The following is a 57,671-nucleotide window of genomic DNA, read 5'->3' as shown; positions in this document are numbered from 1 at the left end:
CGTCTCGATAGCATAGCCGCGGTACTCGAGGATTCCCTGGTCGCCGTCGATCCAGCAGATGCTCGACTTCGCGGCGGGGACGCCCTCGAGCCCCGGCACGTAGGGGATCTTGGGCTGGCTGGGCGTGCTAAGGGGCGGCGCGGTGCGCTCCGACATGGAACTCCTCCGATGAGTGACGATCGCGACGAGGTCGGCGGGGAACTCAAATCCTCCCGGGCCGACCCCATTCTGGGACTTCTATCAATTTGATGCAACGAAACGCCTGCGGCACCGCTCCCTTTACCGGGCCCGTTTCGCCCGGGCCGCCAGCGCCTGGATGCGGCGGAGCGACGCGGGGTCGTCCTCGAGAAGGCCGGCTGGAACGAGCCGCGGAACCAGCTCCACCCACCGGCGGCCCCCGCGCGCGAATACCTTGCGAAAGATGGGGGTCGCGTCCTTCTCGCGGCCAAGCTTCCAGAGGGTCACCGCCTGCCAGAACAGGATCTCGTCGTTCCCCGGCGCCAGGCGGGCCGCTTCGGAGTACGCCTTCATCGCGTCCTCGACCTTCCCGTCCGTGACGAGCGCGTCTCCATCATCGACGTTTCGGTAGGCGCGCCAGAGCGTGACCAAGCGCCTGAGCTCGGCGATCGGCTTGGGGCTGTCCTCGACGCGAAGGTCCATGATCCGATCGGCCCAGGGCTTGTTCGAGCGCTTTCCCTTCACGATGACGATCGCGGCGGACTGCTGGCCGCGGATGTCCCCGCCCGCGAGCTGCCCGGCCTCGAGCGCCGCGAGGAGCCGCTCCGCGAGGTCGCCGTTCGACCGCTCGTACGCACGCGCCATCGCGGGCCAGACCCGGTTGGTCGACATGAGGTTCGCCTGCACCGAGTAGCCGTTCCCGGTCGTGTCGCCCGCGTCGGGAATGCACTTCGCGCCGGTGTGCGACGCGACCTCGCCGCGCGCGTCAACCATCGCCACCTGCCGCACCTCGGGGTGCGGATCCTCCTCGAGGAGGTCGTGGAGTGCCTGCTTGGCATCCTTCCCGTTCCGCATCAGCTCCAGCCCCTTGGGCCCGTAGCTCACCTCGACCAGCGACTGGGTGGCCACCGCGCCGATGCCGGGCTCTGCCCACGGGACGATCGGGCCGACGGCGAAATAGTGCGACTGGACCGCCACGCCGATGTCGCCGGTCGCTGAATCGCGCGCCACGATCGAGAATGTCGCCTCGGCGCTCGCGGGTAGAGCGAGCAGGACTGAAAGGAACAGCGCGCGGACAGTGCGGCGCATGGGGAGCCCTCCCTGTGGGTCTTGGGGCGCACCGGCTTCAGGCGGGCGTCCCGTGGCGGCCAACTTCAAGAGACAACGGCAATTCGGGCCAGGCGCCGAGCAGCCGCCCTTCCCCTTGTGCCATCGTCATATATACCTCAGCCGATTGACTCGGGGCGGGGAAATCAGTATCGTACGGCGCTAATTCAATCCCGACGCCGCAAAGCCGGCAGCTAAATCCCGTAACCTCAGACACAGGGCTCGCGTGGACCTATTCGACAAGTGTGGTCAATTCAAAGAGCATCACCTGGCCCAGAAAGCCGGCGTTTACCCCTATTTTCTCCCGATATCCGAAAACCACGGCACCGAGGTCACGATCGCCGGGAAGCGGCTGATCATGGCTGGATCGAACAACTACCTCGGCCTGACGAAGCACCCCAAGGTCATGGCCGCCGCCGAGGACGCGCTCCGCCGCTTCGGCACATCGAACAACGGCTCGCGATTCCTGAACGGCACCCTCGAGCTCCACGTCGAGCTGGAGGAGAGGCTCGCCAAGTTCACGCGCAAGGAAGCGGCCCTCGTCTACTCGACCGGCTACCTGACGAACCTGGGCAGCATATCGGCGCTCGTCGACAAGGGCGACGTAGTCATCCTCGACAAGGATGCGCACGCCTGCATCGTGGACGGGGCGAGGCTCTCGTACGGTGACGTGAAGCGTTTCCGCCACAACGACGTTCGGGATCTGGAGCGCGTGCTGAACAGCCTGCCGCCCCGGACCGGCAAGCTGGTCGTGGTGGACGGGCTCTACAGCATGGAAGGCGATCTCGCGCCGCTCCCCGACATCGTGCGGCTCGCTCGGGAGTACGGCGCGCGGCTCCTGGTTGACGACGCGCACGGCATCGGCGTGCTCGGCGCCCGCGGCGCCGGGGCGTGCGAGGCGATGGGCGTCGAGGACCAGGTCGATCTCGTCATGGGCACGTTCAGCAAGTCGTTCGCCTCGGTGGGCGGGTTCATCGCTGGCCCCCGGGTGGTGATGGATTATCTGCGCCACCACGCGCGGGCGATGATCTTCAGCGCGAGCGTGACCCCCGCGAGCGTGGCGGCCGCGCTGGCTTCCCTCGAGATCATCGAGACCGAGCCGGCGCTCCGCGACCGCCTCCGTCAGATCTCGGTGAAGATGCGGAGCGGCTTCCGGGCGCAGGGCCTCGAGGTCGGCTCGGGCAAGGAGACGCCGATCGTTCCCATCTTCATCGGGGATCGCATGAAGACCATGCAGGTCTGGAGGAAGATCCTCGACCGCGGCGTCTTCGTGAACGCGATCGTCGTGCCCGCGGTCGCGCCGGGCCGCGATCTCCTGCGCACGTCCTACATGGCATCCCACAAGGACGAGCAGCTCGACTACATCCTGAAGGTCGTCGAAGAGGTGCACCAGGAGGTCGGCCTGGAGCTGGCCTCCAAGGCCGGCTAGCCCCGGGCCGGGGAATGGCATGGAAGTCGTCCCCGTTCAAAGCCCCGCCGACCTGCGGCGCTTCATTCAAGTCCCCTACGACCGCTATCGCGGCAACCCGTACTGGGTCGCGCCGCTCCCCTCGGACGAGCTTGTCCGGCTGACCCCGGGCAAGAACCCTTACTTCGAGCACGCCGAGGCGGGGTATTTCCTCGCTCGAGAGGGTGGGAAGATCGTGGGCAGGGTCTCCGCGTCCGTCGACCGGAACTACGACTCGTTCCAGGGCGAGAAGCAGGCGACGTTCGGGTTCTTCGAGGCGACATCGCCCGAGGCGACCGCGGCCCTGATCGCCGCGGCCGATTCGTGGGCGCGCTCGAAGGGGGCCGAGGTCCTCCGCGGGCCGATGAGCTTCACCACCAACGACGAGTGCGGCCTCCTCATCGAAGGCTTCGACCTCCGTCCGGTGCTCCTCATGCCGTACAACCCGCCCGAATACGCGGTGTGGCTCAGCGGCGCCGGCCTCGCGAAGGCGAAGGACCTCTACTCGTTCCGCTGCCCGGTGCCGCAGGCCCTGCCGCCCGCCTACGCGCGGATCGCCTCTCGCGCGCGCTTGCAGCCGGGGCTGACGACCCGCCCGATCGACATGCGCCGATTCGACGAGGAGCTCGAGCACGTGAAGGTGATCTACAACTCGGCCTGGGAGAAGAACTGGGGCTTCGTCCCGATGACCGACCATGAGATCGACCACATGGCGTCGCAGCTCAAGCCGGTGGTCAAGGCGGAGCTGATCCGCTTCGCGGAGATCGACGGGAAGGTGGTCGCCTTCGCGCTCTGCGTGCCCGACGCGAACATCGCGCTGCAGAAGGTGGGAGGCCGGCTCTTCCCGTTCGGGATCTTCAAGCTCCTCTGGGCCCTTCCGAGGATTCGCGAATTCCGGGTCATGGCCCTCGGTCTCGGGCCGGGATTGCGGCGAAAGGGGATCGGACCGCTTCTCATCGCCGAGATGGCGGGGATCACGAAGCGCCTCGGCTACACCTCCTGCGACATCGGCTGGATTCTCGAGGAGAACGAGGCCGTGCACGACATGTCGCGGGTCATGGGCGGCGTGCGCTCCTCGGTCTACCGGATCTACGAGCGCCGCCTCGGCCCGTGAGCGGGCCGCTCGCCGTCGTCACGGGGGCGTCCGGCTTCGTCGGAAGCCACATCGTCGACGAGCTTCTCCGCCAGGGCGCCACCGTGCGCTGCCTGCTGCGCCCCACCTCCTCGACGCGATGGCTGGATGGAAAGGCCGTCGAGATCACCCGCCTCGAGCTCCGCGACGCGGAGCGCCTCGAATCCTCGGTCGAGGGCGCGGATTGGATCGTCCACGCCGCCGGGCTCACGCACGCGCGATCGCCGCGGGAGTTCCAGGAAGTGAACGTCGGCGGAACCGAACAGATGCTCCGGGCGGCTTCGACGGCTGGGAGCCGGCTCCAGCGCTTCGTGCTCATCTCCAGCCAGGCCGTGGCCGGCCCCGCGGTCGAGGGCCGGGCGGTCACCGAGACGGAGCGACCCGATCCGGTCTCGATCTACGGGGCGACGAAGCGCCGCGCGGAGGAGCTGACGATGCTCCTCAAGGAGAGCCTTCCGGTCGTCGCGATTCGGCCGCCGGCGGTCTACGGCCCCCGCGATGATTCGCTGCTTCGGGCATTCGTCGCGGTCAAATGGCACGTCCTCCCGATTCTCCGTGAGGGAGGGCGCTTCTCCCTGATCTACGCCGAGGACCTCGCTCGCGCGGTCCATCTTGCGCTGACGCACCCGCGCGCGGCCGGCCAGGTCTTCTTCGCGTCCGAGCCCGACGTGACCGGCTATCGCGAGCTGGGCGACCTGGTGCGCCGCTCCTTGAAGACGTGGGCCGTGCCGGTGAGCCCACCCGGATTCGCGCTACAGGCGAGCGCGCTCGTCGGGGAGATGTGGGGATCGCTCCGGAACCGGGCCCCGTTTTTGAGCCGCGAGAAGCTGCGCGAGATCTCGTCGGGAGACTGGCTCTGCTCCTCGGCGAAGATCCGAACCGAGCTGGGCTGGACCCCCAAGGTTTCGCTCGCGGAAGGGATCGATCGCACCGCGGCCTGGTACCGGGAGGCGGGCTGGGTGTAGACTTCGCTCGCGGGCAATGCTCCCCACGCCGGCGCCCGCGCGGAGGCGTTTTCTTGCAGCACAGCTCCAACGGCACGCGAATCCTCGCCGCGATCGTCACGCTGGCCGGCATGGCCTACGCCGCACCGCACGCCGCGATCGCCGCAGCGACCTCGCGCAACGTCACGCTCCTCGCCCACCTCGACAATTACGCGGCCTACTCCGCCTGCTGGAGCTACGTCCACTCGGACGGGCGCGAGTACGCGATTCTCGGCACCGACGCGGGCACCTCGATCGTGAACATCACGAACCCCTCATCGCCCTATGAGGTCGCGTTCATCCCCGGGCTCCCATCGGTCTGGCGCGAGATGAAGCAATACCGAAACTGGGTCTACATCTCGACCGAGGCGGCGGGCGGCGGAATCCAGATCGTCCGGATGACCGATCCCGAGAGCCCCGTGCTCGTGAAGACCTACGTGACCAACTTCAACCGTGCCCACACCGTCGCCGTCGATACGACGCGCGCGCTCCTGATCCTGAACGGGACGCGGTTCGACGGGATCCCCACCGGGATGCGGATCCTCTCCCTCGCCGACCCCGAGAACCCGGTCGAGGTGGGGTCGTACCTGACCGACTACGTCCACGACAGCTGGGTCCGGAACGACACGCTCTACGCGAGCTGCATCTCGAGCGCCATCATGCGCGTGTTCAACTTCGCGAACCCGGCCGCCCCGACGGAGCTCGTCTCCTGGACGTATCCCGGCGCGCGCACCCACAGCGCGGAGAAGTCCCGCGACGGACGCTATCCCTACGCGTGCGACGAGGTGAACTACGGCACGATGAAGGTCTTCGACATGCAGGACATCTTCGCGCACCCGAAGGTACGAGAAGTAACGGTCAACCCGCTATCGATCGTCCACAACGTGCACGTGAAGCAGGACACGGCGTTCGTCGCCTGGTACACGGAGGGAGTCCGGCTCTTCGATCTGACCGACCCGTCCCTGCCGGCCGAGTGGGGCTACTACGACACGTACGGAAGATTCTCCGGCGGATTCCACGGGGTGTGGGAGGTCGCGCCCTTCTATCCCTCGGGCACGTTCATCGCGAGCGACATCGAGTCCGGCCTGTACATCTTCCGAGCGAACCCGAACTACGGGACGCTCCGGGTCACGGCCCGGGACGCCGCCTCGGTCCCGATCCCCGGGGCCGACGTCGTGTGCGTCGGCGAGAGCGATTCCACGCGGACCCAGTCGTTCGGGACGGCGATCCTGGCATTGGCCCCGGGCAGCCACACGGTGCGGGTCAGAAAGTGGGGCTACCAGGACGCCTTTGCCGTCGGCGGGATCACGAAGGGCGGGCACGATTTCATCGACGTGGTGCTCCAGCCGGCGGCGCTGGGAACGATCATGGGGACGGTTTTGCGCGCCTCCGACTCGACCGGGCTTCCGGACGCCACCGTCGAGGACCGCGATAACCCGCTTCTCGCGAGCAGCGGATCGTCCGGCGGCTACACGCTCCCCGGCACCCCGCCCGGCACGTACAGGCTGGTTTGCGACCGCGCCGGATACGGGCCGCAGACGAGGCTCGTCACGATGCAGGCAGGCGCCTCGATGACCGAGAGCTGGTCCCTCCTTCGCGCCGCCTGGTACGACTCGTGCGACACGGACAAGGGATGGTCGTTGAGCGCGGCGGGGGATAACGCGACCGACGGGCTATGGGTGCGCGCGGAGCCGGTCGGCACGTCGTTCGCGAGCGCGATCAAGGATCCGACCGCGAGGGGGAATCCGAACACTGCCTCGCCGTTCTCGCCGGGCACGCTCGCCCCGCAGCATCCGGAGCCGGAGGAAGGGGGTTTCAGCCAGGAGGGCCAGGTCCAACCCGACGACGACGCCTCGCCGGGGACCGGCTTCTGCTTCGTCACGGGAAACGGCGCCGTCGGAGGCGCCCCGGCCGACGGGGACGTGGACGGCGGAAAGACCACGCTCATGACCCCGCCGCTCCCGGTGGGCGGGATGACCGACCCGACGATCGGCTTTCGCCGCTGGTACTACATGAACACGCCGGGGGAGCCGGACTCGCTCCTGATCGACCTCTCATCGGACGGCGTGAACTGGGTCCGGGCCCGCACGATCCGCGAGAGCCATCCCGATTGGCACCCCGAGCTGATCCGCGTGAAGGACTACGTCGTGCCCGACGCCGCGGTCCGGGTCCGGTTCATCGCGCAGGACGAGGGCGTGAGCGGAATCGTCGAAGCCGCGATCGACGACCTCGAGCTTCACGACGCGGCACTCCTCCCGACGCACGTTGGGGAGGGACCCGAGATGCCGCCGCGTGCGGTTCTGGGCGCACCGCGGCCGAATCCGGCCTCACAGACCACGACGATCACGTTGCGTCTCAAGGACGCGGGCCCGGCCCACGTCGCGGTCTATGACATCGCGGGAAGATTCGTCGCGCTCCTGCATTCGGGGAACGCGACGGCGGGGTTCTTGCCGCTCACGTGGGACGGAAGGGATTCACGAGGCCGGCAAGCGGCCAGCGGGGTCTACTGGATTCGCGCCGACGCGGGGGGTGAGAAGCTCGCGCGGCGCTTCGTGCTCGCGCGGTAGCCTCGCGGCGGCGAGGTCCGGAATGTCTCGACTGAGGCCCCCTTTTTTGGTATACTTAGGTTTGGTACGTGGGGTCCTGCTTCGCGCGAGCGTTCAATTCGAGCGGGACTGGAAATGATTGCGATGCGTGATTTTAGGATGCACGACACGGCGAAGCCTCTCGTCGTGATGCTGTTCGGCCTAATGCTGATCGGCGCGTCGGCGCTGTTTCGTGTTGCGACCGCCGAAGCCCAGCCCGACCCCTCGAAGGCCTCAACCTACGAGCTTGGCTCGGACAGCCGCTTCATGTGGGGATGCTTTGGTCCCTGCGCCTGTCCCGTCCTCTATTCTCAGCCGCTCACGGGCACGTTCGAGCTCAGGTACGTCAGCTCCGACCCGCTCTTCAACAACTACACCGTCTCGAACGTTCGGTGGGATTTCCCCGATGGTTCCTCGAACCAAATCATCCGGGGCGCCGGCACCTATCGCGTGGGTGGCGAATTCGCCGTCCAGCAGCAGATGATCCTCGATCTCTTCATCGGGAATCAGCCGTCCAAGCATTTCGATAGCGGGCTGGTCCAAGGTGGAGGGGAGTTTCCAAAGATCGACATCGATATCTCCCTGCACCAGAACCAGGCCTGCCGGGACACGGTCATCCACATCCAGGCCGCCGATCCTCCCGCTGTCACTTCCGTCGACACGGGGCGCGGCAGCCCGGGTTTTCGCCTCGATCGCGTGGTCCCGAACCCGTTCAGCGCTGAAGCTTCGGTTCAGTTGACGCTCGATCGCGCGGAGCGGGTCGACGTGGCGATCTACGATGTGCAAGGACGATTCGTGCGCCGCCTGGCGGCGGGGATGACGTTGGCGGCCGGGCCCAACGAGATCACATGGGACGGGCGGCGCTACAACGGATCGATGTGCGGCACGGGCGTGTATTTCGTGAAGGCAGGGGCGGCAGGCCATCGCTCGAGCCGCCGCTTCGTCAAGGTGCAGTAGCCGGTTTCGTCCGCGCGGTATCTAGAACACGCTGAATTTCAGGTACTTCTTCGGGTTCTTCTCGATCTCCGCCATCAACCGCTTCATCGAGGCGACCAGCGCCTTCGTGTCGTCGAAGAGCGCGGTGTCGGCCATCATCCGTCCAAACGTACCCTTGCCCGATTCGACGATCGATAAGATTGAGTCGAGCCGGGCGCTGCTCGAGGCCAGCTTCTGGTGGAGCTCGTCGGAGTTCAGAAGCCGCGCCACCGTTCCGTTCCCGTGCTGCATCTGGTAGGTCAGGCTGTCGAGCGTTCCAGTGAGCGTGTAGAGGCGGCCGGAGATCCGCTCCTGATTCTCATTCATGCGCGAAGTGAGCTGTGTCGCTTCGTGCGTGAGCGAGACCATCTGCTCGTAGAGCCGGTCGTCCTGCGAGAGGCGCCCCAGCGTCCCCTTGCCATGGACCAGCGAGCGGCTCGCGCTCGTGAGGTTGGAGAGCATGATGTCGAGCGTATCCGCCATCGACTTCACCTTGTTCATCATCACGGCCGGGTCCGCGAGCAGGCCGGGCGTGATCTCGGCGTCGTTCCGGATCGGCGGAGCCGCCTCGTTCCCGCCGTTCAGCTCGACGTAGAGCTCCGCGAGGAATCCGACCGTCGTGATTCGGGCGGAGGCGCCCTCGTGGAGCCGTGCCCTTGTCCCCTTCTTGACCCCGAGCTTGACCGCGACATCGTTCCCCTGCGGCGTGAGCGAGATGTCCCGCACGACCCCGATCGGGACGCCGTTCAGCCGCACGACGGCGCCTTCCTCGAGCCCGCCCACGCTGGGGAAGCGGACCACGATGTCCTCCTCCTTGCCCAGCCTGAAGCTTCCCGATTGGAACGTCGCCCACAGCAGGAGCACGCTGGCGATGAAGACGAAGATTCCGATCTTGAGCCCCATGAAGGGAATCTGACCGGTTCGCTTCACGAGGTTCCTCCGAACTGTGGGGGAGCCTGGGCGGGGCGGTTAGCGCCCGCCACGGGCGCGCTGGCGGCCGCGACCGCCTTCCGAAATGGGGCCAGGAATTGGGTGATGAAGGGGGTTTGGGCGCGATTGAGGTCCGCCGCCGGCCCGTCGAAGACGACCCGCCCCTCATGGAGCATGGTGATTCGGTTTCCCACCTTGAATGCATCGGCAATATCGTGCGTCACCATAATCGACGTCTTGCCCATGGTGTCGCGAAGCTGGACGATCAGGTCGGTAATCCGCTCGGAGGCCTGAGGATCGAGCCCGGTCGTGGGCTCGTCGTAGAGAAGGATCTGCGGGTCCCGTGCGGCCAGCGCGCGGGCGATCGCCACGCGCCGCTGCATCCCGCCGGACAGCTCGTCCGGCATCCGGTCGATCAGGTATTCTTCGAGACCGACGAGCGAGAGGAAGTGCTTCACCGTTCCCTCGACCCCTTCCTCGTCCGCATCCGCTTGTTCCAGGAGCGAGAAGCCCACGTTTTCTCCCACGGTCATTGAATCGAAAAGCGCACCCTGCTGGAAGACGACCCCCATCTTCCGCCGGATTCGCCGGCGCTGCTCTTCGTCCACCGCGGCGATGTCCTCGCCGTCGACGATGATGTTGCCGCTGTCCGGCTGGACCAGGCCCATGAGAAGGCGCAGGACCGTGCTCTTGCCCGAGCCGGACGGGCCCAGGATCACGCGGGTCTCGCCGCGCTTAACCGCGAAGCTGACGCCCGAGAGGATCAACCGATCCCCGATCGTATAGTTCACGTCTTGAAATTCGATCATGCCGTCACCAATGGAGTAGCTTGAAGATCAGCCGCGTGCAGATCCCGTCCGTGACCAGGATGCCCACCGACGAGATGACAACCGACTGGGTCGTGGAGACGCCTACGCCCTTGGCGCCCCCCGCCGAGGTGAAGCCCTTCCAGCATGCCACGATCACGATCATGATCGCGAAGATAAACGGCTTGATCATGCCGACCAGCAGGTTCTTGGGGGTCAAGTACTTGAGGACGCCGTTCATGTAGGTGTCCCACGTCAGGTGGTACTGCGTGCCGACCAGCCCGCCCCCGAGGACGCCGAGGGTGTCCGCGATGATCACGAGAGCCGGCAGGGCCGCGAGCAGCGCGACGAGCCGCGGCACGACCAGCCGCTTCATCGGGTCGGCGCCGAAGGCGACCAGCGCGTCGATCTGATCGCTCGAGCGCATCGCGCCGATCTCCGCCGTGATCCCCGCCGACATTCGCGCGGCGACCACCATCCCGGTCAAGATCGGCCCCAGCGCCCGGACCACCGAGATCACCTGAAAATGCCCGAGCTGGCTCTTCGCGCCCGACGCCGCCAGCTCTCGAACGAGCTGGAGCGCGAGCGCCTGACCCGCGACGACCGAGGAAACGACGACGATCAGAAGGGAGCCGATCCCCGCGAAATAGAGCTGCTGGGCCATCTCCCGGCCGTAGAACGGCGGGGAGAAGGTGGCCCGGATGACATCGATGCTGAAGAGGGTGAACTCCTGAACGGATTGGATGGTCCGCCGCAGCCACTCCACGAACGCGGAGAGGAGTCCCATCGGGACTAGCGGTGTCGCCCGCGCCGCGACTTCAGGAGCCCTTCGGCGGCTTCGTGCCGAAGACGAAATCCCAGATGGGAGAGCTGATGCCGAACCGGACGTCCGGCGTCTTGTAGTGGTGGAGGAGGTGGTAGCGCTTCAGAAACCTGAGAAAACCCCAGTTCATCGAGAGGTGGTGCGTCGCGTAGTGGGTCATGTCGTACATGATGTACCCGGTGATGAAGCCCGCGAAGAGCGGGCCGGTCCAGGTGGGAGCGCCGAGGACCATGCCGACCACCAGGTGGAAGAGCCCGTAGAAGAGGAACGCCAGCGGGACGCTCAGGATCGGCGGCATCACGAGCCTGGTCTTGCACTGCGGCTGCTCGTGGTGGACGCCGTGGATCAGGTACCAGACCCGCTTCAGCCACGCCTGGCTCGGCTCGTAGTGGAAGAGGAAGCGGTGAAGAAGGTATTCCGAGCACGACCACACGAGGATCCCCGCCACGTATCCGCCCCAGAGCGGCGTCAGCGATCCCGCCGAGACGCACTCCGCGTACGAGCGGGCCAGGAAGAAGACCACGACCGGGACGTAGAGGAGCAGCACGACGGCCGGGTGGATGTGGGTGAAGAACTCGAGAAAATCCGACTTGAAGAGCCGGATCGGCTCCTCGCTGTGGTTGATGGGCAAATCCGCGTAATTGGCTTTCGACATGACCTTCCAGCCTCCATCCGCTTGAATCCCTGGCCCCGCCCGCACCGTCGGGACGGTTCCGACCACGAATGATACGCAGGCCCAAAGGGGAGGTCAACGGGCCAGCGAACAGGCTATCATCGGGGCATGGAGCGCCTCCCGTCATTCCGAGTGAACGAGATCTTCCTTTCCGTCCAGGGAGAGGGCCTTCACGTGGGCGAGCGAACCGTCTTCGTCCGGTTCTACGGCTGCCCCCTCCATTGCGTCTGGTGCGACCAGCCCGAGGCGCTCACCCACACCGGCGTGGGCCGCTTCGAGGAGATGGAGCCCGAGAGCGTGCGCGGAGCGGTCGTCGGGCACCCCTCGACGCGGCGCGTCTGTCTGACCGGCGGGGAACCGGTCATCGCGCCCAAGGCGTCGCTCCTATGGCTCCTACGGGAGCTCAAGGCGGCCGGATACTGGATCTCGATCGAGACGAGCGGGGCCCGCGTCGTCGAGGAGCTCTTCGAATGGATCGACTTCTGGACCGTATCGCCCAAGGGCCGAAGCGCCGAGACGTTCGACGGCGATCCCGTGGAGCAGCAGGTCACCCGGCTGCGGCGGTTCCTGAGCGTGCCTCCGGAGAAGAGGCAGTTCAAGTTCGTGATCCAGGATGAGCGCGATGTCGAGGACGCGATTGCGGTTCTGGACGCCCTGGGGTACGTCGGCGCCGTGGTGCTCCAGCCGGAGCACGCGCGCGGCAGCGGCAAGGCGCTCTTCGAATCGTGGCCGTGGGATCGCTATCCCGGGGCCAGGCTGATTCCTCAGACCCACAAGCTCTCGGGTCTCCACTGATGCGGGTCCGGCTGGCGCGCGATTTTACGTTCGAGGCGGCGCACCTCCTGCCCAAGGCGCCGGCGGGGCACAAGTGTCGCCGGCTCCATGGGCACTCGTTCCGCGTCGAGGTCCAGGTGGAAGGGGAGGTCGATCCCGAGACCGGCTGGCTGCTCGACTTCGGCGACATCAAGGACTCGATCGAGCCGTTGCGGCTTCAGCTCGACCACTACTACTTGAACGAGATCAAGGGCCTGGAGAACCCGACCTCCGAGAACCTCTGTGCCTGGATCTGGGAACGGTTGAAGCCAAAGCTCCCGCTACTCGCCCGGGTGACGGTCCACGAGACCTGCGAGGCGCGTTGCGAGTACGAGGGGAAATAGGAGGAATGATGATGCAGGAAGCGAACGTCACCTTTGACGGTTTGATCCCCGAGATCTACGACAAGCATCTGGGGGCGGTCCTGTTCGAGCCGTACGCGGCCGATCTCGTGAACCGGCTGAAGCCGCGCGGCCCGAAGGATGTGCTCGAGGTCGCATGCGGCACCGGGATCGTAACCCGGGCCCTCCTGGACGGGCTCAGGCCCAAGCGGCTCGTCGCGACGGACCTGAACCAGCCGATGGTCGACTATGCCCGCTCGAAGGTCGGAGCAGCGCCCGGACTGGAGTGGCGCCAGGCCGACGCGTCCGCGCTCCCATTCCCCGACGCTTCCTTCGACGCGGTCGTGTGCCAGTTCGGCGTCATGTTCGTCCCCGACAAGCTCGCGGCGATGAAGGAGGCGAGGCGGGTGCTCCGGCCGGGTGGGGTCTTCGCCTTCAACGTGTGGGACAAGATCGAGGAGAACGACCTGGGGCGGACCGCCCACGAGGTGATCGCCCGATTCTTCCCGGTCGACCCTCCCCAGTTTTACATGATTCCGTTTGGCTTCCACGATTCCGCGCTGATCCGGTCGATGCTCGGCCAGGCGGGATTCGCCGACGTCCAGATCGAGAGCGTCGGGATGGAGTCGAGGTCGCCATCGGCGGCGCATGTCGCCGTCGGGCTCGTCCGGGGAAACCCGGTGGTGAACGCCATCCAGGAGCGGGGTGGCGTCGAGGTGGGCACCGTGATCGCCGCGGTCGAGGGAGCACTCCGCGGCCCTTACGGCGATTCGCCCCTCAAGGCCAGGATGCGCGCGTGGGTGGTGATCGCCTCTCCGGGTGGCGGGAGAAAGTAGAGGTCAGCTGAGCGCGCGGGTCGCGACCCGCGCGGCGTCCTCGATGACCGAGCCGACCGAGACGCCGCGGTACGCGTTTCCGGTCACGTACAGGCCGGGGAGCGCGTCCAGCCCGCTCGCGATCGAGCCGACAAGCGAGCGATGCCCCAGGACGTATTGGGGGATGCTCTCCTCTTGGCGGATCACCCACGTCCGCTCCGGACCGATCGCCAGGCCCAGCGTCCGGTCGAGGGCTTTCATCGCGAGCGCGACCAGCTCGGCATCGGTTCGGGCGAGAAGCTCGGGCCGGTCGACGCCGCCCATCATCGCCCGCACGAGGATCCGTCCCTTGGGGGCGCGCTCGGGAAAGAGATTCGACTCGAAGACCGCGCCAAGGATCTCGAGATCCTCTCCTGGCGCGACCAGAAACCCGTAGCCGTCCGGTTTCGAGCGGAACGCTTGGGGCAGGAAGGCGAGCGCGACCACCGCCACGCCCGCCGACTCGATCGTCGAAAGGCGGCGCGCGATCTCGGGCTCGAGCTGCCGGAAGAGCGCGGCCGCCGCCTTGGGCGGAGTGGTGACGATCACCGCGTCGGCCTCGGTCCGCTCCCCGCTCGCGAGGCGGATGCGCCATCCAGGGGGCTTCCCTTCGCCTGTCCACTGGCTATCCCCTGCGCGCTGGCTCTCGTCCGTCCGCTCGATCGAGAGGACCGGCGCGTTCAGGCGGAGCCTCGCTTCAGTGGAATCCGCGAGTGCCCGGACAAGACCCCCCATTCCGGCCCGAAGGCTCCAGAGCCCCCGCCCGCCCAACTGCTTCTTCGCGTGCGACATTGCGAGGAAAAGGGAGCGGTGCTTCCGTTCCATCTCTCGCATGAGCGGGAATGCCGAGTCGAGCGAGAGCTTGGCCGCGTCTCCCGCGAAGATTCCGCGCACCGCCGCGCCGGCCAGCGCGCGCGCGGCCTCCTCCCCGACGTGGCGGGAAGCGAATTTCAGCACGGTTTCCTCCCTCGCGACGCGGCGCGCCACGATCGGCTCGGCGAGAACGCGGAGCCTCGCGCGGGGCGAGATGGCCCCGAACGAGAGGAGCGCGGGAGGGGACGTCGGAAGAAGATGGAGGGAGCCCCGGCACGCTAGGTAGCGGCGCGCGGCTCCGGGCGATGCCTTCACCCGCTCTCCCGCGAGGCCCAGATCCTTCACCAGCCGGGCCGCCGCGCCGTCATCGCCCTGGACACCGTTCGCGGCGCACTCGATCCGATAGCCATGGTCCTCGACCGTGCGAATCCGCCCTCCGGCCCGCGCCGAGGCTTCGTAGACGGCGAGGTCGAGGCGGATGTCGCGTCGGGCCGCCTCCCGGCGAAGGAAGTGGGCGGCGGCGAGGCCCGCGAGCCCGGCCCCGACGACGGCGACCCGCATCAGGCGAGGCGGGGCTCGACCAGATCGGCGAGCGCGTCCAGGAACGGCGGAAAGTCGTTCAGCGAATCGATGCGGCGGAAATTCGAGATGCCCCGCGCCCGCGCCCGGTCGCCGTATAGAAGGTCCACCTCGTAGAGCGTCTCGACGTGGTCCGACACGAAGCTGATCGGGATCACGAGCACGTCCTTCACCCCGGCCTCGGCGAGCCGGTCGATGACCTGGTCGGTGCTAGGCCCGATCCAGGGAACGGGGCCGACGCGGCTCTGGTACGCGAGCACGTGCGGGTGCTCCGGAAAGCGCGCCAGCACCGCCTTCATCGTCGCCTCAATGTGATCGCAGTAGAGATCGCCGGAGTCGATGAAATGTTTGGGGAGCCCGTGGGCGCTCACGAGGATCGTCGGCCGCGCGCCGCGTGGAAAGCCGGCGAGCGCGGCGCGCGTGCGCTGCACGAGCGCCTCGACGTATCCGGGGTGGTCGTACCAGCGGTCGATGATGTCCAGCGGGAGCTTCGTCCCGCGCCGCTTCATCGCGCGGTGGAGCTCGCCCACGCTCGAGCCGGTCGACGCCACCGAGTAGTGCGGGTAGAGCGTGAGCGCAAGGAGGCGATCGACCCTCTTCCCCTCCAGCTCCTGGAGCGCGTCGTCGGTCGTAGGGTTCCAGTAGCGCATCGCGAGCGCGTACTCCACGTCGTGCCCGCGCGCCCGAAGCCGGTCCGCCAGCCCCCGGCCCTGGAGCGTGCTCCAGGCCACGATCGGGGAGCCGCCCCCGATCTTCCGGTAGTTCTCCTGGACCTCTTTGGTGCGGCCATAGGCGATCATTCGCCCGATGATGGCCTGGCCGATCCGGCCGCCGGGAAGGCGGATGATCTCCCGGTCCTTGAAGAGGCGCAGGAGAAACGGGCGGACGGACTCCAGGCGGTCGGGTCCGCCCAGGTTCAAGAGGAGGATCCCGGTTTTCAGACGGTGCGCGAGAAGATGGGCTTCTCGCCCTCCCGCCCTTTCAGATACGCGTCGAATTCCATGCAGACGTTCCGCACGAAGAGCCGCCCCGGCTCCGTGACCTCGATGGCCGAGGGCGTGCGGACGACGAACCCGTTCGCGGCAGGTCCCTCGTCGAGCGCCCGGAGCGAGTCGGCGAAATAGGCGGCGAAATCGATCCCGTGCGCCCGCTCGACCGCCGGGATGTCGAGATGGAAATTGCACATGAGGCTCTGGATCACGCCTCGGCGTATCTCGTCGTCCCGGCTCCGCTCGAAGCCCCGCTCGATCGGCGGGCGGCCTTGGTCGAGCGCGTCCCTGTAGCGGTTCAGCTTCTTCGTGTTCTGCGAGAACGCGCCCCCGAGGTCGCCGATCGCGGAGAGGCCGAAGCCGACGGTGTCCGACGCGGGGTGGGTTGTGTAGCCCATGAAATTCCGGAAGAGCGTGCGATCCCTCGCGGCGACGGCCAAGGAATCCGTCGCGAGCGCGAAATGGTCCATGCCGATCTGCTGGTAGCCGGCCCCGACAAATAGCTCGTGCGCGATCCCAAAGAGCTCCAGCTTGACCTCGCGCGGCGGGAGATCCTCGAGGTGGATCGCCTTCTGGTGCGCCTTGATCCACGGCACGAACGCGTACGAGTAGCACGCGACCCGGTCGGGACGAAGGTCCAGGGCCAGCTCGATCGTCTTCCGGAAGGTGGTGGGCGTCTGGTGCGGCAGCCCGTAGATGAAATCAAAATTGATCGACTCGATCTTGAGCTCACGGAGGTAGAGGTGAAGGTCCCGCGTTTGCTCGAATGTCTGACGGCGATTCACCGCCTCCTGGACGTCGGGATCGAAGTCCTGGACGCCCATCGAGATCCGATTGAACCCGAGCTCGCGGAGCAGGTCGGCCTGGTCCCGCGTCGTGACGCGCGGATCGACCTCGATCGCGATCTCAGCATTCGGCTCGAACGTGAATCGCGCGGCCGTCGCGCGCCAGACCCGGCGTATCTGATCCAGAGTCAGGTAGGTCGGCGTGCCGCCGCCCCAGTGGTACTGGACCACGCGGGTCCGCTTCCCGAGGCGCGCGCCCACCAGGTCGATCTCGCGCTCCAGGTCGTCCAGGTAGGCGTCGGCCACGCCCGCCTTTTGCGTGATGATGACGTTGCAGCCGCAGAAGGTGCAGCGCTCGCGGCAGAAGGGAAGGTGCACGTAGAGCGAGAGCGGCTCCTGGGCGGCGCGCGCCGCCTCGTCCAGCTTCTCGAGGTAGCGCTCCGGCGTGAACCCCTCGTGAAATTCGATCGCGGTCGGATAGGACGTGTAGCGCGGCCCAGGGCGATCGTACTTCGCGAGGAGCGCGGCGGTGATCTGCGCGGAGGACCGGCTCACCCGACGCCTCCGACCGGCGACCGGTAGCGCTTCACCGTGTCGACCAGGAGCTTCACGTTCTCGACCGGCGTGTCCGGGAAGATGCCGTGGCCCAGGTTGAAGATGAAGCCGGGGCGGCCGCCGTTCTCGCGCAGGATCGCCTCGGCCTGGACCACGATCTCCTCGCCCGGTCCCAGGAGCACGGCCGGATCCAGGTTTCCCTGGACGGCCTGCGAGTTTCCGAGAATCGCCCGCGCGTGCGCCAGCGATACGCGGTAGTCGAGCCCGACCACGTCCGCCGTGATGGGGCGGAGCGCCTCGAGCTGGCCCACCGAAGGGGCGGGCGCGAAGTAGATCGAAGGGGTCTCCCTCGGAAGCGCGCGGATCACGCGGTCGGCGGCGGCCACAGCTGTGCGCGCGAACTCGGGGGGAGGGAGCCAGCCGGCCTGGGTATCGAAGAGCATGACGGCGCCGACCCCGGCCTCGATCTGCGCGCGCAGGTAATCGACGGTCGCGTTCGAGAGGATCTCTAAGAGTCGCGCGAATCCCTCCGGATCGTGGGCGAGGAAACTGCGCGTGCGGGCGAGATCGCGCGAGCCTCCACCGTCGATGAGATAGGCCGCCATCGTGAACGGAGCGCCGGCGAAGCCGATCACCGGCACCCGTCCCTGTAGACGCTCGCGCGCGGCCCGGATCACCTTCTTGATGTGGGGCGTGCCCGCGGCGGCGCCCTCCCACTTGAGCCGCGCTACGTCCTCGCGATTTTGGATCTGAAGGCCCAGGCGCGGGCCCGGATCGAACTCGATCGGGACGCCCATGCCGATCAGGGGAACGAGGATGTCCTGGAAGATGATCGCCGCGTCGAAGCCGAAGCGCTCGATCGGCTGCGCGGTCACCTCGGCGCATATCTCCGGAGTGCGGCAGACGTCGAGGAACGAATGCTTTTCGCGGACCGCCCGGTACTCGGGGAGGTATCGCCCGGCCTGGCGCATGATCCAGATCGGAGCCTCGGTGAGCGTCTCGCTGCGGCACGCTCGGAGGAACGAGTCCCTCCATGGCCTCGTCCGCCGCTTCCAGCGTGCGGTCGATATCGTCGTCGGTGTGGGCGTCGGAGAGGAACGCGCTCTCGAAAGCCGACGGCGGCAGATAGATGCCCCGCTCGAGCATGCCGTGGAAGAACCGGGCGTAACGTCCCTTGTCGGCCGTCCGCACGGCGGCCATCGAGGCGACGCGCCCGACGCCGAAGAAAATGGTCCACATGGAGCCGACGGAGTTCACGGTACCGGCGAGCTTGCGCCGCTGGAGGATTTCCCGGAGGCCCGCGGCGAGGAGGCCGGTCCGCGCCTCGGCGCGGCGGAAGATTCCAGGATCGGCTTCCAGCACCTGGAGCGCCGCGTTCCCCGCGGCCATCGCGATCGGGTTCCCCGAGTAGGTACCGGCCTGGTAGACGGGTCCCTCCGGCGCGACGAGCTTCATGAGCTCCTTCCGGCCGCCGAACGCCGCCGCCGGAAGCCCGCCGCCGATCACCTTGCCGAGCGCCACCAGGTCCGGCTTCACGCCGTAGAGCTCCGCGGCGCCGCCCCGCGCCGCGCGAAAGCCGCACATCACCTCGTCGAAGATCAGGATCGAGCCGTGGCGGTCGCAGAGCGCGCGAAGGCCGGGAAGGAAATCGGCCGCGGGCGGGATCACGCCGTGGTTTCCGACCACCGGCTCCACGATGACCGCCGCGATCGAATCGCCTTCGCGGTCGAAGTGGGTTTGGATCGAAGCGAGATCGTTGAACGTGCCGACGCGGACGTCGGAGGCGGTCGATTCCGGAACGCCGGGCGAATCGGGCGTTCCCAGGGTTGCGAGGCCCGATCCCGCGCGGATCAGGAACGGATCGGCGTGGCCGTGATAGCAGCCGTCGAGCTTGACGAAGACGTTTCGCTTCGTTGCGGCGCGCGCCAGGCGGAGCGCGCTCATGGCGGCCTCGGTTCCGGAAGAAACGAACCGGAGCCGTTCCGCCGCCGGATAGAAGCGCTGCACGCGGTCGGCAAGCTCGATCTCGAGGGGCGTCGTCGCCCCGTAGAGCGTTCCCTCGCGGGCTTGCCGCTCCACCGCCTTGACGACGTCGGCGTGCGCGTGCCCCAGGAGTAACGGTCCCCATCCGAGCACGTAGTCGAGCAGCTGGTTGCCGTCCGCGTCCCGCATGACGGCGCCGCGCGCGGAGACCATCACCCGCGGCGTCCCGCCCACGCCCTGGAAGGCGCGGACCGGCGAGTTGACCCCGCCGGGGAAGAGGCCCAGCGCGCGGCGGTGGAGCGACTCGCTTTCCGAGGTCTTGGGAAGGACGCGCGCCTCCTTCATGCTTCCACCCTTCCCAGGACCGGGGCGATCTCCTTCGCGAAGTAGGTAAGGATCACGTCGGCTCCGGCGCGGCGGATCGAGGTCAGGGTCTCCAGGGCCGCCCGCTCGCCGTCGAGCCAGCCGTTCTCCGCGGCCGCCCGGATCATCGCGAACTCGCCCGAGACGCTGTACGCGGCGACCGGGACGCCGAAACGGTCCTTCACGCGCCGGATCACGTCGAGGTAGGGAAGCGCCGGCTTCACCATGACCATGTCGGCCCCCTCCTCGAGATCGAGCGCCACCTCGCGCAGCGCCTCGTCCGAGTTGGCCGGGTCCATCTGGTAGCCGCAGCGGTTGCCGAATTTCGGCGCCGACTCCGCCGCCTCGCGGAAGGGACCATAGAAGGCGCTCGCGTACTTGGCCGAGTAGGCGACGATCGGGGTCCCGGCATGGCCCGCCTCGTCCAGCGCGCGGCGGATCGCGCCGACTCGCCCGTCCATCATATCGCTCGGCGCGATCAAATCGGCGCCGGCCGCGGCGTACGCGACCGACGCGCGGGCGAGGAGCGGAAGGGTCCGGTCGTTGTCGACCTGATCCCCGTTCAGGATTCCGCAGTGGCCGTGGTCGGTGTATTCGCAGAGGCAGACATCGGCCCAGAGAAGCAGATCGGGCGCCGCCTCCCGGAGCGCTCGAAGCGCCTTCGGGATGATGCCCTTTTCGTCGTACGCCTCGCGTCCTTCCGGATCCTTCGTGGCCGGGAGACCGAAGAGAATGACGCCTCCGACTCCCGCCTTCGCGAGCGCCTCGGCCTCGCGGGCCGCTTCGTCCACCGAGAGCTGCGCTTGTCCCGGCATCGATGCGACCGGCCGCCGCACCTTCTCGCCGTGGCAGACGAAGAGGGGCTGGACGAGGTCGGCCGCGGTAAGCGACGTCTCGCGCGCGAGCGCGCGGAGGGCCGGCGTGGCGCGGAGCCGGCGGAGCCTTGTCTGGGGATAGGTCATCGGGCGGTCCTCTGCCTTGATTGTAAGGCCTCGAGCGCGATCGCGTCGAACGCCCCGGGTGTCGGGACCACGGCCACGGCCCGTTGATATCCCCGGTCGACCAGAGCGTGGTAGGTCGTCTCCCCGCGCGAGAGAACCTCCGCGTCCCGGTGGAGCATCGCGAGCGTATCGGGCAAGAGCAGCCGTTCGAGCGCCACGATGCCCGACGGGCTCCAAAACGCCAGCGTGACCGGCCTGCCGGTCTCGACCGCCGCCGTGAGCTCGCGCACGTCGGGCGAGAGGAAGCGGGTTCGGTAGAGCTCGAACGGCGTCATCTCGAGCTTCGCGGCGCGAAGCGCGTCGGGCAGGGTCGGAAGCGCCTTGTCGCCGTGCAGAAATGCGACCCGCGCGATGCCGAGCGAGTCGCGGTGAACCAGGATCCAGTCGGCAAGAGCCGCCGCCCCTCCTCCGCTGGAAAGGAAATCGACGGTGAATCCTGCCTCTCGAATCGCGGCGGCGCTCTCCTCGCCGACCGCGAAGAGCGCCATCCGCGCCAAGGTCTCGCGGAAGCGCGGCAGGGCGATCTCGGCCAGCGCTTCCGCCGCGCGCCGGCTGGTCCACGCGATCACGGAGCCCGGCGGCGGCGTTTGGAGCCAATCGAGAAATCGGGCGCGGTCCGGTCCGGGTTCCGTGGCGAGCAGGGGAAGGCGGAGCACGCTCCAGCCGAGGCGCTCCGCGTCGGCCGCGAGCCGCGCGTCCATCGGATCCTCCCGGGCGATCACGAAGAGCGCGCTCACGGGAAGATCTCGTCGCTCCGCACTTCGTCGAGGATCTCCTTCGCGCCCTCGCGGAGGAGGGAAGAGGCCAGCGTGAGTCCCAGATCCCCGGCCCCCGCCATCGGTCCCTCGAGGCTCGACCGCAGCGAGGGACGTCCGCTGGGATGGCCGACGAAGGCGGTCAGGACGATCCGGCCGTTCCGCGCGAGCCCTCGCGCGCCGACCGGCACGAGGCATCCTCCCCCGAGGCCGGATAGGAGCGTCCGCTCCGCGGTCGCCTCCGCCCGCGAGGAGGCATCCTCCAGACCTCGTATGGCCTCGGCGGTCTTCCTGTCATCCGCGCGGATCTGGAGCGCGAGGATCCCTTGTCCCGGCGCGGGGAGCATCCACGCTTCGTCCAGGAGCTCCGACGCTTCGTGGGTGAGGCCAAGGCGATGGAGCCCGGCCGCCGCGACGACGACCGCGTCAAGGCGCCCTTCCTTCACCCTCGCGATTCGCGTCGGGACGTTTCCGCGTAGATCCTGGACCGCGAGATCCGGCCGCCGAGCGAGGAGCTGCGACTGGCGCCGGAGCGATGACGTCCCGACCTTCGCGCCGGGCGGAAGGTTCGCAAGGGGGTGACGATCGCGCGCGACCAGAGCGTCGCGCGGGTCCTCCCTTCTCAGGAGCGCCGCGAGGGACAGCCCGGGCGTTTCTTCGGTGGGGAGGTCCTTCAGCGAGTGGACCGCGATATCGATCCGCCCCTCGAGCAGCTCCACCTCGATCTCTTTGGAGAAGACGCCCTTCCCGCCGATTCGGCGCAGGGATGCCTGCGGGCTCCGATCGCCCGAGGTCTCGATGACCTCGAGCTCGTGCGCCCCCTCGCCGCCGGGCAGCAGGCGGCGCACCTGGCCGCTCTGCGCGAGGGCGAGGGTGCTACCGCGTGTCCCGATCCGCATCGCTCTCTTCGGGGTCGATTCCGAACAGGTCCCGGACCGCGTCGATCCTCGCGATTCCCTTCGCGCCCTCCGCGTCCGGGCGCGTGAGCCGCGTGGTGGGCCGGTGGAGGAGTTTCTGGACGATGCCGTGCACGAGCGCGTCGAGCGCCTCCTGGTCCTCGGGGCGGAAGCGGGCGCGATGGCGCTCCAGCTCCTCGCGGGCGACGCGCTCGAAGTGGCCGCGGAATTTGGTCACGGTCGGCTTCACCGCGAGCGATCCGTGCCACTTGAGGAATCGAGCCAGCTCGTCCTCGATGATCGCCTCGACCTTCGGAACCTCGGCGCGTCGTTGCGCGAGGCTCTGCCCGACCAGGACGCCGAGGGCGTCCAGATCGTGGAGGAAGACGTTGGGCAGCTTCGCGACGAGCGGGTCGACATCCCGCGGCACCGCGAGATCGAGGAAGAGAAGCGGGCGATTTCTCCGGATCTTCATCGCGGAGCGAACGGCGGGCTCGTGCACGAGCGGCTGCTGGGAAGCCGTGGCCCCGATCACGATGTCAGCGCCGGGGAGCACGACCGGAATCGCTTCGAGCGAGACGACCCTCGCCGGGATCGCCGCCGCGAGCGCCTCGCCGCGCTCCCGGCCGCGATTGGCGACCACGAACTGCGTGACGCCCGCCTCCTGGAAGTGACGCGCCGCGAGCGTCGCCATTTCGCCCGCGCCGACCAGGAGGACGCGCTTGTCCGAGAGGGAGCCCAACACCTTGCCCGCCAGACCGACCGCGGCGTACGCGCTCGAGATGGGGCCGCGCCCGATCCCGGTCTCGGTGCGCGCCCGCTTCGCCGAGCGGAGCGCGGCGTCGAGGAGCCGCTCGATCACCGGCCCGGTCCCGCCCAGCTTCGCGGCGAGCGAGAGCGAGTCTTTGACCTGTCCGGTGATCTGCGGCTCGCCCAGCACCTGCGAGTCGAGCCCGCACGCCACGCGGAACAGGTGCCGCACCGAGTCGGGCTCCCGGTACGCGTAGAGGTAGCTTCCGCGGGGACCGGTCAAGTCCATGCCCTTGATCTCGCGGAGGAGATCGGCCACGAACGCGGGCGGGTCCTCGATCGAGGAGCCGCGCGCGTAGACCTCCGTTCGATTGCAGGTCGAGATCACGAGCGCCTCGCTCGCGCCGGCCCGCTCGCGCAGCGCCTGGATCGCCCGGCCCACTTCCTCGTCGTTCAGGACCAGCGCGTCCCGGATCTCGAGAGGCGAGGTCTCGTGGTTCAGCCCGACGCAGAAGAGATCGAAGGTCGGGGCTTCGGTTTCGGCCACGGGGGTCACCGGAAGGTGTGGAACGAGCGGACGAAGAGGTCGGTCACGACGCGCGAGGCGAGGAGGGTGGTGAATCCCGCGAGCGAGGCGTAGACCGCCCGCGGTCCACGCCAGCCGAGGCGGTGATACGCGAGGACGGCGAAGCCGAGGACGAGCCAAGCGCCGATCGTGAGCCAGGTCTTGGGATCCTTCGCCAGATCGACCCCGGCGAGGCGCCCCCAACCGATCCCCATCAAGATCGCGAGCGCCAGGAGCGCCAGCCCCGCGCTCGCCGCGCTCACGTTCATGCGGCCGAGCGTTTCTAAAGGCGGCATGCGCCGGAAGAAGAACGAGAGGCGGTTGCCCTTGATCTCGCGATACATGAGGAGGAAGAGAACCCCGTAGATCGCCGAGACAAAGAACGCGCCGTAGCCCAGGACCGCGGCGAGCGTGTGGATCTCGAACCAGATCGGAAATAGGGGCGGTTGCCGCGTTGCGGGCTCGCCGCCGTACGCCGAGGAGGTCACCTGCATCAGGAAGACGATCGGGAGAACGAAGATCCCGGTCGTCCGGATTCCCTGGCGCAACTCGAGATAAACATAGACCGCCGCGATCGAGAGCGCCGTGGCCGAAAGGAAATCATAGACCGACGCGAGGGGGAGGTGCCCCTCGGTGACGCCGCGCGCCGAGAGGTAGACCAGATGGACGAGGAGCGCCGCGCGGAGCATGGCGGGGCCCCAGCGGCCGCCCGTCGACGCCTCGTCGGCGTAGGCACGGGCATAGGCCGCGACGCTCAGCGCGTACAGCACTGGAAGTACTGTTGTTAGCAGTGGGATGAGGGGCTGCATGTGTGGATGCCGGCCTCCTCGACCGGTCATCTATATTGCCCCATGCGGGGCACGCATTTCAACTCCGGGCGCTGGGCTAGGATCGTGGGGCCGGCGGCGCACGCGGTGCTAGGATGCCGCCGTGGAGCAGGGATCGATGGCCGAGGCAGGGCAGGGACTCTCGTCGCGAGCTCGTGCCCGCCTGTTTCTACTGATACCCGCCCTCGTCGCCGTCGTGCTCGCGCTTCCTGGATTTCGTTTCACGTACCTCTTCGATGACTACCTCTTCTTCCACCGAGTTCAGCCGTTTCGCGCGGGTGTTCTCCTTCCCGACCCTCAGTCGATCTTCTACCGCCCGATTTCGCGCGAGATTTATTTCGGCCTGCTCTCGATCCTGAGCCCCGACAGCGCCGCGCTGGGGCATCTGCTGAACCTCGCGCTTCTCGCTGTCGTGGTGATCCTGTTCGTCCGGTTCGCCAGCAGGGTGGCAGGCGCGCGCGCCGGCTTCTTCGCCGGCCTCGTGTTCGCGTCTCTCGGGGCGTTGCCGATTCTCGTGGGTTGGGTGAGCGGCGTGCAGGACCTCTTGGCGATGGCGTTCCTTCTGGGCGCGCTCAACTTGCAGCTCTCGAATCGAACGTGGCTCGCGTGCGCTTGCTTTGTGCTCGCCTTGCTGTCCAAGGAGACCGCGATCGCGGCGCTGCCGGCTCTGGTCGGACTCGATTGGTTCTTGGGAAGGAGACCGTACGGGGTTCTGAAGCGTTTCGCGGTCTACGGCGTGGCGGCGGTCTGCTGGGCAGTCCTTCATCCGGGGATCCGGATCCTGATCCAGCGCAAGTTTTCGAGCGGGGGAGCCGGGTACGTCGGCCTGGACAACCCGGAGCGATGGACCGCGCTCTGGAACGGCCTGCTCACGATGCTCAACGTGCCTCCCACGTTGGTCGGGATCTCATGGCCCCGCGGGGGGACTTTGTGCCTGCTGGGCGCGGCTGCCCTTCTTGCTGGGGCCGCATACTTGCGGTCACGGGGGGCCGCGGCCGACAGCGACGTGGGAACGATCTCCGGCGCTAGGATCGCGATGCTCTCCCTCACGCTCGCGGTGCCCCCGCTCCTTCTCACGTCGGTGCTCGTCCGCCATTGGTCCCCGTACTACTCGTGCATTCCGGCTCTGGGCGTCGCGATAGGGTTGGGGTTTGCTCTCTCCCGGCTCCGCGGGGCATGGGCATTCGCGCTGCTCGGCGCGTTTCTGCTCCTGGGCGTCTGGTTCCGTGGACTCGATGTCGCTCCCACGATTCCGACCGAGCGGAACTTCGATGCGCCCTCGGGGGCGCTCCGGCGCTTGGAGCAGGAATTCAAGGGTCTGGAGCCAAAGTTGGCGCCCGGGGCACAGGTGCTCTTGACCGTTCTCGCCCAGGGACGCCGGAGCATCCACGTTCATATGTACAACTTTCAGGCGATGCGGCTCTGGTATCGCGACCCAACGCTGCACACCGTACGCCCCGAGCGCCGCTTGCCCAACCGGCACGCCGAATACCTCTTCTGGATCGCTCCCAATCTCGACGTCTACGAGGTCGACCTCCGCACGCTCCTCCCGCGCACAGACGGGCCGAGGCCCGACTACTTCGAATACCAGAAAGCAGTGCGGTTCTACGCGCGCGGCCTCGCCGCGACCGGTCACACGGGGCTTGCCATGAGAATCCTGCTCGGGATGCCCCAGATGGACGCCGCGCACCGAGACGTCGATCACAGGATCGCCGCGATGCTCCTTCTCGCCGCCGGCGATAGCACTCGGGCGAGGCAACTCCTGGCTCCACTACCGCCGCTGGATCGATCCCTCGCATTGCAGCTTGTGGCCTTGTTTCTCTCTACTCCCGATCGGAGGCAACCCAACGATGACGCCGCGCTGGAGGCGTTCGGGATCGCACGCGACGACCCGGAGTCGATCCGGGCCCTGATGACCTCTTGCAACAAGCCAGGCGCGTACCCTGTAGCGCTACGATTCGCCCACCGTCTCTTGGAGATGCGCCCGGGTGATAGAGAGGCGCTTCAGGTTGTCGCGGCGATCGAGGCGCTGCCGGAGATCGACTTCGTCATCTCATCGTCGCCCGGAGACTCGCTCTAGGGCGCGGCCGTGGGCGCCGCTGCGGCCCCCGCCGCCTAGATCCAGTCAGCGTTCGGAGCGGGCTTGCCGAGCAACCGGAGCATCACCTGGAGCTGGCCCTGGTGGCGGAGCTCGTGCGTGAAGACGTGGGTCAGGATCTGCTCCACCGTGAACGTGGTCTCGCTGCCGTCCATCTGCGTCCCGCGCCGTATCTCGCGCAGCCTGGCCGGCATGTAGGCGGCGAGTACCTCGCGGGTCATCTTCGCGATCTCGTCCCCACGCGCTCGGGCCATCTCCGGCGTCGCGAACCGGCGCGCGATCTCATCCTCGTCCGGATACTTCCAGTTGCCCTTCTCGATGTTCTTCCCGATCCAAGAGCCCTCGACCTCGATCACGTGGGCGAAGAGGTTGCGGAGCGATTTCCATGAGAAGGGGAAATCGCGAGTCCACTCTTCGGGACTCAGGTCGGCGGCCGCGGCGAGAAGGCGGCCACGCGCCTCCCAGGTCGCCTCGAAATAGTCTTTCAAATCCATGAACCCTCCGGGATCGATCGACGAAGCGGCTATATTCCCAGATATGCCGCCGAATCGCCACGCCCGAGCGCTCCAAGGAATCGCGAGCGACGTGGCCGCCTGCGAACGATGCCCGCGACTGCGCGAGTATTGCACCGAGGTGGCCCGAGTGCGCCGCGCCGCCTACCGCGATGAGACCTACTGGGGGAGGCCGGTGCCCGGGTTCGGCGATTCGGAAGCGTGGCTCCTCATCGTGGGGCTCGCGCCGGGGGCGCACGGATCGAACAGAACGGGGCGGATGTTCACCGGAGACCGCTCCGGCGAGTGGCTCTACGGGGAGCTGTTTCGACAGAGGCTCGCGAGTCGGCCCGATGCGCTGCGCGCCGGCGATGGCCTCACGCTCGACGGGGTATACATCACGGCCGCGGGTCGATGCGCGCCGCCCGGGAACAAGCCCGAGCCCGCCGAGCTCGACCGCTGCAGGGAGTATCTCGTGCGGGAGATGCGCGCGCTTCCGAAGCTCCACGTGAGGCTCGCGCTGGGGAAGATCGGCTTTGAAGCGATCGTGAAGGCGCGGCGGGCGCTCGGGCAGCCCGATCTCGATCCGCGGCCGGTCTTTGCCCACGGCGCGCGCGTCGCGCTTCCGGAGGGCGGTTGGCTCCTCGCCTCCTACCACCCAAGCCAGCAGAACACGAGCACAGGCAAGCTCACCGCGGCGATGTGGCGCGGAATCTTCGAGACGGCGATAGGACTTCGCGATCGGGTATAGTCGTTCCATGACAGTGCTCTTCCTCTGCCGGCAGAACGCGGGGCGAAGCCAGATGGCGCAGGCCCTCCTCGAGCAGGTGGCTCCGGAGTACGCGGCTGTCTCGGGCGGCTCGAGCCCCGCCGCGGCGGTCCATCCCATCGTCATCGACGCGATGCGCGAGGTCGGGATCGATCTCGTGGGGCGGAAGCCGAGGAAGGTGGACGCCGAGATGCTCGCCCGCGCCGATGTCGTGGTCTCGATGGGCTGCGACGACCCGGCCCTCTGCGACTATCCCGGCCGGAAGGTCGAGGACTGGGGGATTCCGGATCCCTCGGGGAAGCCGATCGACGAGGTGCGCCGCATTCGAGATCTCCTGCGCGCGCGCGTGGAGGAGCTCGCGGGGCGGTTGCGATCGACCTCCACCGACAAGGCGCGGTCGCGGTGACGACGGCGAACGGATCGATGCGCGCGGTCTACCTTCGGAAGTCCGGCCCACCCGAGAGCTTGATCCTCGAGGACTGCCCGGACCCCGAGGTCGGGCCGCACGACGTCCTGATCCAGGTCCGGACCGCCGGCGTCAACTTCACGGATGTCCTCTCGCGCCAAGGACTCAACCCGGAGGCGCCGAAGCCTCCGTACATCATGGGACATGAGACCGCGGGAGAGATCATCCGGGTCGGCGAGAACGTCGCCGGGCTCCGCGAGGGGCAGCGCGTGCTCGCGTTTCACTCGAACGGCGGGTACGCGGAGAAGGTCGCGGTCCCGGCCGGGCAGGTCTTCCCGATCCCAGACTCGATCCCGTATCAGTCGGCCGTCCTGCTTCCGCTCAACTACGGCACCGCGTACATCGCCCTCTATCGCACCGGCCCGGTCGAGCCCGGGATGCGCGTCTTTATCCACGCGGCCGCGGGCGGAGTCGGCATGGCCGCGGTCGATCTGTCCCGCCGGGCGGGCCTCGAGATCGTCGCGGCGGCGAGCACCCACTTCAAGCGCAGCCGCCTGATCGCGGAGCACGTGAAACACGTGGTCCCCGCGAGCCGCACGCGCGTCCACAAGCTTTCCAAGCGCTTGTTCGGCGGTCCCGCGTTCGACATCGTGCTCGATTCGATCGGCGGACGCTCGATCGAGGATGGACTTCGCGCGCTGAAGCCGGGAGGGCGCGTGGTCAGCACCGGCGTGGGCCAGATCTCGAATCGCGGATGGCTCGGGGCGATCGCGTTCTTCCTCCGTGCTCCCCGACTGACCTACCTCGATCTGCTCGCGCCGAGCCGCGGCCTCTACGGCGTCAACTTGAAGAAGCTCATGGAGAACACCGCGCTCGCCCGGCGCGTGCTCGAGACGCTGGTTCAGTGGGCGGCGGCGGGAGAGATCGATCCCGCGCCCGGCCGGGTGATGGCGCTCTCCGAGGCCGGATTGGCGCACCGAATCCTCGAATCGCGCAGCAACGTCGGGAAGATCGTCCTACAGGTCTAGCGGGCGGGCGGTGCGGCGAGGGCCGGGCTGAGGCGCTACGCGGCGGCCGGCGGGACCAGTTGCTTCAAGTCCCAGAGTACTTCCGGCCACGCGGCCACGTAGTTCTTCCTTGCCGCCAGGCGCTGCTCCGAGGCGATCCGGTCGAAGCCCGAGTGCACGATGAGGACCGATGCGCCCTGCGGCTCGACCTCGATCGAGAATTCGACGCGGGTCGGCGCGCCCCACCCTTCGCCCATCCACTCCCACGATAGCACCATGCGCGCCTCGGGCGTCAGCTCCTCGATCCTTCCTTCCTCCACGATTTCGCGACCGTGAAATTTCGAGGTGAGGCGGAACGTCCCGCCAGCCTGGCCGTCAAACCGCTCGACGTGGGCGACCCATTTCTCGATGCCGGGTCCTGTCGAGAGGAGTGGCCAAACCTCCGGGGCAGGTCGAGACACCGTGGCGCGCGCGGTGACCGGAATTCCGGCGCCCCACTCGTGCCCGTCGGTTCCGTGGTGGAGCAGTGCGCGGAGCGCCGCCAGCGCCTCCTTCCACATCTGGCGCGTCGCTCGGCGCTCCGGCTCGCTCTTCAGGCCGTCGTGCGTGACCGTGAGGCGCGAGCCAGGGCCGTCGCCCTCGAGGCGGAGGACGACGTGGCTCTCCGGCGAGAGCGCGGTCGGGCGCCACGCCAGCTCGAGGCGGACGGGAGGGGCGATCGCGATCACGCGGCCCGTCGCGCCGTCCCCGTTCCATGTCTCGAGGTGAAACTCGCCGTCGTGCAGGAGCTCCATCTCGGCTATACCCAACCATCGCGCGAGGTGCTCCTGGCGCGTGAGATGGATCCAGACTTCGGGGAGCGGCGAGCGGAAGGACCGAAAGAGGGAGATCGTGGTCGGGTTCACGGGGGGGACCTCCTCACACGATCCCCCCCGGGATGTACCGAAGCAAGAGCTCCCGCGTGAACGCCGTGCCGGGGCAGGTCTTCGTCGGATTAAAGTCCCGATGAAATACGACGCGTTGAGGTGGGATGTGCCATTGACGCATCAGGGGCCGCAGGAGCCGATCGCCTAGGACCTCGAGCGCCTTCTGAGGCGGCGGCGCCGCATCGTAGTTCCCGACGAGGCAGATGCCGATGGCCTTGTTGTTCATTTCGCCCTGTGGGCAGTGCGCCCCGACTCGATCGAGTGGGCGGCCGATCAGCGCTTCGTATTCCTTCAACACGAGCTCGACGCCGGCGTGGTAGCCGATATCAGCCCAGAGGTGCTCCGGGTCGGTCATATGAAATCGACGGATCGCCTGCCAGGAGAGGGTCTGGCTATCCTCCGTTGCCGAGTGATGAATCATGATGTGCGTCCAGGGCTCAAGCTGCACCGCGAGGCTGGCCATTACTCGCGAAAGACCGAGATCGTGGTCGGGGTCACGCCTGCATCCTAGCAGGCGCGTGCCCGCCGGAGGAAGTCGAGGAAGTCCACGGAGGGCGCGTGGAGGCGATCCGGTGCCTCCACGTCCCGCCGCTGCGACTCTAGTGATACCGCTGTTTGATCTTGCCCCAGGTCGTTCCCTTGACGTCATCGCAGAGGTCGCCGACCTCACAATAATCGCCGAAGTCCGATCCGAGTCGGAGTTGGTAGTCCCCCGCCGCGCCTGGGCACAGCGAGTAGAACTTGGTTTCGTACTGTTCCTGGCCGATCACCGCCGTGTTGGCCGGTGCGACCCTCTTGCACTTCGTCGAGAAGAACTGAACGGAAACCCTGCCCAGAAGATATTTGCCCGCGGGCAGGCTAGTGGTCGAGCCCAACGAGGCATGCCCAACCCGCAAGAGGTTGCCCTCCTGGATTGTTCCCAGGTCGGAAGTGAACTGAGGGATGAGATTCGTCCACACCCCGAACGCGACCGATCCTGTCGGGTAAGTATCCGCGCGGAGGACGAGCTCATAGCCACTGATGCTCATCTCTCCACCGGTTGGGCACACCGCAGGGGAGCCGTGACCGTCCTGGCTCGTGTCGAGCCATACGTCGATCGTGTCGACCGGGCTTTGAATCAAATCCTCAAAGTCGCACCTGCCATCCCCGTTGGTGTCCATGAAAAGGTATTGCGCTGCGGCCCGGTTGGGAATCGCAGGAGAGGCCAGAAGCAAGTAGATCGCTACCCGTAGTAACAATTGCCTCATGCAGACCTCCATCTGGGTGCCGGCTATCGCGGGGCTTCATGCCTTCGAGCGTACTCCCGTCCCCCACGGGGGCACTCAGAAATTGGAGGCGAAGTCGGGCGGGCTTCTTGAATTCTGCTTCCTCTTGACTTTCACCTTTTGTTCACCTACGCTCTCTACATCATCCGCGGGGCGCGCCTAGCGTACCGCCTCACGGAGGGTTCCCGGACGGCCGCCACAGGGCGCCGCGCGGCCGCCTCGGGCAACCCGGCATGAGGATTCGAAGGTCTTCAGAGACGAACGAGATCGGAGAGGGAATAGTCCTGCTAACGCCCCGACAGCGAGTCACTTACGACTTCATCACCGCTTTCCGTGGCGGGAAGGGGTTTGCCCCATCCTATGAGGAGATTCGCCGCCATCTCGGCGTCTCCTCCCTCAACGCGGTCGCGAAGCTGGTCACGCAGCTCCGTCGCCGCGGATACCTGGCGCCGGCGCCTCACAACGCGAAGCGGTGGCTGGCCCCGCCTGCCCGCCGCGCCGGGGGGGGCACCATCCCGCTCCTCGGCGTAGTGGCGGCGGGACGGCCGATCGAGCCGGTCGAGGTCCCTGAGGAGATCGCGGTCCCGGCCGCGATGACCGGCGCGGGCGAGCGCTACGCGCTCCGCGTGAGCGGCGACTCGATGATCGAGGACGGGATCCACGATGGCGACATCGTCGTGGTGCGCCGCGCGCGCCGGGCCGAGAACGGGCAGACGGTCGTCGCGGTCGTGGACGGGGAGGCAACGCTGAAGCGATTCCGCCTCACGGGCGATCGCGTCGAGCTTCACCCCGCCAACGCTGCGCTCGAGGTCATGCGCGTGTCGGCCGATCGCGTCGAGATTCGAGGCGTCCTGGTGGGACTCCTCCGAAGCTATGCGTAGGCGCCACCACCGGACAGGTACGCCATGGAATCCACCATCCTCCACGTCGCCATTGACTCCTTCGCGATCCAGGCCGAGCGTCTCCGTTGCCCGAAGCTCGTGGGCCGCCCGCTCGCGCTCGCGCCGGCCGACTCCCCGCGCCCGAGGGTCGCTGCCGCGTCGCGTGAGGCGCGGGCCGCCGGCATTCACCCGGGTACGCCCCTCGTCGTCGCGCGGCGTCTCTGCCGCGACCTGATCGCGCTTCCGCCCGACCCCGATCTCTACGCACGTATCTCAGCCTCGGTCCGCGCGGCGCTCTCGCCGTTCGCCCCGTTCGCCGAAGAGGGGAGCGCGCGACCATCGGGCCGATTCGTCCTTGATCTGACAGGCGTCGCACGCACGCACGGTGACGCCCGCGACCGAGCGGCCGCCGCGGGGCGGGGCGTCGAAAGCTCGTTTCGCCTCCATCCCACGCTCGGGATCGGCGCGACGCGCCTCGTGAGCCGCGTGGCCGCGTCGGTGCTCGCTCCCGACGGCGAGCTCCTCGACGTGCTTCCCGGGAGCGAGGTCGCATTCCTGGCGCCGCTGGCCGTGCGGGTGCTGCCGACGGCGCGCGAGCGGGCGGTCGCCGAGCGCCTCGATCTCCTCAACATCCGCGCCGTGCGCGACGCGCAGACGTTGACCGCCCCCCAGCTCCTGGCCGCGCTCGGCGCGGCGGCGGGCGGGGCGCTCTGGCGCGAGGTGCGGGGGCTGGATGCGGCGCCCCGGCGCACGGCGGCGCCCCCGCGCGTGGCGGTTGCCGAGGAGACACTGGGTCAGGAGACGAACGACCGTCGTATTCTCGCGGCCCGTCTCGCGCGCCTGGTCGTCGAGCTGGGCGTGGGACTCCGCTCACGCGGGGCCGAAGCGCGCGTGCTGGCGATTTCGATCTCATACACGGACGGCCGCGGGGGCAGCGCGCGCCAAACGCTCGCGACCCCGACCGCGAGCGAGCATGCGCTCCGCGCGGCCGCATTCGCGCTCCTCGACCGGGCCGTCACCCGCCGCGTCCGCATCCGCCGCCTGCGCATCGAGGCAGCGGAGGCGCCGGCAATGGCGACACAACTCTCTCTGTGGGAGGACGCGGGGGACGATCCCGCAGGGCGCCTCCGCAGCTCGCGCGAAGCGCGAGCGAGGACAAGCGCCCGTAGGGATGCGTCCCCCGCGCCATTCGATGTGGAGCGTGTGGGGGCCTTGGAGGCGGCCCTCGACCGCGTTCGCGCCCGCTTCGGTACGGAGGCGCTCGTCCCCGCCGCGTGGATGGCGCACGGTCTTGTCGTTCGTCCACCTGCACGTTCATAGCCACTACTCGCTGATGCGGGGCGTCGACACGCTCGAGGCCCTGGCGCAAGCGGCGCGCGAGCGGGGGATGGACCGCTTCGCGTTGACCGATACGAACGCCCTCTACGGCTTCGTCTTCTACCGCCAGATCTGCGCCGAGGCCGGACTCACGCCGATCGCCGGTGCCGAGGTCGTGGAGGCGGCGGGCGCGAATGGCAACGGCGGTCGCAACGCCGATGGAAACGGTACGCACCCCGCGCGCGCCGTTCTCCTCGCGCGCGGCCGCGAGGGTTACCGCTCGCTCTGCCGCGTCCTCACCGCGCGGCACCTCGATCCCGCCTTTTCCCTTGCTGCCTCGACGCGAGCCCACGCCGAGGGGCTTGTCCTCCTCTCGGAGGACCGCGCGCTCCTGGCCCCGCTCCGCGACGCGCTCCCAACGTACGCCGAGCTCGTCCCTGGGCGCGGCGATCGCGCGCTCCGCCAATGGGCTCGCTCCGAGGGGATCCCCTGCGTCGCGACGAACGACGTGCACTTCGTCCACCGCGAGGCCCACCACCTCCACCACGTGCTCCGCGCGATCGACCGGAATTCAACGCTCGACCGCGTGCCGTCCCACGATCTCGCGGAGTCGGCGCGCACCTTCGCGTCCGCCGCCGAGATGGAGGCGCGCTTCCCGCACGCGCCGGAGGCGCTGGAGAACGCCATGCGTTTAGGCGAGGAGTGCGCGGCCGACTGGCCGATGGGGCGAACCGTATTTCCCTCGTATCCGCTCGAGCGGGGAGACGCCTTTGAGATCCTCCACGCGCGCTGCGAGGCGGGAATTCTCCACCGCTACGGCCGCGATCCCGCCCCCGCCGTGCGCGCGCGCCTCGACCGCGAGCTCGCGATCATCCGCGAGAAGGGCTACGCCGACTACTTCCTGATCGTGGAGGCGATCACGTCCCGCACGCCCCGCACCTGCGGCCGCGGCTCGGGCGCGGCCAGCATCGTGGCCTACCTGCTCGGGATCACCCACGTCGACCCGGTGCGGCACAACCTCTTCTTCGAGCGCTTCCTCTCGCCCGAGCGGAAGGACCCGCCCGACATCGACGTCGACTTCGCGTGGGACGAGCGGGATGCGATCCAGCTCGCCGTGCTCGAGGAGAACGGCGCGCCCGTCCGGGCGGCGATGGTCGCGAACCACGTCGGCTTCCGCGCCAAGGGAGCGATCCACGAGATCGCGAAGGTCTACGGCCTTCCCGAAGCCGAGATCATGAACGTGACGAAGCGGCTTGCCGGGTACTGGGGGCTCGAGGATCCGGTCGAGCGCTTGGACGGGCGCCCTCGTTTCAAGGACGTCGACTTCGAGCCGCCGTGGCCCGAGATCCTCGCCCAGGCGGTCGCGCTCGAGGGGCACCCGCGCCACCTCTCGGTGCACAGCGGCGGCGTCGTGCTCGTGCCGGACTCGCTCGCCGACCACGTGCCGGTCGAGATCGCGCCCAAGGGAGTGCCGATCGTCCAGTGGGAGAAGGACCAGGTCGAGGACTACGGCCTCGTGAAGATGGACCTGCTTGGGAACCGGTCGCTCGCCGTGATCCGAGACGCGGTCGCGGCGGTGGCGCGGAACACCGGCCTCGCGATCGACGAGCGGACGTGGAACCCGATCGAGGATCCCGAGACGCAGCGGCTCATGCGGGACGGGGAGACGATCGGCGTCTTCTACGTCGAGTCGTGCTCCATGCGACAGCTCCAGCGGAAGGCGCGCGTGGGCGACTTCGACCACTTGGTCATCCACTCGTCGATGATCCGCCCCGCCGCGAACCGCTTCATCCGCGAATACGTCCGGCGCCTCCACGGCGGCGCGTACGAGCCGCTCCACCCCGCGCTCACGCACACGCTCGACGAGACGTACGGGATCATGTGCTACCAGGAGGACGTGACCAAGGTCTCGATGGAGCTCGCGGGGCTCTCGCTCGCGCAGGCAGAAGGGCTCCGGAAGGCGCTGAGCCAGAAGCGCCCGCTGAAGCCGCTCCGGGCGTACCAGGCCGAGTTCTACGCGGGCGCGGCGGCGCGCGGCGCGACGCGCGAGGTGATCGACAAGGTGTGGGAGATGATCCTCTCCTTCGCGGGCTACTCCTTCTGCAAGCCGCACAGCGCCTCCTACGCGCTCGTGTCGTTTCGGTCAGGGTGGCTCCGCGCGCACCACCCGGCCGAGTTCATCGCCGCCGTGATCTCGAATCAGGGCGGCTACTACACGACTTTCGCCTACATCTCCGAAGCGCGGCGGATGGGGCTTACGATCCTGCCTCCGGACGTGAACGCGAGCGAGCGCGCCTACACGGGGAAGGGGCGTGAGGTGCGCGTGGGGCTGATGCAGCTCAAGGGGCTCCACCACGATACACTCGACGCGCTGCTCGCCGAGAGGGTGCGCGGGGGAGCGTTCCGGTCGTTCGCGGATCTGCGCGCCCGCGTGCCGCTTCGCCCCAGCGACGCGGAGCTGCTCGTGAAAGCGGGCGCCATCGATTCGATCGCGGGCGGACGAACGAGGCCCGAGCTGCTCTGGGAGCTCTGCCTCGATGGGCGGGCAGCCGAGCCCGCGCCCGAGCTCTTCCAAGCCCCGCCCGTCGAGGCGCCCCGCGCCCCCGCGTACGATCGCCAAACCGTCCTCCGCCACGAGGTCGAGACGCTCGGATTTCTCCTGAGCGCTCATCCGCTCGAGCCCTATGAGCACGCGATGCGGGGCCGGGGCGTCATCGCGGCCCGCGACCTGGACCGCCACGCGGGCCGCCGCGTCCGGATCCTCGGCTGGCACGTGAACTCGAAGCTCGTCCAGACGAAAGACAAGGAGCCGATGGAGTTCATCGCCTTCGAGGACACGACCGCGATCTACGACGCCACGCTCTTCCCGGACGCGTACCGCCGCTTCTGCCACCTTCTTACGAGCACGCGGCCGTTCCTTCTAAGCGGGCTCGTCGAGGAGGATTTCGGCGTCTGCACGCTGACGGTGGACCACATCGAGCGCCTCTAGCGGGCGGCGGGGAGCGGCACTATACTCACCGGCGGGCATTTCAACTCCTCAACCTACGTTGTAAGATCCGGAGGGAACAATGGGACGGCGGGCGCAGGCACTCGCGGAACGGCTGGAGCAAGGGGCAGCGAATCTAGCGAAATTTGCTGAGGCACTTTCAGATGCGGAATGGCGGATGAAGATCCCCCACGACGGGCGGCCCGTCGGGGTCATCGTGCACCACGTCGGAAACATGTACCCGATCGAGATCCAGCTCGCCCAGACCCTCGGGGCAGGGAAGCCGATTGCCGGCGTGACCTGGGACGCGGTGGCGGACATCAACGCGAAGCACGCCAAGGAGCACGCCGCGGTCTCGAAGCAGGAGGCGGTTGAGTTCCTGCGGCGGAACAGCAAGGTCGCCGCCGATGCCATACGCTCGTTCTCCGACGAGCAATTGGATAACGCCGCGCCCGTCTCGCTCAACGCCGATGCGCCCCTGACGGCGCAGTTCTTCCTCGAGGATCACGCGGTCCGGCACAGCTTTCACCATCTCGCGAAGATCCGTTCGACGGTCGGGCGCTGAGGCTCGTGCTCGGCCCGCCCATGCAGAGGACCCTCTACATGGTGGTCGAGCGCTTCAAGAACAAGGATGCCGCCCCCGTCTATCGGCGTTTCAAGGACAGCGGACGCATGATGCCCGATGGCTTGGCCTACGTGTCGAGCTGGATCGACGACAAGCTCGAGCGCTGCTATCAGCTGATGGAAACCCATGACCGGTCGCTCCTCGACGCCTGGATGGCTCGCTGGAGCGACCTCATGGAGTTCGAGGTGTATCCGGTGATCACCTCGAAGGAAGCCGTCGAGAAGATCGCGCCCCGCCTCTAAGAATCCGCCAGAGCGGTGACGGCTACTTCCAGAGCCGTTCCCACCAAACTAGGGACTCATTCGGCTCGGACCACCGCTCGTCGACGCCCATCTTGGCGCGGATGCCGTCGAACCGGGCGCCGGTCAGGCTGCAGTAGTTCTCCGCCTCCTTTCGGCGGCGTTCCCAGACGCCCTTTCTGTACTCGACCAACTGCGGACATTCCTCCGGGCCGCGGTACGGATGATGAAGGACGTACCTTGCCTGCCAGTTCTCCCGATCGGCCGTCATCATGAGCTGCAGGTCCTCGGGGAAGTGCCGCCCGTCGTAGCGGAGGTGGAGACGCGTGAGGACCGCGTCGCCGGGCGGTCCGGGTCCCGCCGCGATCCAGAACGCGCCCAGGGAGCGCAACTCCGTGAGGTAGGGAGCCGTGCACGGGTCGCATGAGGGAGTGCCGGGCACAACCACCCAGGCGTACTCGAGAAATACGCCCGATTCGCCCGCTTTCCGGTGCTGGTCCGCAAACACGAGCCGGTAGAAGTCGGGGAATTCGCCCTTCACGAACTCCGGCACATCGATGCCGGTCGGGAGCTTGACCGTGCGGTAGTTCAATGCCTCCACACGACCCTGCCGCGTGAGGGTGAAAACAAACATCTCCTGGGGTCCATCGGCGTTCACCATGCCCAGGCGGATCGGCAGCACGAATTTGGGGGACTCGAAGGCGACCTGGATGGGACGCAGGTAGTTGTAGCCGAGCCGCTTCTGCTCCTGGACGTCCACCTTCGCGACGAAGAAGAACATCCCCTGCTTGATGTAGCTCTGGAGGACCGCCGGGGCGCCGTCGGGGATTCGGTATCCGTTCGCCTTCAGCCATTGATCGAGGCCGCGACCCTCAGTGGCCGAGAGGATCACGATCTCGTACTCGTCGACTTTGTACTGGGCTTCGACCCTGATTGAGCCCTTCGTACCTATGACCCCGGCTTTGAGCGCGATCGCGTCCCCTGCGATCTCGAGGGCCAGCCCCCCTCTGTAATGCGGTTCGGCCTCGGGACACGGATTCGGATCGGTGTACTCGACCAATCTCGGCGCCGAGTACGCATCCAGGTGATCGACCCACGCCGCGTCGCCGATGTGCACCTGGCCCTTCTCAGGGACCACCGGTACGGGCACGACGACGGCGAATTCCTTCGGGTCTCCCTGGAAGTCGCTGACCATCGTGAGGACGGTCCGATTCCCGTCGCGCGCCAACACGACCTTGGACGCGTGGTTGAAGATCTTGGCGTCTCCCTGCGCCACGTAGAAGCCGCAGAACGCCTGGGCGGACGGCGCCGCCGCGCCGCCCGCCAAGAGGGCACTTACCACGAGAGTGAGCCATTTCATCGCTCGCTCCTCTCCTTCGCCCGGCTAGTTCTTTCCCCGGCTAGTTCGAGGGCCACATCCTTTGCCACCACTTCTGCTCGTCGCCCGGCGCGGACCAGTCCCCGTCCAGATTCATCCTCCGCCGGATGCGCTCCATCGACCATCCGGTGAGAGTGGCGAGATTCTCGGCCTCCTTCGCTCTGCGGCCTCGGAGCTCGGTGAGGTAGGAATCAATCCCAGGGCATTCCGAGCCGCCCTTCCACGGGTGATGAATCACGAAGCGGCCCTGGAAATTCGACTTGTCTCCGGTCTGCTGGAAGACCAGGTCCTCGGGGAAGTGGGCGTTGTCGTAACGCACGTGCAGCCGCGTGATGAAGACCTGCTGCGCGCCTCCGACCGGCGGGACTAACCCAATCCTCCCGGCGGCATCGCCTCTCGGATCGCCGATCCACCAGACTCCCAGCCCGTGCAGCTCCTCCTGCGAGAGCGGATCGGCCGCGCAGGGATCGCACCATCCCATATCCCACGCGTACTCGAGGAACACGGCCTCGCCGCTCTCCTTTCGGACCTGCTCGGCGAACATGGCGCGGTAGAAGGCGGGGAACTCATCCTTCACGTACTCGGGCACGTCCATCCCCTCGGGGAGCCGCACCGTTCGATAGTTGGTCGTCTCGACGCGCCCGTCCCGGGTCAGCGCGAATACAAATAATTCCTGCGGCCCGTTGGAGTTCACCATGCCGAGCCGGATCGGGAGCATGAACTTGGGGGACTCGAAGGCGACCTGGAGCGGACGCAGATAGGAGAAGCCGAGCTTGGCCTGCTCCGTGAGGTTCACCTTCGCCACGAAGAAGCGCATGTTCTGCTTGATGTAGCCGCCGAGCACCGCGGAGGCGCCGCGGGGCAGCGTGTAGCCGTTCTCGAGGAGCCAGGTCTCGAGGCCGCCGCTCTGCTTCGCGGAGAGGATCACGATGTCGTATTCGCCCACCGTGTAGGTCGCCTCCACCCTGACGCCCAACGCCTTGGCGCGCGCATCGGCCCGATCCGACAGCGCCATGGGTGCCATCGCCGACGCCTTGCCTTTCATCTCGTACGCCATCTGCTGGCATGGATCCGGATCGAAGTACTCCACCAGCCTCGGCGCGGAATAGGCGTCGAGGTGGTCGATCACGGCCCGGTCGCCGATATGAATCTGCCCCTTCTCCAAGAATGTCGGCACGGGCACGACCACCGCGAACTCCTTCGGTTCGCCCTTGAAGTCGTTCGCCATCGTGAGGACGGTCCGGGTGCCGTCCCGCACCATCACGACCTTCGAGGCGCGGTTGAAGATCTTCGCGTCGCCTCGGGCGACGTAAAATCCACAGAAGCTATACGCGGCCGGCGCCGACAAGGCGCCCGCCAGGCAGATCGCGAGCGCGAGCAGCCATCGGTTCACGGGAATCTCCTTTCCAGAGGGGTCCGGTCACGGGGCGCTTCCAGTCGTAACGTGGTCCGGGGAGGAAGCGATCGATCAGCGGCACGACGGGCGCGAGCGCCGCGAGGGCCCAGATCGGCCCGTTGGGCCGAAAGAGGACGAACGCGACGAACGCGGCCCCCGCCGCGACGAGGCACGCGAACAGAATCCGTCCCGCACGCGTATTGGGGGTCGTCTTGGGATCCGAGATCATGTGGAACGTGAAGATCATGAGCGCCCCGTTCTCAAGCCTGTGGAGCGGGATCGTCATCGGCTCGCCCAGCCAGAGGGACCGGCCGAAGAGGATCGCCGCGAAGGCGGCGATGAAGGCGATGCTCGTGTCGCTGCGCGCGGAGCGGTTCACGACGAAGGCGCCTCCGCAAGCCATGGCGTAGGCGAGCGTCGGCCCGCTCCCCCATTGGCCGGGCGAAACCCACGCCTGGGCTGGGAGGACGAGCATCATCAGCGCGAGCGCGATGTTCGTAGGATTCCAGATGTGCTTCCCGTGCCAGCGGATGAAGAACTTGCTCCCGATGGCGATCGACGCGGTCACCGCCGCCAGCCACCACTCGTTCGCGCGGAACAGGAAGCAGAGGCCGAGCCCCGAGATCAGCGCGCTCTTCCATTCAAACGTGGGGATCTTGAGCGCTCGGGTCAGGACCCACTGAACCGCCAGGGCCGTACCGATCGTGGCGGCGATCTGGGTCGGGGGCACGTCGAAGGAAAGCCAGAAGATGCCGTACGTCAAAAGCGCGGAAAGACAGCAGATTTGCCACCAGCGGGGGTCGAATCGGCGGCCGGATCGGGCCAGGGCTTCGTCGCGTGTCGTCATCGCACCGGTACCTACGTCCGGCAGCCAGGGAGTATTCCCCGAAAAAGCAATCCGGCCCCTCGCGTCGGGCGGGGGGCCGGGGGCTCTTACGACGACAACTATGACGCTACGCCGCTGGTCGGGGGGAGTCCACAGGAAATTTGAGCCCGGCCCGGTGGACTTTTTGGTACCTTCGAACGCTACTGCTGGACCCGAGCCGACCCACCTATCAAGGGGTAGATCGATGATCCGCCGTCGCGTGTTCGCCGCGTTGTTCCTGGCCCTTCCGCTCGCCCTGCTCCCGGCCGCGTCCGCCCTTGCGGACGTCAAGACCGGCACCTTCTCGATCGTGGCCTACGACTCCGTGACGCAGGAGGTGGGCGTTGCCGTGCAGTCGAAGTACTTCTCGGTCGGGACCGCGGTACCTTGGGCGGAAGCTGGCGCGGGCGCCGTTGCCACGCAGGCGAACGTCAACGTAACGCTCGGACCGGAAGCGCTCGCCCTCCTCCGCACCGGGATGCCGGCGGCCGACGTGATGAGGGCGCTGGCGGCGGCCGACACGCTCTGGGACGGGCGCCAGGTGGGGATCGTCGACGCGAGGGGACGCGCCGTGAACTGGACGGGCAGGCGGTGCCTCGATTGGGCGGGAGGGGAGACGGGTCCCGGCTTCGCCTGCCAAGGGAATATCCTGGCGGGTCCGAGCGTGGTCGCGAACATGGCCCAGGCGTACCGCGAATCGCGCGGCGAGCTGGCCGAGCGGATGATCGCCGCGCTCGAGGCGGCGCAGGCCGCCGGCGGCGACAAGCGCGGGATGCAGTCGGCCGCGCTCCTCGTCGTCCGGCCGAGCGTCGACCACCCGGAGTACAACGTCCGGTACGTGGACCTCCGCGTCGAGGATCACAAGACGCCGATCCAGGAGCTGCGCCGAGTGTGGCAGATCTTCGAGGGATTCCACCTGGCCAACGCGCACTTGAATTACGCGGCCCAGTACGAGGCTCAAGGTCGGACGGACCTGGCGGTGATGGAGCGGGAGCGGGTGGGAGAGAGCATGAAGCGCGCGATCGCCCGCGGAGAGCGGGACGCGTCGCTCCTGAACGGGCTCGCGTGGGCGTGCGCCACCCACGATATCTTCCTGTCGGACGCCATCCGCGCCGCGGAGCGCGCCGTGGAGATCGAGCCGAGGAATATCGACATCCTCGACACGCTGGCCGAGGTCCACTTCCGCGCGGGGAACACCGCGAAGGCGGTCGAGGTGGAGTCGCGGGCGGCGACGCTCGACCCCAAGAGCGCCTACCTGAAGGAGCAGATCGAGCGGTTCCGGGCGGGCCGCAAGTGAGAGCGATCACAGACCGCCCAATCGCCCGCGCCGCCCGCGCCGCCCGCGCCGCCCGCGCCGCCCGCGCCGCCTCCATCATTCTCTTCGCCGCGGCGGCGACCTCGCTCCTGGCGCCGTGCGCGTCCGCGACCTTCTCCATCGTCGCGTACGACTCGGTGACGCAGGAGGTGGGCGTCGCGGTCCAGTCCCGGGCGTTCAGCGTGGGGATGGCGGTGCCGTGGGCGGAGGCGGGGGTCGGCGGCATCGCGACCCAGGCATCGACCAACGAGTCGTTCGGCCCGATGGGGCTCGCGCTGCTCCGGCAGGGAAAGTCGGCGCCCGAGGTGCTCCGCGCCCTCCTCGACTCCGACTCGGGAAGCGTGCACCGCCAGGTCGGCGTCGTGGACGTCCAGGGCCGGAGCGCCGCGCACACGGGGAAGGACTGCTCCTCGTGGGCGGGCCATCGCACCGGTTGGGGCTACTCGATCCAGGGAAACATCCTCGCGGGCGAGGCGGTCGTCGCGGACATGGAGCGGGCGTTCCTCTCCACGCAGGGCGAGCTTGCCTCGAGGCTCCTGGCCGCGCTCGACGCGGGGCAGGCCGCGGGCGGCGACAAGCGGGGGATGCAGTCGGCGGCACTTCTCGTGGTGCGCCCGAGCGCGGATTATCCCGAATACAGGACACGCTACATCGACCTCCGGGTCGAGGATCACAAGGAGCCGATCCGAGAGCTTCACCGCGTCTTCCAGATCCTCGAGGCTTCGAAGCTCTCGGAGGCACACCTCCGGTACGCCGAGTCGTACGATAAGATCGGGCGGAGGGATCTCGCGAAGGTCGAGCGGGACCGTGTGGGGGAGGCGCTGCGCCGGGCGCTCGCCGGCGGGGTCAACGACGCTTCAAGCTTGAACGGTCTCGCATGGACCTGCGCCACGAGCGACATGTACCTCCCGGAGGCTCTGACCGCCGCCGAGCGGGCGGTCGCGCTCGAGCCGAAGGAGACCGGGATTCTGGATACGCTGGCGGAGGTTCATTTCCGGATGGGTGACGCCGCGAAGGCGATCGAGGTCGAGACGAAGGCGCTCGCTCTCACGCCGACCGACAACTATTTGAAGGAACAGATCGCCCGATTCAAGTCGGGCAAGCGATAGAAACCAAGGAGAGAGCCATGCCCACCCCACGCACGCTTCAACCGGAGGATCTCTTTCAGATCCAGTTCGTCGACGCGCTCACCGTCTCGCCGGACGGATCGCGGATCGTCTACACGATCCGGACGATCGATGCCGAGAAGGACAACTATCAATCGCATCTCTGGCTCGTTCCGGCGGCGGGCGGCGAGCCGCGCCGCCTCACCTTCGGCGAGAACAAGAACATGGGGGCAGCGTTCAGCCCCGACGGACGGTGGCTCGCGTTCGTCTCGAACCGGAAGGACAAGAGAGCGCAGATCTACCGCCTGCCGTTGGACGGCGGCGAGGGGGAGCGGCTCACCGATCTCGACGGCAGTGTCGGCGGCCTCGCCTGGTCGCCCGACGGAGGGCGGATCTCGTTCGTCTACACGCCGAGCGATCCGCCCGAGACGGGGCACCTGCCCGGAAGCACGCCTCTGAAGAAGGCGCAGGACGCGAAGGCCGAGAAGAAGGATCCGCCTCCGCCGAGCTACCGGCACATCACGAGGCTCCGCTACAAATTCGACGGACAGGGATTCCTGCCTCAGGCCCGCTCGCACATCCACGTGCTCGACGTCGCGACGCGGGAAGTGCGCGCGTTGACCTCGGGCCCGGTCGATCACGAGCCCCCGGTCTGGTCCCCGGACGGCAAGTGGCTCGCGTTCGCGGCGAACAGGGACCGGGACAACGACTACAACTTCTACGTCGTCTCCGACGTCTGGGTGATGCCCTCGGCGGGCGGAGAGCCCAAGAACCTCACGCCGCAGCCGGGCGTGGCCTCGAGCCCCTCCTGGTCTCCCGATGGAAAGCGGATCGCCTTCATCGGTCACGCCAAGGAGAACGACTGGTGGGGCTGGTACAACCACCACGTCTGGGTCGTGTCCGCGGAAGGCGGCGCCGCACGAGATCTGACGCCCGACCTCGACCGCGTCTCGGCCGACGTGATGGGCAGCGATCTGAACGACTTCCACGAGTCGGCCAGGCCGGTCTGGAGCCGCGACGGGTCCACAGTCTACTTCCAATCGACGGACACCGGCTCCGTGCATCTTTACGCCGCGCCTTCCACGGGCGGAAAGGCCGAGCGTCTCACCGAGGGGGCGCTCCGGATCATGGGCCTAGTCGGGTCGAAGGGCGCCGACGACCTGGTGGTCCTCCGCTGCGGACACAAGGATGCGGGCACGATCGCGCGATTCGATCCGAAGCGTCGCGCGATGACGCCGATCACCGAGCCGAACAAGGAGCTCTTCGCGTCGCTCACGATCGTCCAGCCCGAGGAATTCTGGGTGAGCGCGCCGGAAGGGCACAAGATCCAAGCATGGATCCTCAAACCGCCGAACGCGGATCCCAAGAAGAAGCACCCGATGATCCTCGAGATCCACGGCGGCCCCCGCGTCCAGTGGGGCGCCTGCTACTTCCATGAGTTCCAGATGTTCGCGAACGCGGGCTTCTATGTCGTCTTCTCCAACCCGAGGGGCGGGCTGGGCTACGGCGAAGCCTTCAATCAGGCGATCGTGAAGGATTGGGGCGGGCCCGCCTTCGACGACCTCATGCTCGTGGTGGACGAGGCGCTGAAGCGCCACCCGGAGGTCGATCCCGAGCGCTTGGGCGTGACCGGAGGCTCCTATGGCGGCTACATGACGAACTGGGTCGTCGGGCACACGGAGCGGTTCCGGGCCGCCCTGACCCAGCGCTGCGTCACGACGATCTCCACCCTCCTCTTGGCGAGCGACGATCTGGGGGGTGCGCCCTCTGAGTTCGGGGATGAGCCCTGGAACATGACCTCCGAGGCCCTGTGGCGGCAGTCGCCGCTCGCATACGCCGACAAGATCAAGACGCCGCTCATGATCACGCACAGCCTTCAAGACCAGCGGTGCCCGATATCGGAGGCGGAGATTCTTTACAAGACGCTGAAGGCGATGCGCCGCGAGGTCGAGATGGTGCTCTTCCCCGACGAGAGCCACGGTCTCTCGAGGGGCGGAACGCCGTCGCGCCGCGTGGCCCGGCTCCACGTCATGCGCGACTGGTTTACGCGACATCTGATGCCTGGCGGAGCGCCGTCCGATTCGGTCGGAGCAGCGGCCGAGCCGGCGATGGCCGGGGTCCGGTGAGTGAATCTTAAGGGCCGCGCGGTCCTCCTGACCGGCGCGTCGGGCGGGATCGGGCGCGCAGCCGCGCTCCGGCTGGCGCGGCGCGGCGCGCGGGTGGCCCTCTTCGCAAGGCACCCGGACCCGCTGCGCGCTCTGGCAAAGGAGATCGAGGGCGCGGGGGGTGAGGCGCTCGTGATTCCCGGCGATGTCTGCAGTACCGTGGACGCCCTGCGCGCAGTCGTCGAGACGACCTCGCGCTTCGGCCACATCGACGCGCTCGTGAACAACGCCGGCGTGGGATACCTCCGGTCGGTCGACGAAGCCACGGATGACGAGATCGAGGAGCAGCTCGCCGTCAACCTGCGCGGCGCCATCCGGATGACGCGCGCCGCGCTCACCGCGCTCAAGGCCCGCCGCGGAAGCGCGATCGTGAACGTGGCGAGCTTCGCCGGAAGGGTCGCCGCACCCTACTACTCCTACTACAACGCGAGCAAGTTCGGCCTCGTCGGCCTGACGGAGGGATGGCGGCGAGAGCTGCGCCCCCTCGGCATCCGGGTGAGTTTGCTGATCCCGGCCGCGGTCGAGACCCCGTTTCTGGATCGCGCGGGACGGGACCGCGCGCTTGGAATCGGACCGGCGGGGACGATTCTCGACACCGATCAGGTTGCTCTCGGAATCGAGCGCGCGCTCCGCCATCACTCCGCCGAGATCTACATCCCCGCTCGGAACCAATGGCTCGCCGTCTTGAACGTCGCGGCACCCGCGCTTAGCGACCGCATCGTGAGCGCGCTTTTCCGGTATCCTCGGAGATCATGACGCCACCCGAAAGCGATCCCGGCCGCTCGACCGGCCGGGCCGAGAACCCCTCACGGTCCGGCTGGGCGGCGTTTCGCCCTCGTGGGGGCGCGGCCCCGGCCCGAAAGAAGATCTGCCTCAGCCTCTCCGGGGGCGGGCTCTCGGGCGCGTTCTACGAGATCGGCTGCCTTGCCGCCCTGGACGACTTCCTCGGCTTTGATTTCTCGAGCACCGGGTTCGACATCTACATCGGCGTGAGCGCGGGAGCTACCATCTCCGCCCTGCTCGCCAAGGGAATCCCTGCCCGAAAGATCTACTGGGGACTCCTCACGGACGCCGACCCCGCCCTTCAGTTCCGGCGCGGCGACATGTACGACGTGAATCGCTGGGCGATCCTCGGCTCCTTCTTCGGGGTCGTGCTGTCGATCCCGGGCTACTTCGTGCGGTGCGTGAAGATCGGCCAGCGCCCGTCGCCCTTCGAGTTCATGCACTACGTCGAGGAGCGGCTGCCGGCCGGCGTCTTCTCGCTCGACAACTTCAAGAAGTTCTTCTCGCGGGTTCTGGAGGCGAACGGAAAGACCGACTCCTTCGACGACTTGGCGAAGGAGCTCTACATCCCGACGACCGATCTTGACCTTGGGACCCGGCGCATCTTCTCGAACGTCGAAGGCTCCAAGGTTCCGATCTCGCACGTCGTGGCCGCTTCCTCGGCGATTCCGCTCCTCTTTCGCCCCGTCACGATCGAGGGGCGCGATTACATCGACGGCTCGACCGGGAAGGTGGCCCACATCGACGTCGCGGTCCGGGCGGGCGCCTCGACGATCCTGATCATCAACCCGCTCGTCAATATCTCGAACGACCGGCAGACCGTCTGCCTTCCGCGCGGAGACGGAAAGTGCGCGACCATCCGCGAGAAGGGCATGTCGTTCATCCAGGATCAGGCATCCCGCATCGAGACGCGCGTGCGCCTCGACGGGGAGTTCCGCCGCTGCCAGGCCGAGTATCCCGACGTGAAGCTCTATCGGATCGAGCCCTCCTCGAGCGAGGCGATGATGTTCCTCCACCACACCATGAGCTATACCGAGAGGGAGCAGCTCCTCCGGTACGGCTACACGTCGATGACGTCGATTCTCCGCCGCCGCCGCGCCGTGATCGAGGAGCTGATGCAGTTCCATGGGCTCAACCCGCCGGACGAAGCCTCCGCGGGAGGCTGACGCCTCCCGAGGCGCTGGGAAGTCCGCCTCGCCGATGACCACGACCATCCCTCAGAACCCGCTCACAGCGCGCCTCACGCGCGGAGAGATCATTCTCCTGGACGGCGCGCTCGGGACCGAGCTCGAGCGGCGCGGGGTCCCGACGCGGCTCCCGCTCTGGAGCGCGCAGGCGCTCGTGGACGCTCCCGACACGGTCCGCCAGATCCACGAAGAGTACGTTCGCGCCGGGGCCGAGATCCTCACCGCGAACACCTTCCGGACGACCCCGCGCGCCCTCCTGAAAGCGGGCATGGAGGGGGAGGCGGACCGTCTCACGGCCCTCGCGATCTCGCTCTGCCGGGAAGCCCGCCAGCGCGCGGGCCTCGACCGGGAGGTCTGGATCGCCGGCTCGATCGCCCCGCTCGAGGATTGCTACCGGCCCGAGCTCGCCCCGCCGCCCGGGGTGGCCGAGCGGGAGCACCGCGAGCAGGCCGAGCGGCTCCAGCGCGCGGGAGCCGATCTTCTCCTGATCGAGACGATGAACTCGGTCGCCGAAGCGGTCGCCGCGCTCCGCGGGGCCCGGGGGGCCAGGCTCCCGGTGCTGGTCAGCTTCATCTGCAGGAGCCCGCGGGAGATCTGGAGCGGGGAGGCGCTCGGGGACGCGGTTCACGCCGTCGAAGCGCTCGAGCCCGACGCGATCCTCGTCAACTGCACGCCGCCCGAGATCGCGGGCGCGTGCCTCGACGAGATCACGCGCGCGACGAATCTCCCGGTCGGCTGCTATCCGAACGCCGGGGCGCCCGATCTCGAGCGCGGCGCCTGGAGCTTCGATCCGGCGATGACGCCGGGGCGGTTCGCCGAGATGGCCCAGGCGTGGGTCCGGAGCAGCGCGCAGATCGTGGGCGGTTGCTGTGGAACCGGCCCCGACCACATCCGGGCCCTCCGCGGCGCGCTCCCGCCGGTCCTGCTCGAATGAGCCGCGACAACCGCGGCGGCGGTCCAGCGCTTCGTCCCGCATCGCCAGCGCTTCGCCCCGCCGCGAGCATCATCGCGATACACCGAGGGAAACCGCTTCAGCTTCTCTGGGTGAGGCGCTCGGAGGCGAACCCGTTCCTCGGCGGATTTCACTCGTTTCCCGGCGGCCGCCTCGCGCGCGAGGACGGACCGATCGACGGCGGTCCCGACGCCTACATGCAAACGATGGCCCGCTGCGCGGCGCGGGAGACGTTCGAGGAGACCGGGATGCTCGTCGGATTCCGCGGATCGCCCCCGCCGCTCGAAGAACAGCGGCGTGTGAGGCGCGACCTTCTGGACGGAAAGATCGAGTTCTGGCCGACCGTCGGGACGTGGGGGTTGAAGCTCGACCGTTCGGTCTACGTCCCATGCGGCCGCTGGGTGACGCCTCATTTCAGCCGGGCGCGATTCGACACGAACTTCTTCTTCGTGGAACTGGAGACTGCCGCGGCCCCCGACGTGTGGCCGGGTGAGCTCGAGTCGGGGGAGTGGGTCGAGCCGTCCCGGGCGCTTCAGCTTTGGGAGGAGGATCGGGTCGTGCTCGCGATGCCGACCCTTCACGCGATCCGCGTCCTGGCGGAGGGCCAGCACGATCTGCCGGCGCGGCTTCATCAGATTCCCGAGGCGAACGAGGTCCCCTCGCGCCACGTCGACGTTCGGCCCGCGATCACGATGGTTCCCCAGAAGAGCGAGACCCTGCCGCCGGCGACCCACACCAACGCCGTCGTGATCGGGGACGGTGATGTCCTGATCGTGGATCCCGGGAGCGCGGACCCGGAGGAGCTCGCCGCCCTCTACCGCGTGATCGATGAAGCGCTCCTCCCGGGCAGGAAGCCGCTCGCGATCGCGCTCACGCACCGCCACCGGGACCACCTGGCGGGCGTCGAGGCCGTGCGCGAGCGTTACGGGATCCCTGTCTGGGCGCACCCGCTCGTTCAGGACCGCGCGCGGATCGATCGCGAGCTGCACGAGGACGACGTCATCGAGTTGCAGGGACGCCACCCGCGGCGGGTGCGCGTGCTCGAGACGCCGGGGCACTCGCGCTCCCACTTGGCTTTCTTCGAGGAGACCTCGAAGACCCTCGTCGCGGGCGACCTGGTCTCCGGGCTGGGAACCGTGGTGATCGATCCGCCCGAGGGCAACATGCGGGACTACATCGCGTCCCTGGAGCGGATCCGCTCGATGGACGTGAGGACGCTCATCCCGGGTCATGGCCCTCCGAACCGGGGGGTCGAGCGGGCTCTACAAACTCTGATCGAGCATCGAAGGCTCCGGGAGGGGCGTGTCCTGCGCGCGCTCGAAAAGGGACCGCTCGGGGAGGAGGAGCTTGTCGCCAAGGTCTATGCCGATTCGCCGGACGCCGCGCCGCAGCTTGCCCTCAAAACCCTGCGTGCGCACCTCGAGAAGCTGATCGAGGAGGGTCGTGTTCGCCGGGTGGGGGAGCGCTTGGAGCGGGTGGCCGGACCGGCCGCTCGGGCGCCGGCGGCGGATCGGCCGAAGACTTAGTAGCGGGCCAGCGACCGGATCGCTTCGGTGATCCCGTCCACCTGGGGCAGGATCGCGGCCTCGAGGTCGGGGGCGTAGCCGACCGGCGTGTCGGCGGCGCCGATCCTCCGGACCGGCGCGTCGAGCGAGTCGAAGTGGTGCTCGGCGATGATCGAGGCGATCTCGCCGCCGAAGCCTCCCGTGAGCACGTCCTCATGGAGCACCAGCGCGCGCGACGTCTTCTCGACGGTCTTTTGGATCGCCTCCCGGTCGAAGGGGAGGAGCGTGCGAAGATCGATCACCTCCACGCTGATTCCTTCCGCCTCGAGCCGCTGCGCGGCGAGGAGCGCGCGGTTCACGGTCGCTCCCCACGTGATCACCGAGATGTTCGTCCCCTCCCGCGCGACACGCGCCTTCCCGAACGGGACCATGAAGTCCGGTCCGGGATAGGGACCCTTCGCGTACGGCTGACGGTAGATATGCTTGTGCTCCAGGAAAAGAACCGGGTCGTCACAGCGGATCGACGTGCGGAGGAGTCCGTTCGCGTCCACCGCGGTCGAGGGGAAGACGATCCTGAGCCCCGGGCAGTGGGCGAAGATGCTCTCGCCCGACTGGCTGTGGTAGATCGATCCACCCTGGAGATACCCGCCGATCGCCACGCGGATGACGGCGGGGCAGGAGAAGTCCCCGTTCGATCTCCAGCGCAGCATCGAGAGCTCGTTCCGGATCTGCATCATCGCGGGCCAGATGTAATCGAAGAACTGGATCTCGACAACCGGCTTGACGCCGCGCGTGGCCATCCCGATCGCGCGGCCGACGATGTTGGCTTCGGCCAAGGGCGAATTGAAGACGCGGTCCTTGCCGAACTGCTTCTGAAGTCCGTAGGTGACCTTGAAGACCCCGCCCTTGCCGGGCACCGATTCCAGATTCTGCTCCCGCGTCGCGTCGGCCACGTCCTCGCCGAAGAGCACGATGCGCGGATCGCGCGTCATCTCGTCCTTGAGGCAGCGGTTGATGAGGGTCACCATCGTCTCGGGCTGTCCCTCGAAGCGCGGCTCGGTCTCGAACGCGCGGCTCGTCGGATCGACGGTCGGCGAGTAGAGATGGTCGTAGATCGTCTCCGGCTTGGGCTTCGCCGCCTTCAGCGCCTGGGCCTCGGCCTCGGCGATCTCCGCCTCCACGTCCTTCTGGATCTGCTCGATCGCCTCCTGGGTCGCGAGCCCCTCGCGGATCAAATATTTCGGGTAGGTCGTGATCGGATCGCGCTTCGCCTCTTCCTCGCGCTCGCGCGGCGGCTTGTACGACTGCTCGTCGTCCGACATCGAGTGGCCGTACGGGCGGATCACCATCGCGTGCAGGAGGACCGGGCCTTTCCCCGCGCGCAGATGCTGAGCCGCCTCGACCATCGCCTGGTAGGACGCGAGCGGATCGGTCCCGTCGACCCGCATCACGCGAAGACCGGGGACAGAGCTCATGCAGCGCCCGATGTCGCCGCCCGGCGTCTGGGCCTCCACCGGCACCGAGATCGCGTACTGGTTGTCGGTGATCAGGAAGAGGACCGGGAGCGCGTCGGTGGCGGCCGTGTTGATCGCCTCCCAGAACTCGCCCTCGCTGGTCGTGCCGTCGCCGGCCGAGACGTAGACAACCTCGTCCTCACGATACGGTGGTCTTTCTTTAAGTTCATGCATCAAAGCGAGAAGGCGTCCGCCCTCCGAGCAGCCCACCGCCTGGAGGAATTGTGTCCCGGTCGGGCTCGACTGGGAGACGACGTTGGCGCGCTTCAGGCCCCAGTGGCACGGCATCTGCCGGCCGCCCGAGTTCGGGTCCGCGGCGGCGCCGACCGCCTCGTAGAGCATCTCGAGGGGGGTCATGCCGAGGGTGAGCATCAGGGCGCGGTCGCGGTAGTAGGGATAGAACCAGTCGGACCCGGATCGGAGCGCCTTGCCGGCCGCCACCAGCACGGCCTCGTGTCCGGCGCCGCTGATCTGGAAGTAGATCAAGTTCTGCTTCTTGAGCTTGATCTCCTCGTCGTCGAGGCGACGAGAAAGGAGCATGAGCCGGTAGAGCTCGAGAAGGTCGGTGCGGTTAAGTCCCAAGAACGTCAGGTTTTCGACACGCAGCGCCACCCAGGGTACCTCCGCGAGTAGGGATTTTGCGACTTGAGCGCCCACATTATAACGGAGAGACTGACCGGCCGGCACGCTGGAATTGGACGCCGCCGCCCTACGGGGCCGCGCGGGTCAACCAGGAGGAGCGAACGAGCGCACTCACTGTCACGACCGTGAAATTTCCCGGACCCGAGGGGGCCCTGGAAGGGCTCTGGTGCGATCCGGGGCGCGGTCTCCCCGCCGCGGTCATCGCGCACCCCCATCCGGCGCACGGGGGATCGATGCACAGCAAGGTAGTCCACACCGTATACAAGGTGCTCACCGAGGCCGGGCACGCGACGCTCCGCTTCAATTTTCGAGGGGTCGGGAGGAGCGAGGGGGGGTACTCGGGCGGCGACGGCGAGGTGGGCGACGTGGCAGCCGCCGCGGCGTACGCCCGCGCGCAAACCGGGCTGCCGACACTCTGGCTCGCGGGCTTCTCGTTCGGGTCGTGGGTGGGAGCCAGGTGGGCGATCCAGGACGATCACCTCGAGCAGTTCGTGGCGCTCGGGATGCCGGTGACCGTGAACATCGACGGGCGCACGTTCGATTTTCTGACCCGGCCCCCCGCGCCGATGCTGATCGTCCAGGGGGACCACGATCAATACGGTAGCCGCGAAGACGCGTTGGCCTTGGTGGCGCGGCTCAAGCCGCATGGCCGTGTCGAGGCGCGCTTCGTGGCGGACGCCGACCATTTTTTCACGGGACGATTGAGCCAGCTTGCCGCGGCGCTCCGCGACGGGCTCGGCATGGAGGGGAAATGAGCGATGAAGCGATTCGGGACAAGGTAGCCGTGGTTACCGGCAGCACGAAGGGAATCGGTCTCGCCACCGCAGAGGCGTTGCTCGGGTCGGGTGCGAAGGTCGTGGTCTCCGCCCGGAACGAGGGCGAGGTCGCGGCGGTGGGGAAGCGACTCATGGCGTCGCACCCCAAGCGCGTGGCCGCGCAGGTCTGCGACGTGCGGCTCGAGGCCCAGGTCGACGCGCTTTTTCGCGCCGCGGAGAGCGCCTTCGGCGGGGTCGACATCCTGGTCAACAACGCGGGCGTGGGCCTTTTCAAGAATTTGGAGGAGATGACGCTCGAGGAGTGGAACCGGGTTATCGAAACCAACGTGACCGGCGTCTTCCTCTGCTCGCGCGCGGCGATTCCCCGGATGCGGCGCCGCGGCGGAGGCTACATCATCAACATCTCGAGCCTCGCCGGGAAGAACGCCTTCCCGACCGCCACCGCGTACAACGCTTCCAAGTTCGCCGTGAACGGGATGTCCGAGGCCCTGATGCAGGAAGTGCGGTACGACGGGATCCGCGTCAGCTACATCATGCCGGGCAGCGTGAACACGAATTTCAACGGAAGATCGCCCGATCCCACGCAGGAGTGGAAGCTCGCGGCCTCGGACGTGGCGCAGGCGATGCTCGACCTTCTCCGCCATCCGTCCCGCTCGCTGCCGAGCCGGGTCGAGCTGCGTCCGAGCCAGCCGCCGCGGAAGTGAGCGCCGGCGCGAAGGCGAGCGGAGCCGCGCTCACCGCCAGAGCAAGCCCGTGATCGAGCCGAGGACGGTGGAGGACGCGACGCAGAGTGTTAAGTAGGCGAGCGCCCCCCGCGCGCCCAACCACCTCGAGACGACGCCGAAGGTGAGGATGTTCACGATCGGCACCGCGAGGAGCATCGCGGTCGCGGGCCCTGTCCCCATTCCTTTCTCGATGAGCTCCCGCACGAGGGGCAGCTCGGCGCCCGAGCAGAAATAGAACGGGATACCGGAGAGGGAGGCGAGCAGGGAGCCGGCCACCATCTTCTGGCCGTAGAGCACGTGGATCCAATGCCGGGGAACGAGCGTATCCACCACCGCCGCCAGCGCGAGGCTGGCGACGACCCAGGGGAAGTACTCCTTCATCTGGCCCCAGAACCGGCGCCACACGGACGCCGCTCGCGATCGCGCCGGCGGATTCGGAGAAGCCTCGGGTGAGGCGCCGGGCAGCGGCTCCGCCGCCGATCCGCGCAGCACCCCGATCCCCGCGTAGCCGACGAGGAGGCCGAAGAGGACCGACGCGAGGAGCCTGACCAGCATCCACTCGGCCCCGAGAACCTTCCAGGTCAAGAGGAGCACCGGGACGCTGACCGTGGCGCCGGCGGTGAGGAACGCGAACGTGTGCTTGAGATCGCCGCCGCGCCGGCGGAGCGAGACCGCCAGCGGGACCATCCCGCACGTGCAGAGCGGAATCAGCGCACCGGTCACGGACGCGAGCAGCATCGTTCCGGGTTGGCGACCGGTCAGGAAGCGCCCAATCGTCCGCTCCGATACGAACTCTTCCAAGAGCGAGCCGAGGAAAACGGCGAGAAGGAAGAAGGGCACGATCTCGATCGCGGCTTCCATGAAGACGCGGAAGACCGATCCCCAAGTCGATGCGAGGTCCATCCGGCCATTCTAGCCTGAAGCGGGCGCTCCTTGACACGCCCTCCCAAGTCGGTGACGATGCTGTGGTTCCAACAAAATTGGGGGGTTCTTTGCCGGTCCATGATCCGTTCTTCCATCCCATATTTCTCGGACGCCGGGCGGCGCTCGACACGCCCCCGTTCGATGCATTCCCGCCGACCGGCAGGAAGCCGTGGAACGCTCCACACTCGCCGCGCTCGGATCTGGATTTCCACGTTCGACACTGTCGGGTGAAGCTCGGGGTCGATCTGGAGAAGCGGGAGCTCCGGGGCCGCGTCACGATCACCGTCGAGGCGCTCCGCGACGGTCTTCGCGACGTCGTCCTCGACGCGACGGAAATGCGGTTCGAGTCCGTTCGCTCGGGTCGGCGAAATCTCCCGTACTCGTCGGATCGAGACACGCTTCGGCTGACGCTTCCTCGGCCGCTTAGAGCGGGCGGGCGCGCGACCTTCGAGGTCGCCTACGCGACGAGCCCGCGGAAGGGCTTCTTCTTCATCGGCCCCACCGAGGCGGAGCCGCATCGTCAGCTCTCCGGGTGGTCCCAGGGACAAGCGAACGACACGCACTGGTGGATCCCTTGCCTCGAGAGCACGGAGAGCCGCTCCACCCTTGAGATGATCGCGACCGTCCCCGCGGGCTACCGCGCGATCGGGAACGGCCGCCTCGTCGCGCGGCGGAAGAATCCCCGCGCCCGCACGGTGACGTTTCATTGGCGGCAGGAAACGCCTCATCCCGCCTACCTGACCTCGCTGGTCGTCGGGAAATACTCGGAGCTGAAGGATCGCGCCGGGAAGGTGCCGCTTCTTGGCTACGTGCCGCGCGGCATGGAGCGAGAGGGTCGCGCCCTCCTTCGAAAGACCCCGCACATGATCGCGACCTTCTCCAAGATCTTCGGATACCCCTATCCGTACCCGAAGTACGCGCAGTCCACGGTGGCCGACTTTACCTATGGCGGGATGGAGAACACGAGCGCGACGACGCTCTTCGAGCGGGCGCTCCAGTCGGCCAACGACTCCTTCGACGAGAGCTACGATTCCCTCATCTCCCACGAGCTGGCCCACCAATGGTGGGGCGATCTCGTGACCTGCCGCGACTGGTCGGAGGGCTGGCTCAACGAGGGGTTCGCGACCTATTCGGAGATCGTCTACCGCGAGGCCGACGGTGGGCGCGACGACGCCGATTTCGCCCGTCTGGAGCAGATGTGCTCCTACCTGACCGAGGACGGCGAGGATTACCGCCGCCCCCTCGTCGAGACGCGCTGGAAATATCCGACCGCGATCTTCGACCGGCACCTCTACGAGAAGGGGGCGTGCGTCCTCCACATGCTCCGGGCCGTGCTGGGAGACGCCGCCTGGCGCCGCTCGCTCCGCGGCTACCTCAAGCGGCACGCGTTCGGCCCGGTCGAGACCGCGGACCTAAGGCGCGCCTTCGAGGACGAGACGGGTCGGAACCTCGGTTGGTTTTTCAGTCAATGGACGAACCGCGGCGGCCATCCGGAGCTTCGCGTGAGCCGCCTCTGGGACGAGGCGGCGAAGAGCCTTCTCCTCACCGTGGAGCAGGTTCAGGACACGGATGATGTCACGCCCATCTTCCGGATTCCGATGACTCTCGAGGTCGTGGCGGCGGGGAAGCGTCTGCGCGTGAATCTGGACGTCCACGGCCGGCGGGAAACGATCCACATTCCGCTGCCCGCGCGGCCGCGCTACGTCGCGCTCGATCCCGAGCACGACGTGCTCAAGCAGATGGAATTCCCGCGTTCGAGCGAGGAGCTGCTCTTCGGTCTGGCGCGTTCCCCGTTCGTGCTCGAGCGGATCCGCTGCGCCCGCGAGCTCGCGGTACGGGGCGACGAGCGCGTCATCGCCGCCCTCCTCCGCGCCGTTCGGCGGGATCGCTTCTGGGGCGTTCGGATGGCCGCGGCGGTCTCGCTCGGCGAGATCGGGCGAAAGGTATCCGGGCTCACCGAGCGGCTCGCGCCGCTGGCCCAGGGCCAGCACACGCGGGTGCGGCGCGCGATCATCTGGGCGTTGGGTTGGATCGGCGACGATTCGGCCCAGAAGCGGCTGAAGCGGCTCGTGAGCTCCGAGACATCGTCCTTCAACGTCGGCGTCGCGCTCCTCGGCATCGCGAAGATCGGACGACCGGGAGCATTCGAGGCGCTGCAGGCCGAGGTCGGCCGCGAGAGCCACCGCGACATGCTCCGCTTCCTCATCTTCGACGGGATGGCGGGGCTCAAGGAGGGGCGCGCGATCCCGATCCTTCTCGATTACACGCAGCCGCGCTTCAAGAACGAGGGGCGGGAGGCCGCGACGAAGGCGCTTGGAAAGCTGGGAACGTTGGAGAAGAGCGTCGAGAGCCGCCTGATCGAGCTGCTCCGCGATCCCTGGTTCCGCGTCCGGAGCGCCGCGGCCGGATCGCTTCAGAAGCTGAAGTCGCCTCGCGCGGAATCCAGCATCCAGGATGCCCTCCAGACCGAGGCCCTCGACTCGGTGCGAAGCGCCTTCGAGCGGGCCCTCGACGACATTCGCGGCGCTCGATAAGCTGCCCGTCGCACCGAGCACCGGGTAGCGGCGCCGCCGCGCGGCGCGATACACTCTCCTCATGAAGACCATTCGCGGCCGCGCCCTCATCTTCTGGGACCCCAAGCGGCCCGGGAAAAAGCTCGACGCGATCGACACCGACCAGATCACCCCGGCCGACGACTGCGTCTCGGAGAGCCTCGCCAGCCTCGACGAGCGCTGGAAGGCGGGCGCTTTCCGCCACCTGATGCCGGGCTTCCGCAAGCGCGTTCACTCCGGCGAGACGTTCCTGATCGCCGGCGACCGCTTCGCCATCGGCTCCTCGCGCGAGATGTCGCCCGCGGGCCTGAAGGGGATCGCGGAGGAAGCGGGCCTCGAGATGGTCGTGGTCTGCGGCGCCAACATGGG

At 67.8% G+C, this 57,671-nt stretch carries 50 protein-coding genes (1 of these 50 running past the window's edge); 27 read left to right on the top strand and 23 right to left on the bottom strand.

Annotation, left to right across the window (positions count from 1 at the left end):
* Positions 1-156 carry the beginning of a citrate synthase gene (locus E6K79_05435; GenBank protein TMQ65210.1) on the bottom strand. Its footprint begins 1,023 nt before the window's first position, so 156 of the gene's 1,179 nt are visible here — the first part of the coding sequence; the start codon lies at positions 154-156; its stop codon lies off the left edge, out of view.
* 123 nt (positions 157-279) lie between these two features.
* Positions 280-1,266 (bottom strand): DUF1028 domain-containing protein, encoded by a 987-nt coding sequence (locus E6K79_05430; GenBank protein TMQ65209.1) that lies wholly within the window; start codon positions 1,264-1,266, stop codon positions 280-282.
* Positions 1,267-1,510: 244 nt separating this feature from the next.
* Between E6K79_05430 and E6K79_05425 the strand changes: the two genes are divergently transcribed.
* The 4 genes from E6K79_05425 to E6K79_05410 all read left to right on the top strand — a co-directional run bounded on the left by E6K79_05425 (position 1,511) and on the right by E6K79_05410 (position 8,388).
* A complete protein-coding gene (locus E6K79_05425) occupies positions 1,511-2,713 on the top strand; it encodes a pyridoxal phosphate-dependent aminotransferase family protein (GenBank protein ID TMQ65208.1) in 1,203 nt (400 codons plus the stop codon).
* Between the two features lie 810 nt (positions 2,714-3,523).
* A complete protein-coding gene (locus E6K79_05420) occupies positions 3,524-4,828 on the top strand; it encodes an NAD(P)-dependent oxidoreductase (GenBank protein ID TMQ65207.1) in 1,305 nt (434 codons plus the stop codon).
* Between the two features lie 53 nt (positions 4,829-4,881).
* On the top strand, positions 4,882-7,413 hold the full coding sequence (locus tag E6K79_05415; GenBank protein TMQ65206.1) for a choice-of-anchor B family protein: 2,532 nt from the start codon (positions 4,882-4,884) through the stop codon (positions 7,411-7,413).
* A gap of 114 nt (positions 7,414-7,527) precedes the next feature.
* A complete protein-coding gene (locus tag E6K79_05410) occupies positions 7,528-8,388 on the top strand; it encodes a T9SS type A sorting domain-containing protein (protein TMQ65205.1) in 861 nt (286 codons plus the stop codon).
* A 21-nt stretch (positions 8,389-8,409) separates the two neighbouring features.
* Here the strand turns inward: E6K79_05410 and E6K79_05405 are convergent, their stop codons facing one another.
* Genes E6K79_05405 through E6K79_05390 form a run of 4 tightly spaced genes read right to left on the bottom strand, consistent with a single transcriptional unit; the run spans position 8,410 to position 11,620 of the window.
* Positions 8,410-9,336 (bottom strand): MCE family protein, encoded by a 927-nt coding sequence (locus tag E6K79_05405; protein TMQ65204.1) that lies wholly within the window; start codon positions 9,334-9,336, stop codon positions 8,410-8,412.
* Positions 9,333-10,145 carry an ATP-binding cassette domain-containing protein gene (locus E6K79_05400; protein TMQ65203.1) on the bottom strand — a complete coding sequence of 271 codons (813 nt, stop codon included), beginning with the start codon at positions 10,143-10,145 and terminating at the stop codon, positions 9,333-9,335. The genes E6K79_05405 and E6K79_05400 overlap by 4 nt, the downstream gene beginning before the upstream one ends.
* A 4-nt stretch (positions 10,146-10,149) precedes the next feature.
* A complete protein-coding gene (locus tag E6K79_05395; GenBank protein ID TMQ65202.1) occupies positions 10,150-10,929 on the bottom strand; it encodes an ABC transporter permease in 780 nt (259 codons plus the stop codon).
* A gap of 31 nt (positions 10,930-10,960) precedes the next feature.
* Positions 10,961-11,620, bottom strand: a complete 660-nt coding sequence (locus tag E6K79_05390; GenBank protein TMQ65201.1) for a fatty acid hydroxylase — start codon at positions 11,618-11,620, stop codon at positions 10,961-10,963.
* Between the two features lie 126 nt (positions 11,621-11,746).
* Between E6K79_05390 and E6K79_05385 the strand changes: the two genes are divergently transcribed.
* The 3 genes from E6K79_05385 to E6K79_05375 are packed head-to-tail and all read left to right on the top strand — an operon-like array spanning position 11,747 to position 13,628.
* Positions 11,747-12,433, top strand: a complete 687-nt coding sequence (locus tag E6K79_05385; GenBank protein ID TMQ65200.1) for a 7-carboxy-7-deazaguanine synthase QueE — start codon at positions 11,747-11,749, stop codon at positions 12,431-12,433.
* Positions 12,433-12,795: a 6-carboxytetrahydropterin synthase QueD gene (queD, locus tag E6K79_05380; protein TMQ65199.1), complete on the top strand. Its 363-nt coding sequence runs from the start codon at positions 12,433-12,435 to the stop codon at positions 12,793-12,795. The genes E6K79_05385 and queD overlap by 1 nt, the downstream gene beginning before the upstream one ends.
* Before the next feature lie 5 nt (positions 12,796-12,800).
* Positions 12,801-13,628, top strand: coding sequence for a methyltransferase domain-containing protein (locus E6K79_05375; GenBank protein TMQ65198.1), 828 nt, complete (start codon positions 12,801-12,803; stop codon positions 13,626-13,628).
* Positions 13,629-13,631: 3 nt separating this feature from the next.
* On the opposite strand, the gene hemG is transcribed toward E6K79_05375, so the two are convergent.
* The 8 genes from hemG to E6K79_05335 are packed head-to-tail and all read right to left on the bottom strand — an operon-like array spanning position 13,632 to position 24,519.
* Complete coding sequence (gene hemG / locus E6K79_05370) at positions 13,632-15,020, bottom strand: protoporphyrinogen oxidase (protein ID TMQ65197.1); 1,389 nt, start codon at positions 15,018-15,020, stop codon at positions 13,632-13,634.
* On the bottom strand, positions 15,020-16,222 hold the full coding sequence (gene hemH / locus E6K79_05365; GenBank protein TMQ65196.1) for a ferrochelatase: 1,203 nt from the start codon (positions 16,220-16,222) through the stop codon (positions 15,020-15,022). The genes hemG and hemH overlap by 1 nt, the downstream gene beginning before the upstream one ends.
* Entirely contained in the window at positions 15,976-19,695 is a 3,720-nt protein-coding gene (gene hemN / locus E6K79_05360; protein ID TMQ65195.1) for an oxygen-independent coproporphyrinogen III oxidase, read from the bottom strand. Before hemN ends, hemH begins: the two co-directional genes overlap by 247 nt.
* Positions 19,692-20,675, bottom strand: coding sequence for a porphobilinogen synthase (gene hemB / locus E6K79_05355; protein TMQ65194.1), 984 nt, complete (start codon positions 20,673-20,675; stop codon positions 19,692-19,694). Before hemB ends, hemN begins: the two co-directional genes overlap by 4 nt.
* On the bottom strand, positions 20,672-21,451 hold the full coding sequence (locus E6K79_05350) for a uroporphyrinogen-III synthase (protein ID TMQ65193.1): 780 nt from the start codon (positions 21,449-21,451) through the stop codon (positions 20,672-20,674). Before E6K79_05350 ends, hemB begins: the two co-directional genes overlap by 4 nt.
* Entirely contained in the window at positions 21,448-22,368 is a 921-nt protein-coding gene (hemC, locus tag E6K79_05345; protein ID TMQ65192.1) for a hydroxymethylbilane synthase, read from the bottom strand. Before hemC ends, E6K79_05350 begins: the two co-directional genes overlap by 4 nt.
* Positions 22,346-23,884, bottom strand: a complete 1,539-nt coding sequence (locus tag E6K79_05340) for a glutamyl-tRNA reductase (GenBank protein ID TMQ65191.1) — start codon at positions 23,882-23,884, stop codon at positions 22,346-22,348. The genes hemC and E6K79_05340 overlap by 23 nt, the downstream gene beginning before the upstream one ends.
* Positions 23,668-24,519: a hypothetical protein gene (locus E6K79_05335; GenBank protein ID TMQ65190.1), complete on the bottom strand. Its 852-nt coding sequence runs from the start codon at positions 24,517-24,519 to the stop codon at positions 23,668-23,670. The genes E6K79_05340 and E6K79_05335 overlap by 217 nt, the downstream gene beginning before the upstream one ends.
* Before the next feature lie 91 nt (positions 24,520-24,610).
* Between E6K79_05335 and E6K79_05330 the strand changes: the two genes are divergently transcribed.
* Positions 24,611-26,587 (top strand): hypothetical protein, encoded by a 1,977-nt coding sequence (locus E6K79_05330; protein ID TMQ65189.1) that lies wholly within the window; start codon positions 24,611-24,613, stop codon positions 26,585-26,587.
* Positions 26,588-26,622: 35 nt separating this feature from the next.
* Here E6K79_05330 and E6K79_05325 read toward each other — a convergent pair whose 3' ends face one another.
* A complete protein-coding gene (locus E6K79_05325; protein TMQ65188.1) occupies positions 26,623-27,099 on the bottom strand; it encodes a DUF664 domain-containing protein in 477 nt (158 codons plus the stop codon).
* Positions 27,100-27,142: 43 nt separating this feature from the next.
* On the opposite strand from E6K79_05325, the gene E6K79_05320 reads away from it, so the two are divergent.
* Genes E6K79_05320 through E6K79_05310 form a run of 3 tightly spaced genes read left to right on the top strand, consistent with a single transcriptional unit; the run spans position 27,143 to position 29,299 of the window.
* On the top strand, positions 27,143-27,847 hold the full coding sequence (locus E6K79_05320) for a uracil-DNA glycosylase (protein ID TMQ65187.1): 705 nt from the start codon (positions 27,143-27,145) through the stop codon (positions 27,845-27,847).
* A gap of 7 nt (positions 27,848-27,854) precedes the next feature.
* Positions 27,855-28,271, top strand: coding sequence for a heat-shock protein HtpX (locus E6K79_05315; GenBank protein ID TMQ65186.1), 417 nt, complete (start codon positions 27,855-27,857; stop codon positions 28,269-28,271).
* Positions 28,268-29,299 carry a zinc-binding dehydrogenase gene (locus E6K79_05310; protein ID TMQ65185.1) on the top strand — a complete coding sequence of 344 codons (1,032 nt, stop codon included), beginning with the start codon at positions 28,268-28,270 and terminating at the stop codon, positions 29,297-29,299. Before E6K79_05315 ends, E6K79_05310 begins: the two co-directional genes overlap by 4 nt.
* Positions 29,300-29,334: 35 nt before the next feature.
* Here the strand turns inward: E6K79_05310 and E6K79_05305 are convergent, their stop codons facing one another.
* The 3 genes from E6K79_05305 to E6K79_05295 are packed head-to-tail and all read right to left on the bottom strand — an operon-like array spanning position 29,335 to position 31,451.
* Positions 29,335-30,183, bottom strand: a complete 849-nt coding sequence (locus tag E6K79_05305; GenBank protein TMQ65184.1) for an SRPBCC domain-containing protein — start codon at positions 30,181-30,183, stop codon at positions 29,335-29,337.
* A 13-nt stretch (positions 30,184-30,196) separates the two neighbouring features.
* Positions 30,197-30,853 (bottom strand): N-acetylmuramoyl-L-alanine amidase, encoded by a 657-nt coding sequence (locus tag E6K79_05300; protein TMQ65183.1) that lies wholly within the window; start codon positions 30,851-30,853, stop codon positions 30,197-30,199.
* The gene (locus E6K79_05295; protein TMQ65182.1) at positions 30,804-31,451 is read right to left on the bottom strand and encodes a hypothetical protein; all 648 of its coding nucleotides are present in this window, start codon (positions 31,449-31,451) and stop codon (positions 30,804-30,806) included. Before E6K79_05295 ends, E6K79_05300 begins: the two co-directional genes overlap by 50 nt.
* Before the next feature lie 251 nt (positions 31,452-31,702).
* Here E6K79_05295 and lexA point away from each other — a divergent pair, with 251 nt between their 5' ends.
* The 5 genes from lexA (at position 31,703) to E6K79_05270 (ending at position 37,520) form a co-directional block, all read left to right on the top strand.
* Positions 31,703-32,350: a transcriptional repressor LexA gene (lexA, locus tag E6K79_05290; protein ID TMQ65181.1), complete on the top strand. Its 648-nt coding sequence runs from the start codon at positions 31,703-31,705 to the stop codon at positions 32,348-32,350.
* A gap of 24 nt (positions 32,351-32,374) precedes the next feature.
* On the top strand, positions 32,375-33,670 hold the full coding sequence (locus tag E6K79_05285) for a hypothetical protein (protein ID TMQ65180.1): 1,296 nt from the start codon (positions 32,375-32,377) through the stop codon (positions 33,668-33,670).
* Entirely contained in the window at positions 33,543-36,656 is a 3,114-nt protein-coding gene (locus E6K79_05280; GenBank protein TMQ65179.1) for a DNA polymerase III subunit alpha, read from the top strand. Before E6K79_05285 ends, E6K79_05280 begins: the two co-directional genes overlap by 128 nt.
* A 79-nt stretch (positions 36,657-36,735) precedes the next feature.
* Complete coding sequence (locus E6K79_05275; GenBank protein TMQ65178.1) at positions 36,736-37,218, top strand: DinB family protein; 483 nt, start codon at positions 36,736-36,738, stop codon at positions 37,216-37,218.
* A gap of 20 nt (positions 37,219-37,238) precedes the next feature.
* Positions 37,239-37,520 carry a DUF3303 domain-containing protein gene (locus E6K79_05270; GenBank protein ID TMQ65262.1) on the top strand — a complete coding sequence of 94 codons (282 nt, stop codon included), beginning with the start codon at positions 37,239-37,241 and terminating at the stop codon, positions 37,518-37,520.
* Between the two features lie 22 nt (positions 37,521-37,542).
* On the opposite strand, the gene E6K79_05265 is transcribed toward E6K79_05270, so the two are convergent.
* Genes E6K79_05265 through E6K79_05255 form a run of 3 tightly spaced genes read right to left on the bottom strand, consistent with a single transcriptional unit; the run spans position 37,543 to position 41,138 of the window.
* The gene (locus E6K79_05265; protein ID TMQ65177.1) at positions 37,543-38,877 is read right to left on the bottom strand and encodes a DUF2330 domain-containing protein; all 1,335 of its coding nucleotides are present in this window, start codon (positions 38,875-38,877) and stop codon (positions 37,543-37,545) included.
* Positions 38,878-38,917: 40 nt separating this feature from the next.
* Entirely contained in the window at positions 38,918-40,294 is a 1,377-nt protein-coding gene (locus tag E6K79_05260) for a DUF2330 domain-containing protein (GenBank protein TMQ65176.1), read from the bottom strand.
* Positions 40,221-41,138, bottom strand: a complete 918-nt coding sequence (locus tag E6K79_05255; protein ID TMQ65175.1) for a hypothetical protein — start codon at positions 41,136-41,138, stop codon at positions 40,221-40,223. The genes E6K79_05260 and E6K79_05255 overlap by 74 nt, the downstream gene beginning before the upstream one ends.
* Between E6K79_05255 and E6K79_05250 the strand changes: the two genes are divergently transcribed.
* The 7 genes from E6K79_05250 to E6K79_05220 are packed head-to-tail and all read left to right on the top strand — an operon-like array spanning position 41,041 to position 50,190.
* Entirely contained in the window at positions 41,041-42,453 is a 1,413-nt protein-coding gene (locus E6K79_05250; protein TMQ65174.1) for a DUF1028 domain-containing protein, read from the top strand. The two genes, E6K79_05255 and E6K79_05250, sit on opposite strands and share 98 nt — an antisense overlap.
* Entirely contained in the window at positions 42,450-43,580 is a 1,131-nt protein-coding gene (locus tag E6K79_05245) for a DUF1028 domain-containing protein (GenBank protein ID TMQ65173.1), read from the top strand. The genes E6K79_05250 and E6K79_05245 overlap by 4 nt, the downstream gene beginning before the upstream one ends.
* 17 nt (positions 43,581-43,597) lie before the next feature.
* A complete protein-coding gene (locus E6K79_05240) occupies positions 43,598-45,703 on the top strand; it encodes a S9 family peptidase (protein TMQ65172.1) in 2,106 nt (701 codons plus the stop codon).
* On the top strand, positions 45,704-46,498 hold the full coding sequence (locus E6K79_05235; GenBank protein TMQ65171.1) for an SDR family NAD(P)-dependent oxidoreductase: 795 nt from the start codon (positions 45,704-45,706) through the stop codon (positions 46,496-46,498).
* Positions 46,495-47,691, top strand: coding sequence for a hypothetical protein (locus E6K79_05230; protein TMQ65170.1), 1,197 nt, complete (start codon positions 46,495-46,497; stop codon positions 47,689-47,691). Before E6K79_05235 ends, E6K79_05230 begins: the two co-directional genes overlap by 4 nt.
* The gene (locus E6K79_05225) at positions 47,651-48,646 is read left to right on the top strand and encodes a homocysteine S-methyltransferase family protein (protein ID TMQ65169.1); all 996 of its coding nucleotides are present in this window, start codon (positions 47,651-47,653) and stop codon (positions 48,644-48,646) included. Before E6K79_05230 ends, E6K79_05225 begins: the two co-directional genes overlap by 41 nt.
* Complete coding sequence (locus E6K79_05220) at positions 48,643-50,190, top strand: MBL fold metallo-hydrolase (GenBank protein TMQ65168.1); 1,548 nt, start codon at positions 48,643-48,645, stop codon at positions 50,188-50,190. Before E6K79_05225 ends, E6K79_05220 begins: the two co-directional genes overlap by 4 nt.
* On the opposite strand, the gene E6K79_05215 is transcribed toward E6K79_05220, so the two are convergent.
* Positions 50,187-52,223 carry a dehydrogenase gene (locus E6K79_05215; GenBank protein ID TMQ65261.1) on the bottom strand — a complete coding sequence of 679 codons (2,037 nt, stop codon included), beginning with the start codon at positions 52,221-52,223 and terminating at the stop codon, positions 50,187-50,189. The two genes, E6K79_05220 and E6K79_05215, sit on opposite strands and share 4 nt — an antisense overlap.
* Positions 52,224-52,450: 227 nt before the next feature.
* On the opposite strand from E6K79_05215, the gene E6K79_05210 reads away from it, so the two are divergent.
* Both E6K79_05210 and E6K79_05205 read left to right on the top strand, forming a co-directional pair.
* The gene (locus E6K79_05210) at positions 52,451-53,080 is read left to right on the top strand and encodes an alpha/beta fold hydrolase (GenBank protein ID TMQ65167.1); all 630 of its coding nucleotides are present in this window, start codon (positions 52,451-52,453) and stop codon (positions 53,078-53,080) included.
* A complete protein-coding gene (locus E6K79_05205; GenBank protein ID TMQ65166.1) occupies positions 53,077-53,805 on the top strand; it encodes an SDR family oxidoreductase in 729 nt (242 codons plus the stop codon). The genes E6K79_05210 and E6K79_05205 overlap by 4 nt, the downstream gene beginning before the upstream one ends.
* Positions 53,806-53,835: 30 nt before the next feature.
* Here E6K79_05205 and E6K79_05200 read toward each other — a convergent pair whose 3' ends face one another.
* A complete protein-coding gene (locus tag E6K79_05200) occupies positions 53,836-54,729 on the bottom strand; it encodes a hypothetical protein (protein TMQ65165.1) in 894 nt (297 codons plus the stop codon).
* Here E6K79_05200 and E6K79_05195 point away from each other — a divergent pair.
* Positions 54,717-57,284 carry a hypothetical protein gene (locus E6K79_05195; protein ID TMQ65164.1) on the top strand — a complete coding sequence of 856 codons (2,568 nt, stop codon included), beginning with the start codon at positions 54,717-54,719 and terminating at the stop codon, positions 57,282-57,284. The genes E6K79_05200 and E6K79_05195 overlap by 13 nt on opposite strands.
* A gap of 61 nt (positions 57,285-57,345) precedes the next feature.
* Positions 57,346-57,671, top strand: a 326-nt coding sequence (locus E6K79_05190; GenBank protein TMQ65163.1) for a hypothetical protein, incomplete at its 3' end; no start/stop codon positions are given.

The organism is Candidatus Eisenbacteria bacterium, assembly GCA_005893305.1.
Lineage (GTDB): Bacteria > Eisenbacteria > RBG-16-71-46 > SZUA-252 > SZUA-252 > WS-9.
The sequence above is the reverse complement of the archived record's forward strand: the minus strand, read 5'-3'. Positions and strand labels throughout refer to the sequence as shown.

What these genes read in the sequence shown, in the direction of transcription:
- E6K79_05240 (TMQ65172.1), top strand. Translation starts at nt 43,598, where the DNA reads ATGCCCACCCCACGCACGCTTCAACCGGAGGATCTCTTTCAGATCCAG.
- E6K79_05195 (TMQ65164.1), top strand. Translation starts at nt 54,717, where the DNA reads ATGCGAGGTCCATCCGGCCATTCTAGCCTGAAGCGGGCGCTCCTTGAC.
- hemC (TMQ65192.1), bottom strand. Translation starts at nt 22,368, where the DNA reads ATGCGGATCGGGACACGCGGTAGCACCCTCGCCCTCGCGCAGAGCGGC.
- E6K79_05200 (TMQ65165.1), bottom strand. Translation starts at nt 54,729, where the DNA reads ATGGACCTCGCATCGACTTGGGGATCGGTCTTCCGCGTCTTCATGGAA.
- E6K79_05335 (TMQ65190.1), bottom strand. Translation starts at nt 24,519, where the DNA reads ATGACCGGTCGAGGAGGCCGGCATCCACACATGCAGCCCCTCATCCCA.
- E6K79_05255 (TMQ65175.1), bottom strand. Translation starts at nt 41,138, where the DNA reads ATGACGACACGCGACGAAGCCCTGGCCCGATCCGGCCGCCGATTCGAC.
- E6K79_05265 (TMQ65177.1), bottom strand. Translation starts at nt 38,877, where the DNA reads ATGAAATGGCTCACTCTCGTGGTAAGTGCCCTCTTGGCGGGCGGCGCG.
- E6K79_05280 (TMQ65179.1), top strand. Translation starts at nt 33,543, where the DNA reads ATGTGGAGCGTGTGGGGGCCTTGGAGGCGGCCCTCGACCGCGTTCGCG.
- E6K79_05285 (TMQ65180.1), top strand. Translation starts at nt 32,375, where the DNA reads ATGGAATCCACCATCCTCCACGTCGCCATTGACTCCTTCGCGATCCAG.
- hemG (TMQ65197.1), bottom strand. Translation starts at nt 15,020, where the DNA reads ATGCGGGTCGCCGTCGTCGGGGCCGGGCTCGCGGGCCTCGCCGCCGCC.
- E6K79_05375 (TMQ65198.1), top strand. Translation starts at nt 12,801, where the DNA reads ATGATGATGCAGGAAGCGAACGTCACCTTTGACGGTTTGATCCCCGAG.
- E6K79_05385 (TMQ65200.1), top strand. Translation starts at nt 11,747, where the DNA reads ATGGAGCGCCTCCCGTCATTCCGAGTGAACGAGATCTTCCTTTCCGTC.
- E6K79_05315 (TMQ65186.1), top strand. Translation starts at nt 27,855, where the DNA reads ATGACAGTGCTCTTCCTCTGCCGGCAGAACGCGGGGCGAAGCCAGATG.
- hemN (TMQ65195.1), bottom strand. Translation starts at nt 19,695, where the DNA reads ATGAAGGAGGCGCGCGTCCTTCCCAAGACCTCGGAAAGCGAGTCGCTC.
- E6K79_05220 (TMQ65168.1), top strand. Translation starts at nt 48,643, where the DNA reads ATGAGCCGCGACAACCGCGGCGGCGGTCCAGCGCTTCGTCCCGCATCG.
- E6K79_05215 (TMQ65261.1), bottom strand. Translation starts at nt 52,223, where the DNA reads ATGCTCCTTTCTCGTCGCCTCGACGACGAGGAGATCAAGCTCAAGAAG.
- E6K79_05230 (TMQ65170.1), top strand. Translation starts at nt 46,495, where the DNA reads ATGACGCCACCCGAAAGCGATCCCGGCCGCTCGACCGGCCGGGCCGAG.
- E6K79_05275 (TMQ65178.1), top strand. Translation starts at nt 36,736, where the DNA reads ATGGGACGGCGGGCGCAGGCACTCGCGGAACGGCTGGAGCAAGGGGCA.
- E6K79_05320 (TMQ65187.1), top strand. Translation starts at nt 27,143, where the DNA reads ATGCCGCCGAATCGCCACGCCCGAGCGCTCCAAGGAATCGCGAGCGAC.
- hemB (TMQ65194.1), bottom strand. Translation starts at nt 20,675, where the DNA reads ATGACCTATCCCCAGACAAGGCTCCGCCGGCTCCGCGCCACGCCGGCC.
- E6K79_05400 (TMQ65203.1), bottom strand. Translation starts at nt 10,145, where the DNA reads ATGATCGAATTTCAAGACGTGAACTATACGATCGGGGATCGGTTGATC.
- E6K79_05430 (TMQ65209.1), bottom strand. Translation starts at nt 1,266, where the DNA reads ATGCGCCGCACTGTCCGCGCGCTGTTCCTTTCAGTCCTGCTCGCTCTA.
- E6K79_05390 (TMQ65201.1), bottom strand. Translation starts at nt 11,620, where the DNA reads ATGTCGAAAGCCAATTACGCGGATTTGCCCATCAACCACAGCGAGGAG.
- lexA (TMQ65181.1), top strand. Translation starts at nt 31,703, where the DNA reads ATGAGGATTCGAAGGTCTTCAGAGACGAACGAGATCGGAGAGGGAATA.
- E6K79_05395 (TMQ65202.1), bottom strand. Translation starts at nt 10,929, where the DNA reads ATGGGACTCCTCTCCGCGTTCGTGGAGTGGCTGCGGCGGACCATCCAA.
- E6K79_05205 (TMQ65166.1), top strand. Translation starts at nt 53,077, where the DNA reads ATGAGCGATGAAGCGATTCGGGACAAGGTAGCCGTGGTTACCGGCAGC.
- E6K79_05295 (TMQ65182.1), bottom strand. Translation starts at nt 31,451, where the DNA reads ATGAGGCAATTGTTACTACGGGTAGCGATCTACTTGCTTCTGGCCTCT.
- E6K79_05410 (TMQ65205.1), top strand. Translation starts at nt 7,528, where the DNA reads ATGATTGCGATGCGTGATTTTAGGATGCACGACACGGCGAAGCCTCTC.
- E6K79_05225 (TMQ65169.1), top strand. Translation starts at nt 47,651, where the DNA reads ATGGGCTCAACCCGCCGGACGAAGCCTCCGCGGGAGGCTGACGCCTCC.
- E6K79_05250 (TMQ65174.1), top strand. Translation starts at nt 41,041, where the DNA reads ATGCCGTACGTCAAAAGCGCGGAAAGACAGCAGATTTGCCACCAGCGG.
- queD (TMQ65199.1), top strand. Translation starts at nt 12,433, where the DNA reads ATGCGGGTCCGGCTGGCGCGCGATTTTACGTTCGAGGCGGCGCACCTC.
- E6K79_05325 (TMQ65188.1), bottom strand. Translation starts at nt 27,099, where the DNA reads ATGGATTTGAAAGACTATTTCGAGGCGACCTGGGAGGCGCGTGGCCGC.
- E6K79_05270 (TMQ65262.1), top strand. Translation starts at nt 37,239, where the DNA reads ATGCAGAGGACCCTCTACATGGTGGTCGAGCGCTTCAAGAACAAGGAT.
- E6K79_05300 (TMQ65183.1), bottom strand. Translation starts at nt 30,853, where the DNA reads ATGACGTCAAGGGAACGACCTGGGGCAAGATCAAACAGCGGTATCACT.